Source organism: Bradyrhizobium sp. Tv2a-2 (genome assembly GCF_000472425.1).
Lineage (GTDB): Bacteria > Pseudomonadota > Alphaproteobacteria > Rhizobiales > Xanthobacteraceae > Bradyrhizobium.
The window spans coordinates 450,225-506,431 of sequence record NZ_AXAI01000004.1 but is presented as its reverse complement, the minus strand read 5'-3'; the positions used below and the strand labels follow the sequence as shown (position 1 = coordinate 506,431).

The following is a 56,207-nucleotide window of genomic DNA, read 5'->3' as shown; positions in this document are numbered from 1 at the left end:
CCGCCAGCCGCGCGGCCTCCCACGCCTTCTCCAGCGGTAAATCAACGCCGCCGCAAATGTTTTCGAAAAGGCTTCCGGTTGCGAGCTTGGTGTCTTGCAGCACCACCCCAAGCTGCCGGCGTACGGCGCTGATGTCGAGCGTGTTGAGCGCCTTGCCGTCGTAAAACACCGTGCCGGCTTCCGCCCGCTCAAAACCGAGCAGCAAACGGAAGAGCGACGATTTCCCGCTGCCTGAGGGACCGACGATCGCGACGTAGTCACCCGTCGCAATGCTGAGGCTGATGTCATCCAGGATCTTCGGCCCGCCTTGCGTATAGCGGAAGACGACGCCGGAAAGTTCGATCTCCCCGGATAGTTCTCCAGGCGATCGCCGCTCCTCGGAGATCTCGGCAGGTGTGGAAATCATGGGCTTCAAGCGGGTGAGGTGAGGAATCGCTACCAGTGATTCGCTGACGCTCGAGGCCCAATTGCCGATCGCGGCCATGGTCTGTCCCAACGCTGCCATAAAGCCGAGAAAAGCGCCGAGATCGAGCAGGAGGTGACTGCTTGTGTACGAGGCAAGCGCAAAGATGGTCAATGTCGCCAGCATCGGAAAGGCGGTGTCAAAGGTGCTCAGCGCGTTGGCCGCTCGCTGCGAGACGATGAAGTAGCGCCTCTGCACAGCAAATTGGTGCGACCATCGCGCTAACGCGCGCGCCGTTGCGCCTGCCACGCGCAGCTTGCTGACTCCCGCAATCAATTGCAGAACAAAGCCGCTGGCCCTGCCTTGCAGGTTGAAATGTCTGGTCTCGTAGTAGAGCCGCACGGCGCTCATGGCAAGAATCGCAGCCGCTCTAATCATCGCGAGCAGCAGTGCAATGGTGCCCAGACGAGGGTCATAGTAGAGCATCAGCCCAATGCTGAAGAGACAAAAGAACGCGGCCGTAAAGCCGCGCAGCACGCGTCCGGTGAAGATCCGGCGAGCGGCGTCGATGCCCATGGCGCGATCGACCAAATCGCCGCTTGTATATTCGCGAAACAGAGAGGTGGGTAGGCGGAGCAGTCGGTCGATCAGCGCGGCCTGCAGCTTATAGTCGAGCAGACCTTCGAGCCTTAACGTGACCCGTCCTTGCATCATTTGCAGACTGGCGATCGCCACAGCGCTGACCGTCAGCGCAAGGGCACAAACAACGAGCTGATCGATTTCGGTGCGCGGGATAACCGAATTGACCAGGACACTGGTGAGCAGTGGCGGCATCAGCGACAGTAGCCCGATTGCGAGAACCGCCAACGCGATGCGCGCGATGCTGCCGGAAACGCCGCGCATCGCAAAGGTAAACAGATCGCGATATTGGAGCCGGCGGGACGGCAACGCTGGATAGAAAGCGATGGCCTCCGGTTCGAGCTCGCCGGCAACGGAGCGGTCGACCGAGCGATGCCTTCCGCCCTTTGGGTCGAACATCATGTAGGTGTTTGCCCGATTGCGCAGCAGAGCCACTGGACTGCGTTCGTCTCCAAGCCAGCCGAGCAGCGGTCCAGCATCGGTCTTCCACCAGGCATCGCGCAGAAGCACACGGCGGATCCGCATTTGGGCCGCGCGAGCGATCTCCAGAATCTCGCTGAAGGCCCGTCCCGCGGGTTGAGCGCGCCGCGAGAGCGTAACCGGTATTCCCAGTTCTTCTCCGACGACGCGGCAACTGTAAAGCAGCGGGTCTGCCGGGTCCCGTTCGGATTGCGCGCGATCGGGTTTTCTGACCACGACATCAGAGAGCCGCTCGAAGGAGTCGAGCATTTGCGACGCAATGAGTTCGCCACGCCGGACCAGCTGTTCCCGCTCTCGAATGACGCCGTCGGCCAGGCTGCGCTCAAGATGGGCAATGACCGCCAGCTGGTATCGATCAATCGCGGACCAGAGAACCGGGGCGTCTGGCGGATTAGCGTCGAGACGCAATTTGCACCCCTGCTCGCCGGCTTCCACCCACACGCCACCCGTCAATGGGAGAGGGGGCTGCCCGGGAGCGAAGCTCGGGCTGAGGTTCATCAGCTTTATTGTCCCGGTTTCGAGGTGTGCCCACACGAGGTTCCGCGTTGGACTGCGACGGCGCTCGCCCGGGTGCAGTTCAATTGCTTCACCGCTCACCAGCTCGGAAATGGTCTCGCTTGCGGCCGACCGAACCATGAACGTCGCCAGGTGGGCAATCCAGCCGGACACTGCACCAAAGGACGCAGCGCCGCGCGGGACCTCCAGAAGCTCGGTCCCGGGCGTTCCGACGGCGATGATTTGCAACCGGCTGCCCGAGGTTTCGCAGGCATTGTGCAGATCCAGAATGGCGTCGCCGGCTTCGAGACGAAACAAATGTTGGCGCGTGCCGGTCGGCTGCGCTGCAAACAAATCGACGTGACCGGCGGCCACTTGAAGAACGTGTTCGTGGTCGCTGAGAAGCATCGGGCGACGCGCATCGAGCGTAGTTCGGTGCAACAGAGCGATCGGCGTCTCCCGTTGAGGCCCAACGAATGTCTCGCTGGCAAATCGATCCGTCATTCGCGCGCCACCAATTTGGCATAGGAGGCCTGAAGCGCAAGAAGCTCTTCATGCGTACCGCGCTCAACGATGCGACCGCGTTCGAGCATGATGATTTCGTCGCAATCGCGTATCGTGCTCAAGCGGTGGGCGATGATGATGCAGCTGCAACCGCGGCGCCGCAAGTTGTCGTCGATGGATTTTTCGGTGACCGGATCGAGTGCAGCCGTCGCTTCATCCAAGACAAGGATCGAGGGATTGCAAACCAGAGCTCGGGCGATTTCGATGCGCTGACGCTGACCACCGCTGAAGTTCGTACCGCCTTCATTGACGTGGCAGTCATAGTTGCCAGGTCTGGACGCGAGGTCTTGATGGATCAGCGCGTCCCTGGCCGCCGTCAGCAGATGGCGCTCATCAGTTGTCGAATCCCAGAGCGTCAAATTGTCTCGTGCGGTTCCCTCAAACAGAAAAATGTCCTGGTCGACATAGCCGACGGAGTTCGCAAAAACGTCCGCAGGGATATCCGCCAGCCTCCATCCATCAAAACGAATCTCGCCCGACCAGGGTTTGTACAGTCCGCAGATCAGTTTGCCGAGGGTTGACTTTCCGCTGCCGGACACGCCAACGAGCGCTACCCGCGAACCGGCAGGGATCACCAGCGAAAGATCCGCCAAAAGCGGCGGCTCGAGCACCGAATAGCCGAAGCTGATGTTGTGAAGTTCTAACCGGCCGGCAAGCTTGGGCGGCAAGGCATCCACGTGTGTCGGCGGTGGCGGCGCTAGCGGGTAGCGGTAGACATCCTCAAGCCGTTCGAGCGATCCCTTGATGGTTTGCATGCCGCCGAAATAGTTCACGAGATTGACGAAAGGCTCGGAGAAATTCAATGCCAAGGATTGGAAGGCCACGAGGCTTCCCAGTGTCAGCGAGCCCTGAATGACCCGCAAGCCTCCGAGGCCAAGAATCGCCGCGACCATGAGGCCTGAGAGCAGGGTCGGGACCATGTCCAATATGATGGCGGAGGCGCCGAGCCTCCGTTCGGCGTTGAGGTTTTTGGCCTGAAGGCCGGCCCACCGGCCGAAGGCGTCGTCTTCCAACCCACTTGCTTTGATGGTTTCGATGGTCCGCACCATGCTGACGGTCGCCCCGTGCAGCTTTCCCTGTTCGAGCGCCAGCCGATAGCTCAGTTCCTGGCGGTGTGACGCGACAAGTCGCAGGAGAAGAACATTGATCAAGGAGATTGCGACGCAAAGCGCGGTCAGGCCGACGTCGTAGACGGCCATGGCCGCGGCGAACAAAACCACCGACATCAGGCTCAGCGCATTGGAGGCAATCCCGCTTGAAAGCAGCCGGGCGATCTGTTCGTTGGCTGCAATGCGGTTCGCAATATCGCCGGCGTGGCGTTGGGTGAAGAATTCCAGCGGCAGCGCCATCACACGCCATAGGAAGCGGCTGGTCATCACGACGGCGAGCTTGGTCTGCAGCCGCAATAGCAGCGATTGGCGTATAATGGTCAGAGCGGCCCGGAAGGCCGCCGTCACCGCCATGCCGATCAGAAGCGGCGCAAGCCAACTCCGCATGTGCTGGATCAAAATCTGATCTACAAAGATTTTCGAGAAGCCCGCGGCGACAATATTGGGTACGACCGCCGCGATGCTGACGACAACCAACAGGGCCACCGCCTCCTTTGATTGGCGCAGCTCACGCATGAGCAGGCGTATGCCCTTCGGCTTGCTGCCGACCTTCTCGAACTTTTCGCCGCGTTCAAATACCAGGACAACGCCGGTGAAGGCGAGATCGAGCTCGACCAGATCGATCCGCCGACGCCCGCTCGCGGGGTCGTTTATGTAGGCGCGCTTTCTATCAATTCCTTCAAGGACAACGAAATGGTTGAAGTTCCAGTGAATGATGCAGGGCATCGGAAGCTCGGCAAGTGCCGAAGGTTCGACGCTGTAGCCCTTCGCCGTCAGCCCGTATCGGCGCGCCGCTCTGATGATATTGCTGGCCTTGCTGCCGTCGCGCGATACGCCGCATGCGATACGAAGCTGCTCCAACGGAATCCACGCCCCGTAATACGCGAGAATGATGCCAAGCGATGCCGCGCCGCATTCGACGGCTTCCATCTGCAGGATGACGGGTGTCCGTCGAATGCTCCGGCGCGGCAACCAGCTCACCATGCGGCTGACGTAAGATTTGGGCCGCTCGCGCTTGCTGGTTAGCGTGTTTGGAGAAGGCTTATCCATCAATTCCCGTGAGGTGCTTGAGCAGGGGGATCACCAGATCGAGGGGGCGCTGCCGGCGTGTTGTGATCTCGGCCCGCACCAACGTTCCGCTCGTGAGATGAATGTTCGGCCCCTCGCCAACGGCCCATCGATATCCGGTTGCAGTGAAGGCGTCTTCATGGAGCGCAACCGTCGCGGCGTAGGGTGCACCGTCGTGCGAGAAGCGTGAAACCAGGCTGTCGTTATGCAGCAGCGCGGCCATGCCTTGCGGCGTCATCGGGAAATCAGAGATGCTGACCACGCTGCCCAGCATCATGCCAAATTCCTCGCGCTTCACCGTGCTCGGCTCGAGGTGCACCTGCATGCCCGGCTTGATCTGTTTGCCCCGTTCGGCGGGAATATAGACGACGGCTTCGAGCCTGATGCCTTCGCTTTCGATCTCGATCACCGGCGTGCCGACGGCTAGCACCGAACCGGGCGAAATCTTCACCTCCAAAACCCGCCCGTCCATCGGGCTGATCACTTGGGTGTTCTGGCTCAGCTGTTCGGTGGCGGCATTCATTTGCCGCCGGGCCTCGTTGAGGGCGAACTCCGACTGTTGAATTTCGCGCCCGCGGTCGGTCTCCAGATCCGTCTTCTGCGCATGCAACTTCAAAATCTCGTTTTGGGCGTCGGTACGGCGTTGTTGGGCATCGGTCAGCTCCTGGCGTCGCTCCTCGACATTGCGCCGCGTCGTGTATCCCTTGGCCAGCAAATCATCGAGGTTTTTGACGTCGACGACGAGATAGTCGACGCGTTGGCTGGTTGCCTTGATCACCTGCTGCAGCGCGATTTCAAGTTTTGCAAAATTCTGGCCCTTGGCGGCGAGCTCGCTTGCAGCTTTCGACACCCGGTCGGCGTGCTCCCGCTCCCGTTCATGAAAGACCTCAGTGGCTGCCTTGTGCTTTTGCTCGATGTCGGTTTGAACGATCTGGGCGACGAGCTGGTCCTTACTGACATGATCGCCAACCGTGACCGCGACCGACTGCAGCCGTCCGGCCGCCGCGGATACGGCGTCGACGACCTTACCTCCACTCCCGATTAGGATTCCCTCGCCCGAGACCCGAGTAGGCACGCGCCCGAAGATGCCCCACAGCATGGCCGCCACAAGCACAATGTACAGTACAAGGGTAAGAATCCAGTCAGCGGGCTTGGTGATAACAACGAGATGATCGAGCTGCTCCGGAGACGCAGCCCGGTCAAGGGCCGCGGCGCGAAATGCCCGTTGCGGCCCGTCGGTCATACTCCTATGCTCCGGCTTTGGGAGCGGTTCGGACGCCGACATATCTGCACGCAAAGCAAGTGGTGAACTGAAGTCGACAAGGCCGGATTTTTGCACAGAATCGACCGTCTAACAATAAGGGGAGGGGACCGATTGGGATGCACGGGCTGATCGGCACCACCAGACTTTCGTTCCCAACGCCAGCGCGGCGAAAGATGCTGGCGGCAAGCTTGGTGCTTGGGCTGTTCTTCCCCAGTGTGTGCCGCGCCGGCGTCCTGTCCGAGAGCGATTTCAGGCAGGCGGAGAGCCTTAAGCCGCTTTTTGCCAACCTCATGAACGACCTTGTCGAAACAGCAAAGCGCCCCGATGTTTCCAGCGGCGACGCCGGCTGTATTAACTCGACCATCCGGGAACTTCTTCAGATCTCCGACGAACTAGCAAGCTATGAGTATCTGATCACGATGGACAAAGATCTGACCGACTTTGGCGACAACAATCCGATGCGGGATATTGTCAAGTTTGCCGTCGACAAGAGCAGCACGATCCTGACGAGCGAAAGAAAGCGGCTGGTTCAGTTATCCGATCAGTGTACCAAATATCCATTCGGGCAAGGCAAGACCCAGCAGGCCGTAACCATCATTGACACGACGACAGGCATATTGGCATCTATTCGCGCTCGCCTTTGACCCGGGCGAAAAAGGAGCGGCCGCCACAGTGAGCGATCTCCACGTCCGGAGATGAGGGCGAGGGACTGTTTGCTGACAACGAAGCGTGCCCAGATCTGGCCGTGAGTAGCCAAGCACCATCGAGAGCAGCCAGATAATGTGCTTGACCCCGGGCTCATCGACGAACTCGACGTCAATCCTGGCGAAGTCGACTTGCGCCTGCTCACCCGGTGGCGTTTTAAAATGCACTTGGAAACCCGCCGGCCGGGGAGGTCGAAGTTCGCGCACGCGACGGCGTGCGGCGCTGTAGCCGCCAGCGAAGCCGCGTTCCTCGAGGTCACGCCACAGCCGCACGGCGGTGAAGGCGGGACCGGCAGCCCCACGCTGCCGCGCGACATTCATCGTAGAGACGTCCGGTCGGACTTGGCCCGCTTGCCGCCGCCGGGAGCCGGAGTATATTGGGCCAATGGCTGTCAGCTCGCCCGATCTGAAAGCGTTCTTGCTCGCCACACCTTTCTTCGGTGGTCTCTCAGACGCAAGCTTCGATCTTTTGGTTTCGATGCTGGTCGAGCGCCGCTTCGACATCGGTGACACGATCGTGGCGGAAGGAGAAGCTGGCCGCTCAATGTTCGTTGTTCACTCCGGTGAACTCGTCGTGAGCAAGCTCGGGGATTCAGGACGCATAATTCGTATGGCAAGTCTTCAGGCTGGCGATTTCTTTGGCGAAATGACGCTTATCGAGATGCAGAACCGATCAGCGACCGTCGTCGCGCAGAGCCCGACCCTGCTGTACGAGCTCACGGCCCGACAGCTCTACATGTGCTACAAGGCCGACATCCACGCATACGTGATGGTGATGCAGAATATCAACCGCGAGCTTTGTCGGCGGCTCCGCCGCGCCGACGACCGCATTGCGGAGCTGCAGATGCTTCACGCGAGTCAATAACGAAGCAACGTTTATGTCCGATTTCAGTACGCGGGGGACTCGGGGCCGAGCCATGCTTCGCGCCGTCGCAGTCGGCATCGGTGTTCACCCCAGCGAATGACACGGGCTCGCGCCTGCCTTCCTCTCCCCGAGGCTTTTCTTTGCCCGTTGCAATCGAACGTCTAAAAAGGACAGGTTTGCTGGCGGGATAGTTCCCGCCATAAGCAGCTACTTTCTGGTCACGGGCTGCGCCCCGTCATGGACAGCACTCCCCGTTATCGGCTTCCTAGACGGAGGTTTCCCAATGGAGAGGAAGGCGGAGTTTCCCAATGGAGAGGAAGGCGGAGATGGAGGGACTTGCTCCCTCGGGACCTTGAGCCCGCGGCGTCTACGTTTCCCGGTTGGCCTTTATCGACCCGACGTAGCACTCGCCTGGACGCTCGCAGGCCGATGATCTGATGCGTCTGTACCAGCTCGCCGAACACGAGGGGGGCCGCAGCAAAAAAAAGCCCCGCTCTCGTTTGGTGGCGGGCGAGCGGGGCGAGTTGCTGGCCCGGGGAGGAAGCCAGCCAGGAGATAACCGCAACAAAGATGCCCCATCACCGCGCCAAAGACTGTGATCCGGCTCACTCGCCTCGTGCGCTCCCAAAATCGTTAGGGTGTTGTTCGGCGTGGGGTTCGAACGCCGATCGGCGTCATCATTGCCGGTCTCGACGATGTCGCAGTGATGGGGCAGCCGGTCGAGCAGCGCAGTGGTCATCTTGGCGTCGCCAAGTCGTTAGCTCGTCACCTGCGCTCGAACTGCAAATCTCAAGGCCCTCGAACAAGGGTGATCATGCCAACAGGGAAAAACTCATCACGAAAATAAGAGGTGTGAGATAGTTTATAGACGGCGTCGCGCATTAATCAGAGCATATCGCAAATCCCCGTTTCATTGGAGTAATTGCGATGCGCTCTTTTTTGGCTTTAGGATTGTTGATCACCCTGTATGCGTCTGCCAGTGCCGCAACAGTGCGCCACTCGCACCATCTTGTTTTATTTTCTTCCAGCGTGGCTAATAGCTTTGCTGCCGTTCCGGGGGGCTATCCGACGATCCACTACAACCCACCTAGCTACGATGATCCGTCCAAGGTTGGCGGCACCCAGAAACAGACCTTAAACGGGCGCACCCCATAAGGATTTTGGGCGCGGTCCCTCTCCCCCTATACGCACGCGCGGCTGGTCTTAAAAATCTGTCCCCCCCCCTGCGTGGTGCCGCGATCCGCCGACCGCCGGGTGCTTGCAGGCCCCTCGTCACCTTAGGCCCGCCGCACCCGACGACCACGCGGAGCGAGCGATCTTGGAAAAGCCGCTGCGCCTATTACGCCGCGGGTGGTGAACTGCCTAGCCTCAGTCTGCCGTGCCGTCTCGTGAATGGCGGCTCGCGTTGCTTAATTCGGAAGGTTGTCGTTCAAGTCGATTGTGTCGCGCTTGGAGCCATTTCCGTACAAGGGGCTACTTCCGTCCGGATACTTGATGTCCGTACGAAATCCGGGGAGGTTCTTGAGGTTTTGCATTCCGCCGCTGACAGCCTCCAGGTCACCAATGCTCAGTTCAGTCGTACGTCTGTCCATGTCTCTCTCCTATAAGGGCCGGTGGGTTTGTGTGATCGCGGGATAGGCCGCGCGCTTCATTCGCACGGTGATGAAGATCACGCACGCCGGGCTGGGCGTGACGCGTCCATGCCTGAGATTTAAAAAGGTTTGCGCTTCCCCTCGTGGCGCCTCGAGCGCTGCGCCTACCTCTGGTCGTGCGGTGCCGGACGCTGCGGCAGGTGACACCGCTCGCGCGCCCATGGCCACGATTTGCTCAATGCAACCTGAACACGCCGTCGACGGCGCGCAGCTCAGCCGGCTTGATCAGCCTGGAATGCGCCACGGTGACCGAGAACAAGGGGCCGTCGAGCTTCTCCTGCCAGAAGGCGAGGAAATCCTGCAGCGCCGGGAATTTCGGAAAGAGATCGTAATTCTGCCAGACATAGGTCTGCAGCAGCGAGCGATGATCCGGCATCCGATAGAGGATCCGCGCCGTCGTCAGCCCGTATCCCATCACTTGTTTCCGAAAATCCTCGGAAGCAATTCCAACCCGAGAAGCCATGCCAACCTCCATTCCCTCCACGCGCTGGTCCGTCCCAGCAGATCGTCTTCGCCGTCGCGGCCTTGCACCCCTTATCGCTCCCGAAGCGCCCGCCATCAGTGATGGCCATCACCAACCGGGGTCTCTGTGATGCGACGGGGCTTTTCTTTGGCCTGGCGCCGCGCCCTGGCTTCACGCTGCCGTCACGGTCCGGTTGGCACAATGATCCCGAGGGCATTCCCGGCAACACAGCTGGCCCGCGACACCCTAAAGCCCCTTCAGGAGCCAAGCCTGGAGGGGCTTTTGCTTTTGCCCCGCGCCGCGCAGCGGGGTGGAAGCCGTGCGTTCATGCGTGTGTCGCCTACAAATTCGGTGCAGGCTGTAACGGACAACGCAGGGCATGGCGATGATGCTTAGGGAGAATCACGTCGCCAAGCAGCAGCGGATCGGCCAGCGCCTGACGCGCGATGGTCAAGGCCCACATGGATCGCAGAGAGCTCGCCGAACTGACGGGCTACAGTGAGGCACAGATCTTGAGCTGGGAACGCGGTCGAGCGGCGCTCTACCCGATCGAGCTGATAAAGGTCGTGTGCTCGACGTAATGCCGGAATGGTTGCTGCGCTGGGAGCGTATGAGCGACGCCGATTTGCTCTGCATATGCCCGTTGCGTCTTTCCGTTCCCAGCGCATGTCAGTTAGCATAAGTCGCGATAAGTCGATCTTCATGCCAAAGCTCGGCATTGCGGCCGGATAGATATTTCCTCGCGCATTCCCTTGCCTGCTCGTCGTCGGTGCACTCCATGTCGACGACGTTTGAAATATGCCCGTTCTCATCGAGGAGATAGGTCCGATAATGCGGCATTACGCAACTCCTGACATTCACGCCCATTTTATTCGTCGAACGGCGATCGAGGCAATCGGAGAACATGCTGATATGAGCGGACCCGCCTCTCCACGGCGATCCCTGACGTATGGGTACGCCTGGCAGGACTGCCTCGCCGTCGATGAGGTCGGGCCGCATCGGCGCCGGGGCAGATCACCTCTATCGGGCTTTCCCGCCTCGTGCCCGTTATTCCTTCCGAATGTTGCTGGACGGTAACAGCCATTGACTCGCGCCGAGCTGTAACCTGCTTTTGCTGGAATCGTTTCATGGGGCTGGGCATGCGCAAATCAGTTCGGATCATCGCCGGTTCTCTATTCCTTTTCGCTCAACCTCTGGGCGCGTTAGCCGCCGATCTGCCGCTGAAGGCGCCACCGCCTGCGCCGGTCGTGAGTTGGAGCGGTTGGTATGCCGGTTTGAATGCGGGCGGGGTTTGGTCGAACAGCAACGGCGTGGCTCACAGTGCCGTCGAAGGCCCCTGCAACACAGCGGTTGTAGGGTGTAGCCCCGGGGTGCCCGCCGCGGACCTCGGTACTGCGCTCGCAGCCGGCTCGACATTCAACACGAGTTTGGGAACGGGTGCCGGGTTCATCGGGGGCGGCCAATTTGGCTACAACTGGCAGTTCAATGGCAGAGGTGTTGTGGGCTTCGAGGCCGACATAGCCTGGGCCAACCAACCCAGACGCGCGGCTTTTGCCAGCTCCACCGTGATTCCGGCCTTCGCGCCTACTGCGGATGCTTACAACGCGACAATCACCAGTCATCTCGATTATCTGGGTACGGTGCGCGGCCGACTTGGTTTCCTCGCTACTCCCGCGTTCTTGCTGTATGGCACGGGCGGCCTTGCCTATGGCGCCGTGCGCAGTTCGACGGCGGAGACCGCTCTGATCACGCCACCAGCAGCTTGTGCGGGCGTTGTATGTTCTGCGTCAGGTGGCGGGTCCTTCTCTGACACGCGCGTTGGTTGGACGGCTGGCGCCGGCGGCGAATGGAAATTCGCGCCCAACTGGAGCTTAAAGCTGGAGTACCTGTACTATGACCTTGGGAGGGCGAATTACGCTACATCTTTGACGCAGACCTGTAGCGGCGCTGCTGGATGCCTGTTCAATGGTGTTGTGATTGGCAGCACGGCGGGCGCGACATCCCTGCGTTATACAGGCTCGATTGCGCGCTTTGGGGTGAATTGGCACTTTAACGGCCCGATCGCAGCGAATTACTGACCTGAATAGACAAACACGCACAGCTCTGCCAGCGCGTGCCCCGCCCTTCGATCGCTAATTGCCCCTCAAGAGCCCGAGCACACGTTCTGCCGAAGTCGGGTCCTTACGCAAAGGGTCTGGGCGTAGCTATCTGCGTAACATCTCTCACGCCGAGACCGCAAAGCTGGGGCGAGGCAACCTTTTCGACTTTTCGACACTCCAGGTCATGGAGGTCACAGCAGGTTCCGCACCGATGCGGCGGCTCGGTCCTCATTGCCAAGCGCTTGTCAAGTTACCAGTGCGCGGGAACTTAGAATCATCCTGCTTGCATTGAGCGATGGAGCGGTTAGACCGCTCACACGCCAAGAGACAATAGCGATCTGGCGCCCCCCAAAAACCTAGCCTACCTCTCAAGACTGTTAGAGGCGGCCCCTTCTCTCGAAGGAGCGGAGATGATCGAACAATGGACGGTGGTCGCCGGGATTTGGCTGAGCATGATCGTAGGATTCGGCTACTGGCTCCTGCGATACGTGGAGCGATGACACGAAGAAAACTCCCGACGATCCGAAGTCTGCGCCGTTCGCCGAGAAGACTTTCCTCTCGGTTTCGGTCCGGCGCGGCTTTTGGTTTAAGCCTTCTCGGTACGAGCGAACTGCCTGTTTCCCGTTTCCGCCTCGCGCTTTCGAGAAGCGACACGCGAAAATCAAGCGGCTCGGGCATGAGGCTCGCGGACGTCACTGCCCTGAGATCCGACGACCGGGATTCATGGGCGCGGCGGTCCGCGTCAAAGTGCTCACACTGGCTGCAGCGCTGTCCGGAGCAGTAGAGTGATGCCAGCTGCTCGAAGTTCACGTTCGGGCAGGTCTTCTACTATTCAGGAAGCCCATCTGCATTGAGCCTGGCGACCACAACTCCGTTACCAGGGGCTGCGCCAATGAAGCGTCCACGGATCTTGTTCTGGTCTCGCCAAAATTCGAACGCTGGCGACCTCGAGGTGCTCGGTATCAAGCCGCCCGGCGGAAGCGCCAGCATTTTCACAATCAGCAGGCTGAGGCCTCGGCCATGCGTTCTGCTGTCCCAGAGCTGTCTGGCCTGCTTTTCCCAAGCCTCTCGGATAGCTGCACACGAGTCATTTGGGCCGTTCGTCATCGATCTGCCCCGGCTTGAATCGGTAACCAAGCTTGGTCTCCAATCGGTCCCAACTGAATTGGAAATACGTAGTACTGCGCGGCGGCCTCCGGGCCGCGCTCGGTGTTTTCATCAATCTCAGATCATCCTTCCGCCTGGCGATTGCGGCTTAGTCAGCTTTCGACGAGCGAATGTTGCACCGCCAGCCGACCAGCACCGGCGGCCACCGGTGGTGCAATTGACCGCGCCTCAGACACTTAAAATCGCAGCGTAGAGGTGAAGATGTTGAGAAGCATCCACGGGATGAGGACGAGAAAAAGCATGGCTACCTCGTTGTGTGCGGCAGTCCAATTCCAAACCCGCTCAATACTTACCTGAGTCGCTTGGTGCGCTGCCGATCGCTCAGGTGCTCGGCGGCACGATAATTCCAACGTGTTGCATCCGCGCCAGTCCAATGGGGCCGTCAGCGCCGAACTCGGGGAAAAAGTCGAAAATCCCTTGAAATTTCAATAGCCCGCCCGCGTGGGCGGCCACCTGTTGCCACAAACGAAACTGGCCGGCCGTCAGCCAGCGCGGTGCCCAGGGCTCGGGCCTTCGGCGGGGCCGCGCGGTCGGGCTGCTTTACTCGTGAAGCTCGTTCCGTGCGGAAAACACCGTGATTTTCCGGAATCCACACAGTTATCCACAGGCTGTACGGTTGTTTTGCCGGCGCGGCTTTTCATTCCCGAATAAATTTAGACCGGCGAGGGAGCCGCGCGAATGCGGCTCTCTTTTCGATTCCGTTGCAATCACAAAGATCTAGACGCGCGTGAACAGGTCGTGAACAAACGCCGCCGGTTACCCAGTATGGTCTATGAACAGAATTAGGCAGGCGAACAGATCGCGGCGAAAGTGTGGCCGCCAAATACGGCACGTTGAGGGTGAAAGCCCGTCCGGCTGGTGACTGGGCAGCCCCCAACTGAGGCGGCCTCAAATCGAAAACACCGCCCAAACAGCCAGTGCGGTTGAAATGACTCCGACTGTCACGACGGTGACCTCGAAGGCGCGTTTTCTGGCCATTTGCCTCGGCTCCGGTTGCAAGGAATAAGTCCACAGCCGGAACATCCGGTTCAAATTTCGGAACCACAAAATACAAAATAGTCAGAAGACCGTCGGTGATCGAATGGTCGCTGGGTGCCCCCGGTGATGCTGATCGAGCAGGGCGCGTCTCGGCCTTCGAAATAAAAGCATCGCGTTTGCGACATCAAACAGCAGCGGGGAGGGCAGCTTCAGGCGCGAAACGCCTCAGCAGGCAGAGAGCTTTGCGAGTCACCCGGATTTCGCCGTCGCTGTGAGCGGTGCTTCTTCCCGGCAGACAGTCCGCTGGCGGTGTTACTTCGTCAAAAATCTGTACACGGCAATCAACGCCACCATGCTCGCGAAAATTAGCAATGCCGTGAGTGATTTTTGGTTGATTGGCCGTGTCGAATGGCGCGCGGACGATAGGCTGACCTGAGGTCCAGGCCGTCTCTTGACTTTGCCCGCTCCCTTTGTTGTGCGACCATTTGGTTCCGGCGCCGCGCCCACGCCTCCCATCTCGCTATAGTAAGCATTGTACACCTCGCGAACGGCGAGGGCCGTGGACTCGGCCTCGCTCATCGTCCCGAGCCTGGTTCGATAGTTGGTCAGAAAGCTCTGTGCGTTTGGCGGAAGATCATCGAAACCACCCAGTTTGGCCATCATGAGCCAAGTGGCAAAATCCGCCTCGGCCTTCGTGCGAGCTTTCCTGGCGATACTGGTATTAGAGCTGGAGGACATGGTGGTCCGATTGGTTCCTGCCCAAGCTTGCCGGTGCTTGTGGCGATCGTTGGACAATATCTCGGTTGACGTCAGCTGTCCCGAGTGGCGCCTGTCTTGGCACGGGAGGATTTCTTGGCACGCGAGGATTTGGCCTTGCCGCCAAAGACCGCCACGGGCAGGTCAAAGGACTCTCCCACTATCCAACTGACCTAGGAAGTTCCTACCGGCGTTGTGGCACTTGCATGATAGCAGGCTCGGCCCTGCTTAGGTTTCCACATCCATCGCTATCCTATATTCTCAGTACGTCAATCGACGCTGTGCGTCTCAATAGGAGCTGCGGCTAAACATGCGTGCGATGAAAGCGATCGCTATTGTAGTGCTCCTGCTCCTGGTCGTGGTGAACGCTCTGGAATTGCTGCCGGCGGCGAGCGCGTTCCGAATGTATCTGTCGGGTGCAGCCGTGGCGCTGAGCCTTGTCGCGTTGATAGCGATCCTGGTCGGGAACGGTCCGTCACGGGACGACCGAAGTGCTGGCGCTGAGGCGGCCCGACCGATGGCTGTTCCGACTCGCGCAAACCAGACAGACGCCGAGATCGTCGGCTTTTTGGCGATGCTGCAGGCGAGGGGCCGGCTGGTCGATTTCCTGATGGACGATATCAACGCGTATGATGATGCACAGGTTGGGGCAGCCGCGCGCGTGGTCCATGCCGGATGCAGGACCGCCCTGCTGGAGCACTTCCAAATCTCGCCCGTGCGCACAGAGAGCGAGGGATCGAGAGTGCAGGTCGCCGCTGGCTATGCACCGGACGAGTACCGATTGCTGGGCAAGATCAGCGGTTCCGCGCCGTTCTCGGGAGTGCTTGTCCATCACGGCTGGAAAACGGATGCGGTGAATCTACCGCGCGTTTTGCGGAGCTCGACCGACCGACTTCCAGCAATCGCTCCGGCGGAGGTGGAACTGAGTTAAGCGAGCTCGCATCGGCCGGTCGCCGGACGAGAGAGCCGGATCACGTGCAACCGGTGCTCCCGTCAGGCGCGGTTATTGACGCGAACATACAGCACGACAACCCAGGACAATCCTCTCATGAGCGCTCGTTTCAGTCTTGCTATCGACCTCGGCACCAGCAACAGCGCAATCGCGATCGCCGATCTCGAGAGTGATGAGACCAGAATCATTGAAATCGCGCAGACCTTAGGACCAAATCAGATCGGCGAGATGCCGACATTGCCGTCCGCCATTTATATTCCGCACTCCGAGGAGTTCCCGGAGAGCTCGTTTCCTCTGCCCTGGAATGATGCCGGCGAGCGCGCGATCATCGGCCAGTTCGCGCGGGAGCGGGGGGCGCTCGTGCCTGATCGGCTCGTGACCTCCGCCAAATCCTGGCTGTCCAACCCGCATATCGACCCGAAGCAGCGGGTCCTGCCCTGGCGATCCGACATCGCGGAAGAGAAGCTCTCGCCATTCGAATGTTCACGCCTTTACCTCCAACATCTCAGGGACGCCTTCCTGCATACCGAACGGGCGCAGGGCCGGGACCTCTCGGAAGGCGAGATCGTTGTAACCGTTCCTGCCTCGTTCGATGAGGTTGCAAGAAGCCTCACCGCCGAGGCCGCTAAGGATGCGGGGCTTGGGGACGTCACATTGCTCGAGGAGCCGCAGGCCGCGTTCTACGCCTGGATGGCGCAGACGCACAAAGAATGGCGAAACCTAATTGCTGATGGCGATATCGTGCTGGTCTGCGATGTCGGTGGCGGGACAGCCGATTTCAGCTTGATCGCGGTCACAGATGTCGAAGGCCGCCTGGAACTTGAGCGTGTCAGCGTCGGCGAACACATCCTGCTGGGTGGCGACAATATGGATTTGGCGCTCGCATATGCGCTGAACGCCAAGCTCGAGGCCGCGGGCAAACAGCTGGACTCCTGGCAGTTCCTGGCGCTGGTGCATGCCGCCTCAAAAGCCAAGATCGTTCTGTTTGATGATGGCGAACTGGCGCAGGCGCCAATCGCGGTCCCCTCACGCGGCTCCAGCCTGCTTGCCAAGACGGTCTCAACGACTCTCGATCGCGAGACGCTGGAGCAAGTTGTTGTCGACGGTTTTTTCGCCAGAACCAGCCTTGACGACCTGCCGCGCGAGAGCGGTGCGGCAGGGCTGCAGGAATTCGGTCTGCCCTATGCTTCCGATCCGGTCGTCAGCAAACATATCGCCCGCTTTCTCACCCAGAGCCTGCAGAACGTGAAGGCAAGCGAAAAGCTTGCCGCTCTGGTGGGAGCGTCGGCCGGCACGCAGGCGCTGATGCCGACAGCAGTCTTGTTCAATGGGGGCGTCTTCAAGGCCGCGCCAATTCGTAGCAGGGTGCTTGATCTGCTGGCGTCCTGGAATGGGGGCCAGCCAGTCCGCGAATTGCAGGGTTTTGAACCAGATCTCGCCGTCGCACGCGGCGGCGCGATCTACGGACGTCTCCGCGCCACTGGCAAGGGCATGCGCATCAAGGCCGGCGCGGCCCGCTCCTATTACATCGGCCTGGAAACGTCGATGCCCGCCATTCCGGGTTACAAGCCGCCACTGAAGGCATTGTGTGTCGTCCCGCAGGGGATGCAGGAAGGCACGGAACTGCTGATCGAAGGACGCGAGTTCGGCCTTGTCACCGGCCGCACGGCGGAGTTTCGGTTTTTTTCCTCCTCGGTACGAAGCGGCGATACGCCCGGACAGATACTCCCCGACGCCGAGCGTGAGCTTGATGACGCTGGCCTGCTCGAAGTCGCGATCCCGGCACTGGACGTCCCGGTGGGTCAGGTGGTGCCGGTTCGCGTCAGCCCCGTCGTCACCGAACTTGGCATCCTTGAGCTTTGGATGAGGCACACGAACTCCGATCGCCGATGGAAGGTTGAGTTCCAGGTCCGCACGGAATAGGGGCGGTACTGCCTCTGGAGATAGCCCTTGACGAAAGACCGCGCCCGCTTCGCCATTGGTATTGATCTCGGCACGACCAACTCCGCACTCGCTTTCGCACCACTGGTCGGTGAGGGGACGCCAGAGGTCTTTCTCGTCCCGCAATGGGAAGGCCTGGCTAGTCTGACCGAGAAGCCAACGCTACCTTCCTTCCTGTACCTGCCAGAGGAAACGGTCGCAGCACACTTGCATGGTGAGGACGTCAAAGCCGGGCAATGGATCGTCGGCCTCTTTGCACGCATGAAGGCTAGCGAAGCGCCCGGACGAGTGGTCCATTCCGCGAAGTCGTGGCTTTGCCATCACGCCGCCGACCGGTCGGCACCCTTTCTGCCATGGGGATCGACGGTTCTGGAAGGCGAGCAGAAAATCTCACCGGTGCGCGCGTCGGCACTGGTTCTCAACTATCTGCGGGGGATCTGGAACAGCCGGTTTGCGCAGGCCGGGTTTGCGTTCGATGATCAGGACATCACGATTACCGTCCCGGCTTCCTTCGATGCGGCGGCGCAGCGGCTGACGATTACCGCCGCCGAGGAAGCCGGCTTCCCCAACGATGTGCGACTGCTCGAAGAACCGCAGGCTGCGTTCTATTGTTGGCTGGAAAGCCACGACCCAACGCGCGAATTGTGGCAGCGGCCCGACAACGGCGATGCCGGGCTGCGACACGTGTTGGTCATCGATATCGGCGGCGGCACCTCGGATTTCAGCATTTTTGAAGTTCGCCCGAACGAGCAAACGCCGGATCCTGACATCAGGCGTGTCGCGGTGAGCGAGCATACGCTGCTCGGCGGCGACAATATCGACCTTGCTGTCGCCCATTTCCTGGAGCCGCGGCTTGCCGGGGCGGGCGGCCAGCTATCCGGCCCGCAATGGGATCAGTTCGTCGCCGCCTGCCGTCATCTGAAAGAGCACGCACTGGCCGCTACGGGGCCGCCGGATGAGCGGTTCGTTGTTGCACTGGCTGGTCGAGGGTCGGGGATGGTCGGCGGCTCGCAGACGGCGACGGTGATGCGGGCGGAAATCGAGAGCCTATTGCTGGACGGCTTTTTTCCCTTGTGCGACGCGGCGGCGCGACCGTACCGGACGCACGCGGCACTGAGGGAATGGGGACTTCCCTATCCTTCCGACAGCGCGATAACCCGACATCTTGCCGAATTCCTCAACGATCGCCCGCGCATTGATGCCGTCCTGTTCAACGGCGGATCCGTCCGACCGTCGCTGGTGCGCCAAAGACTTCGCGAGCAGATCGGAAACTGGCAGAACGGCTTCGTGCCGCAGGTCCTTGAGAACGAGGAGCCGGATCTGGCGGTGGCGCGCGGAGCCGCACGCTTTGGTGCCCTTCTCCACAACCGTTCGGGTCGCATCGCCGCAGGGGCCGCCGCTGCGATCTTTCTCGAAGTGGAGGGGATAGAGGCAACGGATCGCCAGACTGTGCGTCCGCCCCTCTTATGCGTGCTTCCTCAGGGTGCAGCGCCGTCGCAGCTTTTTAAGATCGCTGATCTCGGGCTTAAGCTGCGCACCGATCAGCTGGTGCGCTTCCAGGCGTATTCCTCAACCCGGAAGAGCGTCAGTCGAGCCGGAGACATCGTCTACTGGTCCGAAGGCGAATTCCACCCGTTGCCCCCGCTCCAGACTATCGTAAGGACGGCCGAACTATCCGGTCCGGAAGCGGGCGGCATGTTGCCCGTCGGCCTGACGGCGCAGATGAACGCATTGGGGCTGCTCCAGATCTCGTGCGTCAGCGCCGACCCCGCCATCCAGCAGTCCTGGCCGCTGGAATTCAACATGCGCGAGCACGTCCAAGGCGTCGCGGGCGCGCCCGCTGCGGGGCGGGCGCGGGAGGCAAACGTTCCGATTGAACCGAACGCTTCAGCGGACGCGCTGGAAACGGCACGCAGGCAGATCGGGATCGTCTTCACCCGGCCTGTCAATAACAGCAAAAAGGACAAGATTACCGCTGCAACGATCCTCAAGGGTATGGAGCGCATCCTCACGTCTGCCAGAAGTGAATGGAACGGGCCACTGCTGCGCTCCCTTTGGCCTGCGCTCGAGGAGCGGCGCGACGACAGACGACGTTCGGCGGACCACGAAGAGGCATGGCTCATCATGGCTGGTTTCCTGCTACGCCCGGGCTTCGGAGTCGTCCGGGACGACCTTCGTATTGATGCCCTGTGGCGGGTGCACGATGATGGGCCGTGCTTTCCCGGTCGGCGCATCAGGAGCCAGGAATACATTCTCTGGCGCCGGGTGGCGGGCGGGCTCACGCGCGAACGCCAGACCAGGCTTATGGCCCGAGAGATCGACAGGATCCGCGACGGCAGGGCGCCCGACGAACTCGTGCGCCTGGCCGGATCCCTGGAACTGATCCACCACGACACCAAGGCGGAACTGGTGCGTTGCTTCTGCGACATCGCGGTGACGCTTGCAGAGGCCAAGCGTCACTGCGCTCCTTATCTTGCGGCGCTCGGGCGACTGCTCAATCGAACTCCGCTCTATGCAGGGCCGGAGACTGTCGTCTCGCCTGACCTCGTCGAGCACGCGTACCAGGCTTTCGAGCGCTTCGATTGGACCACGCCGGAGTTGCTCGATCTGCAGTCTCTGTTCCTTCGGGCCGCGCGCGTCGTCGACGATCGGAGCCTGGATCTACCGAAGCCTTTGCGCGGTCGGATTGCCAGCAAGCTGGAGAAATCCGGCGTCCCCGCGCTACAGACCGCAAAAATCAAAGGGTTCGTTCCGATCGCACGATCCGACCAGGACAATTTATTCGACGATTCACTCCCTCCCGGTCTGATCCTGATCGAATAAACATGTGCAAGGCTCGCGCCGCGCGATGGTTCGGGGGTTTCGCCTTGCCCTCAGCCAATGTGTTTCACGGAATCATCTTTGCCGGGTTTCTGCGGTGCACGGTCAGAGCCGGCACCGCGAGAATGAGGCTGAGCCTAATTTGCGAGGCGAGGAACTGTTTTGGCGGCACCCGATTGAATCATCACTAAAGTCTACGGCAGCCCTTTCGCAAACGGCTACTCCCAGGAAACTCTTGCCGGCCGTGCGGTTTAGAGTTTCGGAAACTGGAAAGGCTTCGGACATGAAAAAAGCAGTATTTGCATTTGCGATCGCTGCGACGCTAGGTGTCACAGCCTTAGTGACACCATCACCAGCTCAAGCGTGGCGGGGNGGTTGGGGCCCCGGTCTGGCCGGCGGACTGATTGCCGGCGCGGTGATAGGCGGCCTGGCATCCGGTGCGTACGCTTATGGCCCTGGATACGGTTACTATGGCGGACCAGGGTACGGCTATTATGGCGGTTATGCACCCGCTTACGGCGGATACGCTCCATCGTATTACAGCGGCGGCTACGCTCCCGCATACTACGGCTATTCGAGTTACTATGCTCCCGCCTATTATGGTCCTGGGTATTATGGTCCCCGGTACTATCGGGGCTGGTGATCGCTAGAGCATGATCCGGAAAAGTGTGTAGCGGTTTTCCGGAAAGGTCATGCTCAATCAAAGACCTAAAGCGCGATGACGATTCAACCAAATCTCATCGCGCTTTAGGCACGACACTTAAGTCCGGGCAATGAAAGGTCGCGGAAATATCTGCGGCCGGCCCTTGGTGGGAGGATCGAGCCTCGCGATGCGCGCCCGTATCGCTACCGATCTCCCTGGGTAATTGAAATCGGAAGTGCAGTGGGTACCATTGGCGTGAGGGGGGCGCTCTTGGAAGGGAGCGCGACGGCAATGAGGGTTCGAGTGGCGTTCGTTGTGTTATTCGTTGCTTTTGGCTTGGCCGCGCTAGGCGCAGCGATTACCACAACCAAATACGTCGGGACGCATCAGGCCCAGACGCACCCGCCCGCGGCGCGGCCAGCCGGGTGAGTTCTGGCGCATCTGCTTCGAGGCCATACGGCACGCGACCTGATTCTTTTTGGGCGCAGGGAATTGCGCCTCGCGCGCACTAAGCATGGTCCGGAAAAATGTGTAGCGGTTTTCCGAAAGGTCATGCTCAATCAAAGACCTAAAGCGCGATGACGATCCAACCAAATCTGATCGCGCTTTGGTCCCGAAACTCGACGTGAGCCGAAACTCTTGGCTAACGAGGCACGAGCGGTACGCGAAGCACTTTGAAACCCTTGATTTCGGGGAACGCCTCGGCCGCGTCTGGAGACACCCGCTCCAACACCGCGGCTTGTACGTCTCCACTGACAAGCCGGTCGAAGGGGGCGGTGTCGCCCAGCGAAAGCCGGATGTCCGTAGCGCCGGCAGCCGCCAATCCAGAGCGGATGTCTTCTTCGACGCTCGCCTGGGCAGAGCCGATGGCAATATTCAGGCCCTGGAGCGCGGAAGCTGATTTTACATCCGGTCGTGAAATCAGGAGGGCGACCAAAGGATGGCCGTCTGTGGGAGGGGCGGCATTATCGTCGCCGGCAGATGCGGGTTTGCTTTCATATGCACCATCGATTGGCGTTTCGGCCTTCGTCATTTGCTCAGCGACAGCCAACGCCGCCATGACCTGCTCCTGAGGACTTCTTTCCAAGGAGGCTTCGGGCATCTGCGCCTTGAAAGGCGCATTCTCGGCTTTTGGCCAGGGAGGAGGTGGCCCTGGAGTCACCCGAACCGCGGCTTGAAGATCATTGGTCTTCTTTTGGCGCGACGCGTCGACGGAAGGCGGTACCACGTGTCTCGAAACCTGTTTGCGGGGAGCTGCCTTTGCTGCCCGGTGAGCAGACGCGTTCGATGCGCCCGCGGCAGTACCCAGCGTTCCCTTCAGCGTGCGGCGACTCCAGTCCATATAGGACTGACAGGCCAGATTGCATGGCGCTCCATCTATGTAGACGGTCCCGGGCGAATCCAGTGGATGAGCCGATGACGCTCCAACCAAAACAAGAGTTGCGCAGGCCGCTATTGCCGAAACCCGCATTGAAATCACTCCGTCGAATTATGAGAACCGGAGAACCGCTACTCCAATCTTGACCAAGCGGAAAACAGGAAAGAACACTTAAATCCGGTCCATGGCGTCTCCATGGCGTCTCGTCCGCGCCAACCGCGGAGAAAAGTGGATGGACTATCGAGCCGGATAACCACGGGTGCGTGATCAATGTTCCTAAACCTGTACAGTTTCTGAACCGATCAGAGCGCGTCGCCAAGGGGAACCGTGGGGCAAACTGACGGATGACGATCCTCGACGTCATCAACGGCAAGCAGGATCAACTCGAAGGTCGGCTGCAACAGCGCCATGGCTATGGCACAGCTAAGCCCCCGAGCAAGACGGAAATCGTATCGCAATTGCCGATGACCGTAGATGGTTAAGCTGCGGTCGGCCTGAAAAATGGAACGATTCCCGTCTCCATTTGCGTTATGCTGAAGTCCGCTTCTGATGATTAGGAGGTCGCGGTGACATCGACCGTTACCGATTTGCTCGCACGAAAACAGCAGCTCTTGGAGCGTCTGCAGGGCGAGGCGCCAGGTTTGGATGAGCAGGACGAGATCGAGCGCCTACTGGCCAAGATCAATGCAATGTTGAACCGGCTCGACGCGGAGTCGAGCGAACCGATAGCAACGCGACATTAGCGCCCCTTCGGGGGCCGCTAGTGGCGACCAAGCCACCGCGGCGCTCTCTGGGTCGGCGCCAAGTAGCTTCACCCCGGGGCGCGTCCAGTTCGATCGATCGTTGGGACTTCCCGGTCCGCTTCGCAGTATCTTCCGACTTTCTTCGTCTCGACATGCAGGTCGTGATAGGCGGCCTTCCGCTTCGCAATCACTTTCGCCCCCTGCGCCGACTTTCCGACAAGGTTCGAGCAACGCTCTGACGAAACCAAAAGCCCCAGCGCCTGAGCTGGGGCCTTTCTCTCGGCCGTTCACGCGGTTCGGCTAGGCTGCGCGACGCATCCGTTCCATATTCTCCCTGATGTGCTTGGCCGTATCATCGGCCAGCTTCAGCGACATATCTGCCATTCTGCGACCGCTCTGGAAGGCCCCCTCGAAGGATTGACGCACAAGATCGGTTTGCAAAGCCGTAAAGTCGTGAGGCGTTCGGCAACGCCACAAGTCGTTCATGCGCTCCATGTTGTTCTCGACCTGACGCCGAACAAATTCGAGATATTCACGAGAAGCTTCGGTCATGCATTTGGCGACTGCAGCGGTGGAATAGAGAATAACTTCGGTATTGCGTGCCGATCGCTCAGCGGCTTGTTGCGCCTCGTCACCTGACAATCCCAGCGTACGACTAAGCTGATCAGCTGAGCTGCCCATTACAGTCGTCGTTGTGTCAAGGCTGGAACGCCACGTATTCTTTAACGTTTCCGCGTTCTGCTGGAGAATGTCGGCGCCGGCACGGGCTGCGTCCTGGCCAGCATCAATGGTTGCTTGTCCGATTTGTCTGGCTTGTTCAGCAGTCTTCTCGCCGGCTCGCCGAAGTTTCTCGTCAGCTCGTTGGGCACCGGTCTCGTCTTCACGTGGATTGGCCATGTTCCCTCGTCCTCCTTTTTGAGCCGCGCGGAACACGAGCGCCTATCCGTGGTCGGGCCACTTGATCGTCGGCAACTCGGAGTTTCGCGGGCTGGCTTGCGTAGGGCGTTAATCCGCGGCACCGCATTTCGTTCTGCGCCGGAGCGGCCGCCGTACATTAATTTCCACTTCGAGTGAGTGAGGAACATCCAGTACAGCAGTCAAGACAATGCCACCTCGCCACAGGCGTAGCGGAACTCTTCTCGCGACAGATTTCGGTCGTCCGCTTTCGCTGGCTTCGCCTCCGATGCATTGCTTCAAAGCCACCCACAAACAACAACGTGGGCGGCCGGGTATCCCGGCCGCCCCTTCCTTCCCGCGCGTCTCAGATCCGCGCGGCCTCAGGCTCTAGTCCAAGCCCTATTCGGCCAAGCACGACGTAGTTATTCGGAGTCATCGCAACGTGATGGCTCGCGGCGTGAACGTCGCGAAGGGCCCGTTCCAGTGGGCAGGACTCGAAGATCGAAACTGCACCAGCTTCCCTGGCGAGTAGGTTCACAACCCGCGCGGCGGCTTCCGCGGCATTTGTGCAAGCCGCCCGAAACACGGCGCGCGCATGAAGTGACGGTTCCCCACTGACTTCGGCCACGCCAATGAGCTCCTCCATTGCGTCGATCAGGAAAGCTCTGGCCGCGCGGTGCATTGCTTCCGCTTGTCCGACCACCTTTTGGACGGTTTCGCGATCACGCAACATGGCAGTTGTCCCTTGCCGCTTCTTGGCCGCCGCCAGTTCGGCAAAGGTCTTGATCGCACCACGCGCGATGCCCAACGGAACGCACGCAACAGTCCATGAAAACATGGACACGACAGGCAGCCGATAGATTGCGCCGGGCTGCAGCTGTTTCGGCGCCGACGAATCGTGGGTGTGTGATCTCGGAACAAAGACTTCGCGCGCTTCGAAGTTATAGCTCCCCGTCGCGCGTAAGCCGGATACGTTCCACGTGTCGTTGATGATCAGCGCTTCCCGATCCATGTAGCAGCTTAGTTGCGTGCTTTGACCGTGCACATTGGCTAGTCCCATAAAGACGGTCCCATGAGGCGCGCCGCTGCCGAACGGCCAACGTCCGGAAACAAGATAGCCGCCGTCCACGGGAACGGCTTCGCCGACTGCGCCGGTCGAAGCGACGATGAACGCGCGGGGTTGGGCAAACCACTTGCGCGCCGTAGCTTCTGAAACGAATGCGCAGGCCCGGCTCATCCCACCGCCGTTACCGACAAGCCACCCAATGGAGCCGTCTAGCGCCGCGGCTGCTTCGACCACTATCATGAATTCGAAGGCGGACAATTGCGGACCGCCTAATGCTTCGGGAAGCCAAAGCCGAAACAGTCCGGCATCGGCGAGTGCATCGAAGATGCGATCCGGCAACCGCCGGTCGCGATCGAACGACTCTCGAAACTTTGCAACAAGCGGTGCGATCGCTTGGAGAGCCTCCAGGTACTCAGCAACCCGAGTGGATTTTTGCATTTGGGCGTTCCTCTGATGGAGCACCCGATTGTTTCGCGAGCCCGGTCCATTAGGAACCGGGCATAGCGCCGCAGACAGTGCAAATACGAGCGTTCGCGCACCTGGAATTAGCGGTGCCAACGGGCCAAAAAACGGTTACGAGCAAGGAGCACGTCCAACGTTCGCTTGGCAGTGTCTCGGTTAAGCTCGCTGAAAGTGCCCGTATGCGCCCTTGTGGAAGACCAGCGGACTGCAGGCCATCTCGTCGCCCGACATGACTTCGCCCAAGATTATGTCGTGGTCGCCCGCTTTGTGCACCGTGGTGACACGGCAGCACATCTGCGCCGCTGCACCCTGCAACAGGGGCAGGCCGTCGGAGCTGAAGGCAACGGCAAGATCCTCGAACCGGTTCTTCTGCTTTCCTGTGAAGCGGGCGGATAGATCTAATTGATGGGCACCGAGGATGTTGACCGAGAACAACCCCCGTTTCCGAATGGCAGCGCCCGTCGCGCTGCCTTCGGTGGTGCAGAACAGCAGTATGCAGGGTTGAAGTGACACCGACGTTAGTGAATTGACGGTGGCGCCAAACAGCTCGTGATCCCACGCCGTCGCAACCACCGCGACCCCGGTTGGAAAGCTGCCCATGACCGATCTGAAATGCTTCGGATCTATCGCAGCACCACGCATCTGTCTCACTTTCGCAGCATGTGATAGCTGAGCTCGCCAGGGTCGGTGAGGTCGGGGACTCTCCAGCCGTCCAGGTCGTATTCTGCCATGCAGTCCTCGGCGAGGCCCTTGAAGCGATCGGCATTGCCGGATGCCTGCGCGCCGAATAGGCAGTAGCGGCGAATCTCCTCGGTCGAACCGCCGTAGTTGATCTCGTAGAGTTCATGGCGGCCACCGAATTCGCTGCCGATACAATCCCACAGCAACTTGAGCAGCTTGACGCGTTCTTCGGCCTTGTAGCCGTTGGAGCCGCGCAGGTAGCGGTCGAGATAGGGGCGGATCTCGTCGTTCTTGAAATCGCGGGCGTGGCTGTTGAGATAGATCAGGCCGGAGGCGACCGTCTGCTCTATCAGGTACTTCACCTTGGTGTAGGCCATGGTGGCGATGATCTGGTAGGCGTTGCCAGGATCCATGTTCGGCAGCATGTAGTCGCCGATCCAGGGCTTGGGATCCCTGACCATCGCGTCCGACAGGCTCCAGAACAGGTTGCGCCAGGCGATGACCTCGCCGACATTGGCCTGCACACCGCGATAATCCTTGGTGCCGGCCGCTTCCGTCGCCTTCAAGAGCAGGCCGCTGATAAAGTCGAGCTTGACGGCAAGCCGTGTGCAGCCATGCACGACGAAGCGCGGCAGGAAGCCGGTGCGCGGGAAGAAATTGTTGGCCTTCTCAATGTCGCCGTAGACGAAGACGTTCTCCCAGGGCACCAGCACCTTGTCCATGATGAACACGGCGTCGTTCTCGTCGAGTCGACTCGAGATCGGGTAGTCGAACGGACTTCCCATCACGCTGGCGCTCATCTCGTAGGAGGTGCGGCAGATGAATTTCACACCGGCCGCATTGGTCGGCACCATGAAGACAACGGCGAATTTCTTGTCCTGGAGCGGAATGAGTCCGTGATGAGCAACGAACGTGTAGTTCGTCAGCACCGATCCCGTCGCAACCACCTTGGCGCCTGACACGATGATCCCGGCGTCAGTCTCCTTCTCGATATGGCAGCAGACATCGGCCACTTCGTTCGGCGGACGGTCGCGATCAACCGGCGGATGAATGATGGCGTGATTGATGAAGGGCACGCGCTCCTGGCTAAACTTGTACCAGCGTTTGGCGTTGTCCTGGTATGGCTCGTAGAAGTCGGAGTTCGCGCCGAGCGTTGCGAGGAAGGCGGCTTTGTAATCCGGCGCGCGTCCCATCCAGCCATAGGTGATCCTGGCCCATTCTGCGATCGCGTCACGGCCGGCGATCATCTCGTTCGTGTTTTTCGGCGCCTTGAAGAAGGCGTGCGTCATCCCGCCATTACCAGTGTCCGTTGGCAGCAGGATCTTGCCCTTTAGTTTGTCATCATGCAGCGCGTCGTAGAGGCGGGCGACCATGCGCGACGTGTTACGGAAGGCAGGGTGTTTGGTGACGTCTTTGACCCGCTCGCCATAGATGTAGACGGTGCGATCGTCGCGCAGTGAATCCAGATATTCCGCACCCGTTTGCGGGCGCGCGACTTTGACGTTGCCCGTATGCTCCGGCGGAATTGCCGGTGCTGCCTGCGCCTTGCCTGCCATGCTCACACTCCCATTTGTTCGATTATCGAACCAATGTCCGTATTTCGAACTTGTGACGATAAGGCCGCGCCTGCAGCTTGGCAAGGGCACAACTTGGCAAGGGCAGGGGTCAGACGGTCGTCGAGGAGATCTGTTCCGCGAGCCGATTGAGCTCGGGCAGGAAGTGCTCGCGCATCTCGTTGCGCGTTGTCCGGGTCGAGTGGGTCGAAAGGTTGATGGCGCCGACTGCCTGGCCGCCGCGATCGAGTACCGGCACCGCGAGTGCGCGCAGGCCACGCTCGAGCTCTTCATCGATGATGGAAAATCTCTGGGCGCGATCGGTGCGGATGCGATCGAACAGCGCCTGCGGGTCGGTGATGGTCTGCGGCGTGTAGGCGTCGATGCGCTGCGATCGCAGCCGGCGCCAGATTTCGGCCTCGTCGAGATAGCCGAACAGGACACGCCCGAGTGCCGTGTGCAAAGCAGGCAGGCGGCTCCCGACCGAGAGCGCAGCCGACATGATCCGCCGCGCCGGTACGCGCGCGACATATACGATGTCGTTGCCCTGCAGGATCGCGGCCGAGCAACTCTCGCCCAGCCGCTCGCTCAATTCGCGCATCAGGGGCAGCGCGCGGTCGATCCAGCTCTGCGTCGACAGATAGGCAAAGCCAAGTTCGAGAATCTGTGGCGACAGCGAAAACGTGCGGCCCTCCTGCTCGACATAGCCGAGTTGGGTCAAGGTGCGGAGCACACGGCGCGCGGTGGCGCGTGAGAGGTCGGCGACCTGTGCAGCCTCCGATAAGGTCATGGTCGGCCGCTGTTTGCCGAACGCGCCCAGCACCGCGAGGCCCTTGGCGAGCGTCGTCATGAACTCCTTGTCGTCGGGTTCACCTCGATGCTGCTGCGAAGTTTGCGTCATGACGCGGCCTGTTGACTCCATCTGGCCTCTGGCGGACACTGGCCGACATACGAACTATTGTTCGAATATCGAACGCCGGCCCGTGTGTCAAGCGATCCACGATGAGAATCCGGCGCATCCGGAGGGGAGGACGCGCAGATGACCTGCCGCAAAACCAGTTTGACTCATCGCGGTTCAATCGACCGGCGCGCGCTGCTGAAATACTCCGCAGCAACCGGCGCCGCGCTCTCACTTGGCTTGAAATCTCCGGCGATCGCGCAGACGCGCGCCATCAAGCTTGGCTATGTCTCGCCACTCACCGGGCCACTTGCAGCCTTCGCGGAGGCCGACAATTTCATCCTCGCCAATTTTAGGGAAGCGACCAAGACCGGGGTAAAAGTCGGTAACGCGACTGTGCCGGTCGAGGTCATCGTAAAGGACAGTCAGTCCAACCCGAACCGCGCTGCCGAAGTCGCAAAGGATCTGATCGTCCAGGACAAGATCGATCTGATGCTGGTTGCATCGACGCCGGAGACGACGAATCCCGTCTCGACCCAATGCGAGATCGAGGAGGTCCCGTGCATCTCTACCGTTGCGCCATGGCAGCCCTGGTTCATCGGCCGTCAGGCCAATCCCGGCGGCGGGCCGCCGGCGTGGAAGGGCTTCAACTACACCTACCACTTCTTCTGGGGTCTGGAGGACGTCATTGCCGTCTTCACCAACATGTGGGGCCAGGTTGCAACCAACAAATCGGTTGGTGGGCTGTTTCCAAACGATGGCGACGGCAACGCGTGGGGCGACAAGGTCGTCGGCTTCCCGCCCGTGCTGGAGAAGGGCGGCTACAAGCTCACCGATCCGGGGCGCTATCAGAATCTCACCGATAGTTTCTCGGCCCAGATCGGTGCGTTCAAATCAGCCAATTGCGAGATTATCACCGGCGTGGTGTTGCCGCCGGACTTCACCACCTTCTGGAAACAGGCGCTGCAACAGGGCTTCAAGCCGAAGGTTGCGTCCGTCGGCAAGGCAATTCTCTTCCCGGTCGCAGTGGAAGCACTTGGCAAGGATGGCCACAATTTGTCCTCGGAGGTCTGGTGGACGCCGAACCATCCCTTCAAGTCGTCGCTCACCGGCATGAGCGCCAAGGATCTCGCCGGCGCCTATCAGAGCGCGACCAAGAGGCAATGGACGCAGCCGATTGGCTTTGCGCATGCGCTATTCGAAGTTGCCGTCGACGTGCTCAAGCGTGCGCCGGACCGTGATGGGAAAGCAATTGCCGCCACGATCGCCGCAACCGATCTCGACACCGTCGTTGGCAAGGTGCAATGGGGCAGTGCGAGCCTGCCGCCCTTTGCCGCCAAGAACGTCGCGAAGACGCCACTCGTCGGCGGCCAATGGCGTTTTAATGACGGCAAATATGATATCGTCATTACCGACAACAAGACGGCGCCGGTGATTCCCGTCGGAGGCACGATGGAGGCCATCACCTGATCGCGCGCGTCGACGTATCATGCTGCTGGAAGTCGAAGGCCTGAAGAAGAGCTTCGGTTCGATCGTCGTTGCCGATGATCTCGACCTCTCGATCGCGACCGGCGAGGCCGTTGGCATCATCGGGCCAAACGGCGCTGGCAAGACCTCGATGTTCAACCTGATTGCCGGCGGGCTCTCCCCGAGCGCCGGCAGCATCCGCTTCGATGGTCATGACCTCGCCGGCGTGCCGCCACAAGGCCGCTGCCGTGCCGGAATGGCGCGCACCCACCAAATTCCCCAGCCGTTCGAAAAGCTCACCGTGTTCGAAAACCTTCTGGTCGGCGCGGTCTATGGCCGGCGCAGGACGGAGCGTGAGGCCACGCAATCCTGTGGTGAGATCCTCGAGCGACTTGGCCTGCTCAGGCGTGCCAATGCGCTCGCGGGTTCATTGACCCTGCTCGAGCGCAAGCGGCTGGAAATGGCGCGTGCACTGGCGACAGCGCCGAAGCTTCTGCTGCTCGACGAGATTGCAGGCGGCTTGACCGAAGGGGAATGCGCCGAGCTCGTCGCGACGATCGGCGATATCCGCAAATCCGGCATTGCCATCCTCTGGATCGAGCACATCGTGAATGCCCTGTTCGCCGTGATCGATCGCCTCGTCGTGCTCAATTTTGGGCGCAAGATTGCGGAAGGCCTGCCGAAGGAGGTCATGCAACGGCCAGACGTGCATCAGATCTATATCGGCATAGAGGCGTAATGCATGCCGCTGCTTGAGACGCACAACCTTGTGGCCTGCTACGGCGACTTCCAGGCGCTCTATGGCATCGACACCACGCTGGAGCGTGGCGAGACCATCGCCATCATCGGCGCCAATGGAGCAGGGAAGTCGACCTTCCTGAAGGCGATCGCCGGGCTTATCCGAGGAGCGACCGACAGCGTCGTCTTTGATGGCCAGCCGATCGGCGCGCGAAGTGCAGCCGAAATCGTCAAGCTCGGTATCGCGCTCGTACCCGAAGGGCGGCGTCTTTTCCCCTCGCTGACCGTGGAGGAAAATCTCCTGATTGGCGGCTACGGCCGCAAGACTGCAGGACCCTGGACGCTCGAGCGAGTGCAGGCGTTGTTCCCAATCTTGAAGGAACGGCGCTCGGCGGCCACGCCGACGCTGTCGGGTGGTCAGCAGCAGATGGCCGCGATCGGACGAGCGCTGATGTCCAACCCGCGCATTCTGCTTTGTGACGAAATCAGTCTTGGTTTGGCGCCGATCGTGATCGCCGACATCTACGCGGCACTGCCGCAGGTCAAGGCGGAGGGGACGAGCGTTGTGCTGGTCGAGCAGGACATCGTCCAGGCACTGAAGGTCGCCGACCGCGTCTATTGCTTTCAGGAGGGCCGCCTGTCGCTCACCGGCCGACCGCGCGACCTCACGCGCGAGCAGATTCACCGCGCCTATTTCGGGTCCTGACATGACCGGCTGGCTTGATGCGTTGATCCAAGGCGTGCTGCTCGGTGGTCTCTACGCGCTGTTCGCCGCCGGGCTGTCGCTGATGTTTGGCGTGATGCGGCTCGTGAACCTCGCGCATGGCGATCTCATCGTGCTTGCCGCCTTCGCCATACTCGTGATCGCGCAAAAGCTGGGCCTTGATCCGTTTGTCGCGGTGCTGTTCGCGCTTCCGATCCTGTTCGTGATCGGCTTTGGACTTCAGCACGTGCTGTTGAACCGGACGCTGGGACGCGACCTGCTGCCGCCGCTGCTCGTTACCTTCGGTCTTTCGATCATCATCCAGAACGGCCTGCTGCAGATTTTCTCGGCCGACAGCCAGCGCCTGCGCTCGGGCGCGATCGAGACGGCCTCGATCCCGCTCGGCGGCGGGATTGCAGTGGGTGTCGTGCCGCTTTTGACGTTGCTCTCCGCCGTTGCCGTGGTCGTCATCCTCAATTTCATCTTCTACCGTACTCCGATCGGCCGCGCCTTTCGCGCGACCTCGGATGATCTCGAGATCGCGCAACTCATGGGGATCGATCATCGGCGGGTCTTTGCGACTGCGATGGGCGTGGCGTTTGTCGTGATCACGATCGCTGCACTCTATCTCGGGTTGCGGGCCAATTTCGATCCGACAATCGGCCCGGCGCGGCTGCTCTATGCTTTCGAGGCCGTGATCATCGGCGGTCTCGGCAGCTTCTGGGGTACGCTTGCTGGCGGTATCGTGCTGGGCCTGGCTCAGACGATTGGAGCGCGAATCGACCCCGAATGGCAGATCCTGGCCGGCCATCTCGCCTTCCTCGCGGTGCTGGTGATACGACCGCGCGGCCTGTTCCCGCGTGCGCAGGATTGAGCCGACAATGAATGATGCCGCAGCAGCAAAATCGACGCAGGACTTCAGCGTTACTATGGCCAGCAGCGCTTCGCGCGTCTCTGCCGGTGGCGTCTGCGCCATTCTCCTTTCGCTGGTCGTGCTCCCGGCCTTTGCCGGCCGCAATCTGATTCAGGACCTGATCTTCCTGTTTTATATGCTGGCATTGGCGCAGTGCTGGAACCTACTGGCCGGTTATGCCGGTCTCATCTCCGTCGGGCAGCAGACCTTTGTCGGGCTCGGCGGCTATCTGCTGTTCGCCCTCACGCTGCTTGGCGGCATCAATCCACTGCTTGCCATTCCGCTCGCCGGTATTGTATCTGCACTCCTCGCGTTGCCCACCGCTTTGATCGTCTTCCGCCTGCGCGGCGCTTATTTTGCGATCGGTACCTGGGTCGTCGCCGAAGTTTACCGACTTGTTTTTGCCCAGTTCAAGCCGCTTGGCGGCGGCACTGGGACATCCCTGACGCCGGCGATCACCTCATCCGTGCCCGGCATCGAATGGGCGAAGACGCTATTTGACGTACGCACGCCGGCGGCCCGCGACATCGTTTCCTACTGGATGGCTCTGGCGTTGATGTCAGGCACGCTTGCCTTTGTATATTTCACCCTCCGCTCACGCCGCGGCCTAGCGCTGGGCGCGATCCGCGATCACGAGGCGGCAGCTTCCAGTCTCGGGGTCGACATCTATCGGACCAAGTTCGCCATCTATATCGGGACCGCCGCGGTGACCGGCATGATTGGCGCGCTCATCTATCTTCAGAAGGCCCGCATCTCTCCGGATGCGGCCTTCTCGGTACTCGATTGGACCGCTTATGTCCTATTCATCGTGGTGATTGGCGGCATTGGCACGATGGAAGGTCCAGTAATCGGCGCTATAATCTTCTACCTGTTGCAGCGCTATCTCGCCGACTTCGGCGCGTCCTACCTTATCCTGCTCGGCGCGCTCGGCGTCCTCGTCATGCTGTTTGCGCCAAGGGGCCTCTGGGGTCTCGTCTCCGAGCGCCACGGCTTGATATTGTTCCCAACCCGGCGCCGGTTGGTTGTCGCCCCCAAAGGGAGGATCAGGGCCGACACGTAAAGGCTGCGCGAAGCGGCCTTCACTGCTCGTGAAAGGCCCGATGAAAACTATCGCGGATCGGCTGGGTGATGTAGCGGAAGAAGCTGCGTTCTCCGAGTTGCACCATCGCTTCCACCGGCATTCCGGGCGTGAGATGGACGTTGGGCAGATGATCGAGCTGATCTTGGTCCAGCAAAATCTGCACCTTGTAGTAATCGGTCTTGGTCTTATCGTCGATGGTGACGTCCGACGCAACGAAGATGACACGTCCGCCCACAGACGGCACCAGGCGTTGCTTGAAAGCTGGAAGACGGATCTGCGCATCGAGGCCTGGATATACCACGTCGATGTCATCGGGCGAGAGATTGACCTCGGCAACGAGCCGGTCGCGCGATGGAACGAGTTCCATCACGGTGTCCCCAGGCTTGACGACCGCGCCGACATTGAAGACGTGCAAGTTGAGAATGGTGCCGTCTTCGGGCGCTACAATGTCCCGCCGTACGGCCACATCCTGTGCTGCCCGCAAACTGTCCTCGGCGTCGTTCAGCTTGGAACGAGCATCCCGCCTGTCGTCCGATACGTCCTGCAGCCGTTGATCCCGAGTCTGTTTCATGGACGAACGGCTCTCCGCAATGGTAGCGCGCGCGCGTTGGATCTGTCCGGCAAGATCACCCAACGTGCCGTTCAACGCAGCCTCGCTGCGTTGAAGTTGCAGTACTTCACTCAGCCTCGCCAATCCCTTTGAGAGCAATGTCTGCTTCACCTCGACCTCGCGCTGTATCAGCTCGAGTTGCTGCCCGGTCGCCCGCTGCTGTTGTTCGGCGGAGCTGATGACGGCAAGCTGCTGGTCGATGCGATCCCGCAGCACGGAGATCTGACTGTTCAGGCCGACCGTACGCGCCTCGAAAAGCGCGCGTTGCACGCTCATCGCATCGGCTGCTCGCGCGGCGTCGAGACCCCGACCGCCGGCGGCGGCCAGCAGCTCCGGTTGGAACTGTATCTTGGCGTCGCCTGCGGTTTCTGAATCGAGGCGAGCCAGTTGCGCAAGCAACGTCCATCGCTGTGCCTTCGCCGTCTCCGCCGCGGCACTTGCCTGCGCGTCATTCATTCGGATCAGCACCTGGCCGGCTCGAACGCGATCGCCAGCGTGCACCAGCAATTCCTGGACCGATCCACCCTCCTGGTTGGCGATGATTCGGTGTTCACCCTCGACGCCGATCGCGCCGTCTGCTATCGCGGCTTCGGCGAGCGGAGCGAACAATGACCAGGCCGCGAAGCCACCAAAAAAGATCGCCATGGAGATGAGGCCGAGCAGCACGACACTGTGCGTCGGCGGATGCGGCGCATCCATCCATGCCAACAACGGAGCCGGCTGCTCGAGCTGCGAGACAGCGATATTGTGCGGGAGCGCAGGGACCTGGGTCATGATGCGGCGCGGCTCTGTTCGCGTCGAATCGGTGCGGCAACCTTGGCGACGCTGACCTCGGTGCTCGGGCGATTGTCGGGGGCGGGCCGCGCTATAACGCGGTTCAGAACTTCGCTGCGTCGTCCGAACATCTCGACCGCACCATCCCGCATCATCAGCACCAGATCGACGTGCTGCACCAATGCTGGACGATGGGAGACAAGGACGACGGTGGTCTCAAGCGCCTTCAGCTTCTCCAGTGCGCTGATCAGATTTTTCTCGGAATCGCCATCGAGATTGCTGTTGGGCTCGTCCAGGACGATGAACCTCGGATTGCCGAACAAAGCGCGCGCCAGGCCGATCAATTGCCGCTGACCACCGGACAGGAACTGGCCGCTCTCGCCGATCTCGGTTTCGTAGCCCTGCGGCAACCGCAGTATCATCTCGTGGCATCCCGCAAGCCGCGCTGCCTCGAAGACCTGCTCTGGACGCGCTTCCCCCATCCGCGCGATGTTGCGGAACACTGTGCCGTCAAACAGTTCGACGCCCTGCGGCAGGTAGCCGACATATCGTCCAAAATCCTCCCGCATCCAGCTATGCACGCAAGCGCCGTCGAGGCGGACGGTACCGGCGCTGGGAGCCAGCGTTCCGATCAGCATCTTGATCAGCGTGCTCTTGCCGGCGGCCGACGGCCCAATCACCGCAAGGCTGTCGCCGGGGTTGAGGGTGAACTGGACGCCTTTCACGATCGCTGAATTGGTGTTGGGGAGGAGGTACGTGACTCGCTCCACCGAGAGGCGCCCGACCGGTTCGGGCAGCGGAAATCCGGGCGGGCGGAGGCGCGGCTGGCGCAGGAATGTCTGCAGCCGGAAGAAGGCCTGCCTCACCTGAACGAAGTGCTTCCAGCCACCGATCAGCATTTCGACCGGCGCGAGCGCCCGGCCCATGATGACAGAGCCCGCCATCGAGGCCCCCGACGTCAGCTCATGCTGCAGCACCAGATAGCATCCGACGCCGAGCACCGCGATCTGCACGCCCAGTCGCGAGAATTTGGCTATGGCCGACAGCACTGATCCTCTTTGCGCGGCGCATCGCTGCGGCATCAGCATTTCCGCCACGGACTCCTGCCAGCGTCCCATGACCGCCGGCATCATGCCCATGCTGTCAATCACCTCGGCATTGCGCGCGATGCTGTCGGCGCGCCGCTGCGAGTTGATCGCGGCAGTGTTCGCTTCCTTCGTCAGTCGCGATGTCATCAGCTCATTAAGCAGGGTCAGAACGAAAAGAGCGATCGCGCCGCCCGTCGCGACGAAACCCAGCATCGGATGCAGAATGAAAATGACGCCAAGAAACACCGGCACCCAGGGCACATCGTACAACGCGAGCGCTGCGGTCGATCCGACATAGCCGCGGCAGGTGGCGAGGTCCCGCAACGCCTCCATACGATAGGAGTGGCCGCACAGGACATTCTCGATCGCCCTTGCGAATCCCTCCGGGGCGACCTTCAATTCCACCCAGGTCGCCAGTCGCTGCATGATCTGGTTGCGCGAAAATTCCAGAATGGCCAGCAGCAGGATGGCGGTGCCTGCGATCAGCGAGAGATACAACAGAGTGTTGACGTTGCGCGTCGCCAGCACGCGGTCGAAAATCTGCATCATGTATATGGAAACGGTGAGCTGCAGCAGATTCACCATGCCACTGAATAAGCCAACCAGCAGCAACTGTTTCTTGCAACAGCCGACGCTACGGCTGAGGACGGTTTCGGTCGGCTCGCGCTGGTCAAGCGTTGCGAGCCTCGGCATCGACTTCATAACTTGAGTTCCCCGGCCTTATTCGCAACTTTTAGTTTAGATGTTAACCCCGGCAAATCTAGGAATTTGGTGCTACCGCAGTAACGCGGGTGATCGGCCGTGTAGTGGTTGTGTAACTGAGCGAAAGCGTGGTTGCGTTCACCGGCTCTTTTTCGCTCAGTTCGTGTTGGCGGCCCAATCTCACTCGCCCTCAGTTTGAAGTCGCGATGATGTGTCCTCGGTCGAGTGCGTAAATTGCTCCCGTAACGAAGAAAGACCATTCATCGCGACGCCTGTAGTACGGTCGATACCATGCGGTAATGCGACGTTGAAAACCTAAGGTTGTGTTCGAGGACGAGTTCCAAAGACTGCAACTCGTGTTCGAGCACGGTGTGTCAAACACAGTGAGGACGACTATGAATATGAATCTGGGACTGACTGACATCTCTCTACACACACTCGATATCATCGCGGGCACCGACAACGCGGATACGCTGGACGGAACTGCGGGGATCGACACCATCGTCGGCGGGAACGGCGACGACATGATAAACGGCGAAGCCGGGAACGACCTGCTCATTGGCGGCTCCGGCAACGACGTTATCTACGGCGGTGAAGGCGATGATATTGTGCTCGGGGATGACGCCGGCGCAACCAACGGCAATGATCAGTTGTTCGGCGGCGCTGGCGACGATCAACTGGACGGCGGCGTCGGGAATGACATCCTTCACGGTGGTGATGGTAACGATATTCTGACCGGTGATGAGGCCGGCAGACTTGGCGGCGATGATCAGCTGTTCGGCGATGCTGGCAACGATCAGCTGAACGGCGGCTCCGGGAATGACACTTTGGACGGCGGCCTCGATAATGACTTGCTCATCGGCGGCGCCGGGTCTGACACTCTGCACGGCGGAGACGGTCAAGACGTCTTGTGGGCTGGCGACGTTGACGCCATTAACGGCCAGGGGGCAATCGACCATCTATTCGGCGACGCAGGTGACGATACATTGCATGGTATCGGCAACGGCATCCTCGACGGAGGCGACGGCAACGACATGCTGATCGCTGGTGGCCAGCCGTTTGGCAAGGGCGACGAGCTGATTGGCGGTGCCGGCAATGATACCCTCGTTAGTGGCGCCGGCAACGATGTGATGGCCGGGCAAGAGGGTGCTGACACCTTCACGTTCAGCACGTCGGCTGGTGGTAACAGCCACGACGTCGTCCAAGATTTCCTCAACGGGAATGATGTCGTCGATCTCGTCGGGGTCGGCTCGGACTTCGACATCTTTGCCCATATGGTCGACGGTCCCAATGGTACTCTGGGAGCGACGCTCACGCTCGACAATGGCGCGAGCATTGAATTCCAGGGCCACACGGTAGCGGACCTTGAAGCCCATGCCAGCCAGTTCCACCTCGCATGACGTAGGGCTGAGGACGGCTTCGTAGCCTTTGTGGCGATGGCTTAACTGCCATCGCCACACCTAAGTGGGTGGCCATCGGCGAGCGAGGGCGGGACATTGGAGCGGCAGGTTCCTGATCTCCGCGGCGCACTAGCCGAGAGTACCAAGAGGGTAGGCCACGGTCATTCCAGTCCGTTTGGAACAGTCGTGCAACAAGGCTGCAGCGGAACGACGCGCTGCCGGTCGGTGCAAGCCCTGGTCCGGCTGCTGACCTTACCTAAATTTCATTTCGACTGCGGATCGATCGAGCGTTACCCCCTCGGGGCGGCGCCAAAGCCTTTCCAGTAGGAGAGGGCGATGCAACGCATATTCATTCTGGCGATCTTCCTTTTCGGGCTCACCGCTGCCCAATCCCAAACCAGCGCGCAGGTGAACGGCCAGACGAACAGTGGCGAGACCGGAACGACTGCGGCTTTCTCCGACCCGCTAAGTGTTCCGCCGTCTACTAGTACGGCAGTGGTCGCGGTCACGGGTGGCTCGTCCGCGGCGGGATCGTCGGCGGCAGCGTCCGCCGGCGCCGCATCGATCGCTGCGTCCGCGGCCAACACGTCTCAGTCGCCTCTGGAACTGTCGGGAGAGGGCCCGGATACTTCAACACAGGCCGCGGGCAGCACCGCCGCGGCGCCAAGTGCTCCACCACCCATCTGCGGACCCGCGGTCCCAACGACGGATGGCGGCTCGGCAAACATAGACCGATTGGCGGGAGGCGTGTCACTCGGCGGGTGTTGATGTAGTACTCGGTCGTGCCGGCCGCGTGAGTACGCAAGGAGACGGCGGGAGGATGGTTCCATCGGGGGCCGGGCGGCGACCTGAAATTCGGCTCAACCCCAATGACCAGGCGGTAATCCGCTGTGCGCTCAGCCGTAGAGGTCGCTGCTGATGCCGTATTCCTCGTAAATCTGTAAGGGATCGATGTCGGGATTGAGCCGGCACTTGGCCTGCGCCAGATGCAGGCTGACGGTCGCAGGCTCGCGGCCGCTGGCAAGCAGCTTCTTGATGTCGTCCATATGGGTCTTTGGCCGGTGCTTTTCCGGCAGCTGCTCCAGCGCCACGTAGGCGGTTGCGAGCGCCTCGGTGACGACCCATTCGTCGTGGCCGGTAATTCCTTTTCTAGGCATCGGCGCACCCGAAGATGTTGAGCGGGAGACATTGTAAACCGATCTCGCGCCCGCGGCTATTGTGTGGCGTCTACTCGACTTTCAACTGGGCGAACTTCACCACCTTGGCCCATTTCTCCGTCTCGTCCGCGACAAGCTTGCCGAATGCGGCTGGCGAGCCCGGCAGCGCGTCGCCGCTGATGGCGGCAAAGCGCGACTGCATCGTATTGTCGGCAAAGGCCGCATTGATCTCGCGGTTCAGCCGCTCGACGATTTCTGTGGGCGTCTTGAGCGGCGCCGCGATGCCGTACCACTGGCTTGCCTCATAACCGGGCAGGGAACTCGCAACCAGCGGCAGCTCCTTCAAGACCTCGGCGCTGGTCGGGCTGGTCACGGCGAGCGCCTTCAACTGCCCGGTCCTGACGTAATCGGCGGTGCCGGGCGCTGCGGCAAACAGGAGCTGGACCTGGCCGCCCAAAAGGTCCGCTAGCGCCGGGCTCTGGCCGCGATAGGGGACATGCATCATGGCGACGCCCGCCATGGCGCAGAATAATTCGCCCGCCATATGCGGCGCGCTGCCGGTGCCGGCCGAGGCCATGTTGATCTTGCCCGGATTGGCTTTCGCATAGGCGATCAGCGCGGGCACGTCCGCGACTTCGAGCGAGGGATGGACCAGCGCCACCATCGGCACGCGAATGACACCGGCGACGGGAGCGCTGTCGCGCAAAAAATCGAACTTGAGGTGGGGATAGAGCGTTGCATTCACCGCGTTCGGCAGCGTGGCGAGCAGCAGCGTGTAGCCGTCGGCGTCCGCCTTGATCGCAGCTTCGGTCGCGATATTGCCGTCGGCGCCGGTGCGGTTTTCGACCACGAAGGGCTGGCCCAGCCGGTCCGACAGCCACTGGCCGATCAGGCGCGCGGTGATGTCGACCCCGCCGCCGGCGGCAAAGCCCGCAATGATACGCACCGCACGTGCCGGATACGCGTCGGCAAAGCTCCGCGGCATTGCACCGAGCGCGGCGAGGCCGCCGAATAGGGTGAAGACATCGCGCCGTCTCATGCCCGTTCCTCGCTCAAGTCACCCCGATAAAATAGACGATTCATATACTCTGCCCGACGACGCAAACGGAATTGGGGTTGAAGGTGTTCGTTCGCACGCGTAAATGAGCGGGCGGCCGGGCTGCGTTGGGGACAAGTGCGGGCGGGCCGTGCATCCGTTGCCTCGCTGTTACAACATTGGCGTAAGCCCGGTCGGGAGTCGCGTTCCGCTGCTCCTGTCGCGCGGCTTGACGGCGAGGCTCGTGCGCGAGCAGGACGACACCTAAGCCATTCGGGGAGCTGCATGAGAATCCTGAGCTTCGTCTACCGGTTCCTCACCAATTTTGCCTTCCTCGCCGCGGTCTATTTCAGCCTGAACTACATCGAGAAGTACAACAACCGCGCCATCCTCGCGATGCTGGTCCTGGTCTATGCCGGCATGCGCGCGGTCTCGGCGGTGCGGCAGTTCTTCTTCTACCAGAAGATCGAGCGGATGGAGGTCGAGGCGCGCAGGCTGGTTTCGCTGATCGACCAAGGCGGCGCGGTGTCGCCGCTGAAGAAGCAGACCATCGCCGACGTCAGTGTGCTGCGCCGCGACAGCGAGGTGAAGGCCTATATGGACCTGTTCTTCCTCGCCCTCGTCGTGCTGCTCTGCGTCGCCAAGATCGTGACGGATTGAGGGGCGGCGAGTAAGCCGCCGTTGTCCCGGCCTTCGTCGGGACGACTCGTCGACGCGTTCCGATCCAATATTCAAACAGCAAAGTCCGTTGTTGCGAACGTAGGCGAAGCACGCCACGCTCGTGGCTCTGGATTGCTCCGGGCAGCCGCCGCATCGATCACAATCCTGCCTTCTTTGCGATCCACGTGGTCGCGGATGCGGGCCGTGTCGGGGGCAAGGAGCTGGCTCTGTCTCACGCTGGCGCTGAGCGCGCTGGCGTGGCTCGCCGCGCTGGGCGGGTTGTTGTCGGTTGCGCGGCATGTTCATGACGACGTGCCGGCGCTCTTGGCGAAGAAGCTGCCGCTCCTGAAAACTCATCCCTCCCTGATCTTCGCAGGCGAAAGCCGGACCGAATACCAGGTCGATCCGGTTCTCGCCGCGCAACTCACCGGCAAGCGCCCGGGCGATGCCGTCAACATCGCCTATGATGCGGGCGAGCCGCTGGCGCTCGAGGCCGCGATGCGCCGCGAGCCCGATGCATTTCGCAACGCTCACGTGGTCACGAGCGTGGCGCCGTTCCTGTTCAATGAAGGCGTGAAGTCTGCGGCGATCTATCCGCTCGATGTGACGGCGCGGTTGCCGGTCGCGGATCAAATGGCCGGCTTTCTGCCGTTGCGGATCGGCACGCTGATCCGCTTCGTGCGCGAGGCGTTTGCCTCGCGTCTTGCCGCGGACCAGGACATTGCCGATCGCGCAGCCGCGCCTGCTGCGTTCGGGCTGGTGACGATCGATCGATCCCAGCCGGCGGACCGCTGGCCCGCGACCATCGGGGCGCACGGCCATTACGCGAACTGGGACCTCACGGGGCCGAAGACGCACTTCGAGATCGGCGCTCTGTGCGACATGGTCAAGCTAACACGCAAGCTCACCGTGGTGATCCCGCCCTGGGCCCCGCGCTATGATCGCGCGTCCGATCCAAACTGGCGGGAAAGGGATGACGCCTACGTCGCTCTGGTCGAAGATGCCGGCCGGCGCTGCGGCTTCGAGGTGATCAATCTGCCGTCGATCCCTTCGCTCGCACAAGCCGACTATGCAGACGAGATGCACGTCACCGCTTCAGGCGTGCCGATCTATACCCGCGCGCTGGTGGCGCGGCTGAACCTGTAGCCGCCCGCGATGCTGTTCTCGTCCTTTACATTCCTGTTTCAATTCCTGCCTGCCACCATCCTGGCCTTTGCGGCCGCGCGCCTTCATTCGCCGCGGGCGGGGATTCTGGTGCTCGTGGCGGCGTCGCTGGTGTTCTACGGCGCGTGGCGGCCGGTCTACCTGCTTTTGTTTCTGGCGTCCGTTGCGACCAACTTCCTGCTCGGGCTCGCGATGGAGGATCCGCTGCGCCGCCGCGCGGTCGGTCTGTGCGGCGTAGCCCTCAATCTCGCGCTGCTCGGCTTTTTCAAATACGCCAATTTCCTCCTCGATACCGTCCATGATGTGAGCGGCGCGTCCCTCCCGCACCTCGATATCATCCTGCCGCTCGGCATCTCATTCTTCACGTTCCAGCAGATCGCCTATCTGGTCGACGTGATGCGTGGCGCCAAGGTCGAGCGTGACATCATAAGCTTCACGCTGTTCGTCGCCTTCTTCCCGCACCTGATCGCGGGTCCGCTTGTGCATCATGCGGAGATGATCCCGCAGTTCAAGCGCGAGCGGTTGGGCCGCTCGGCACGGCTTGCGGCGCAAGGCTGGGCGATCTTTGTCGCCGGTTTGTTCAAGAAGGTCGTGATTGCCGACAACCTCGCGCAATTTGCCAATCCGCTCTTCGCGCATGTGGACCTGGGCGGCAGCGTGCCGACGCAATGGGCGTGGCTTGCGATCCTCGCCTACACCTTGCAGATCTACTTCGACTTCTCCGGCTATTCCGACATGGCGATCGGGCTCGCGCTGCTGTTCGGCATTCGCTTGCCCGTCAATTTCCGCTCGCCCTACAAGGCTGTCTCGATCATCGAGTTCTGGCGGCGCTGGCACATCACGCTGTCGCGCTTCCTGCGCGACTATCTCTACATCCCGCTCGGCGGCAACAGGTTCGGCGTCGGGCGGCGCTACATCAACCTGATGCTGACGATGCTGCTTGGCGGGTTGTGGCACGGGGCGGGGTGGACCTTCCTGATCTGGGGCGGGCTGCACGGCCTCTATCTGGTCGTGAACCACCAGTGGCGGGACCGCAAGCGCCGATGGCCGGAAGGCGCCGTCGGACAAGCGGCCGCGTGGGGCCTGACATTTCTCGCGGTCGTGATCGCCTGGGTGTTCTTTCGCGCCAAGACGCTGCTGGGAGCAGGGCAGATGCTGACCAGCCTGGCGGGGCTCAAGGCTGCCGGCACTGCCTATGTGTCCGATGGCGTCGTTCGCGTAATGGATCTGCCGGTGCTGGTCGGTGAGGGGAGGCTGCTTTTGATCGGCTGGGGCGCGGTGATGTCGGCGCTGGCGGTTGCGCTGCTGCTGCCCAACGTGCCCCAGACCTTCAGATACCGCGAATACCGCCATGCGCCGGAGAGCCGCAGCTTCCTGTGCTGGCGGCTGAGTCTGGGCTGGGCAGTGCTCTGCGCCGTCGCGCTGGCGATTTCGCTGTTCGGGATGTGGCAGCGCGTCGAGTTTCTCTACTTCCAGTTCTAAGAGCATTTCCGGTTCTGATTGAATCAGAACCGGAGCTCTAGATTCTTGTTTTGACGCGTTTTCTTCACGCGAACCGGTCCCCACTTCGCTCGAAAACACTTTAGATCGATATCATTCGACGGAGTTTGTCTAAGGCCAGTTCGCGAGCTGAGGAAGCTCGCGGACGGGTGCACATGACCGCCTGGATGGCGGCTTGAGCATGCGCTTACTTCTCGCGTTTCTTCAGGCTGGCGACTTTCACCTGGCGGCGTGGTGTGATCTTGGCGGCTTCGGCCTGCTGCATCTTCCCAGACTTGCCGACATGGCCTGCGTGCCTCTGATTGCCGCGTCCATGGCCAAGTCTACCGACGGCGACCCTGTGCCCGGCGCGTGCAGCCGCCGCGGGCGGCTCGGGTTCGTTGGTCTGCGCGGCGGCCGCTTGCACTGGAGGCTGGGTCTTCTCCGGCATCGCGAACACGGTCTCGGATGGGGCCGGCAGTATTGCGGCGGCGTCCTCGGCCGGCGGCACGGGATTGGGCCAGAGCGCCGCGGGATTGTTCTGCATAGGCCGCTTGACACGGTCGAACGGCTCTCCGCTCAGGAGCAATTTGCCGTCAGGCGTCGAGAAGTCCGAAGCAACGGGTGCCACCAGCTGCTCGGCCTCGGCAAACACGAAACTCGGGAATTTCGGCCGCTCGGCAACAGGCAGGGTCTCCGGCGCCGGATGCTCGCGCCAGTCCTGCGGGTCGGTCGGTGTCGCCGGCCGGTCGGGCGTTGCGGGCACCACCTGGACGATGTGGTAGCCACGCACCTTCATTTCATGCAAAATCTTCGGCAGCGCCGCTGCGGTCCGCGCCTGGATGTCGTGCAGGAGCAGGATGCCCTTGTGCCTGGCCTCCAGCCGCTTGATCGCAAGGTCATAGACCTTGGCCGAGGAGATGTGCCGCCAATCGTCGGCGAGGAAGTCTGCGCTCCAGATCTGGATGCCCTTGGAGCCGAGATATTGCTCGACGTTCGGCCCGCGCAAAAGCCCGGGAACGCGGAAGAATGGCGCCAACGCCGATGGGTCGGTCAACGCCGCCGTCACCGAGGCGATGCCGTCGTCGACCTGCTTCTGCACCTTGTCCATCGGCATTTTTTCAAAGGTGAGCGGATGCGTCTGGCTGTGCGTGCCGATGGTGTGGCCGGCGGCGACCAGCTTGCGCACGCCGTCCGGAAAGGCACGCGCCTGCTCGCCGATCAGGAAGAACGTCGCCTTGGCGCAATTGTCGGCGAGGATCTGCAGCACCTGGTTGCTGTTCTTCGGCAGCGGGCCGTCGTCGAAGGTCAGCACCACCTCGTGGTCGCGCAGCGGCAGCGTTTCCGGATATTGCATGGTGCCGATGCGCGGGTGTGCGAGTGGATCGACCACGATGGTGCGCGAGGTGCCGATCGCGTCGGGGTGGCCGGGACATTCCTCGGCAAGGGCCGCCGGGACGTGGAGCGAGGCCAGCGCCAGCATGGCCAATCCACCGATCCGGACGCCGATCGTGCTGCTACTTCCCATCACTCAACCGCTCGCATTCCCGCTCGACTAGACCATGATTGCATACAAGCGGATGAACACAACATTAACCGCCCAGTCACGCACCTTTTGATGTCACAAAGACGTCACATCAGGGCGTCCGGCTGATATCAACCGTGGCTTGCTTCGGGACGACTTGCACCACGTGATAGTCGTTCTCGCGCAGATAGCGCAAAAAAGCCGGCAACATGGCCGCGGTGTGCGCCTTGGGATCGTGCAGGAGGATGATGCCCTTTCGCGCCTCCTTCAGCCGCCGGATCAGGAGCTCGAGTTCCTGTTTCGATGACATTTCGTGCCAGTCGCTGGCCCAGAGGTCGGCACCGAACACCGAGATGCCGCGCGATTGCATGAGATCAAGCAGGGCAGGGGTCGATTGGAAGCCGGGAAACCGGAAGAACGGTGTCGACGGCGTGGTCGTCGCGGTGCCGTGCAGCGCCTTTTCATCGGCTGCGATGCCGCGGTCGATCTGACTGATCGCATCGCTTTCGGGCATGTGCGCGAGATCCGGATGCGACCAGCTATGATGGCCGATCGTGTGGCCGCCTGCCTCGATCAGCTTCACGATGTCAGGATGCTCGGAGGCCGGCTTGCCGATCAGGAAGAAAGTCGCGTGCACGCATTCCTGGGCCAGCGCAGCCAATACTTTCTTGGTCGTCGGCGGCCAGGGCCCGTCGTCGAAGGTCAGCACCACCTCCTTGTCGCGCAGGGGCAGGGATTGCGGAAAGCTCTTCAGGCCGACACGCGGATAAGTCGCCGCATCGACGGCGATGACGCGCGAAGTGCCGAGCGCATCCTTGCGCGGGCAATCAGTGGTCGCGGCCTGCGCGGTTCCACCGAGCACAGCCAACACGAATAACGAAGCAACAAGGGTGGAGCAATTCAAAGCAAGAAATCTCCATGTGAAAACTCGGGCGATTATCGTTAATCACGCCTTAATCGGCTTGACCGATGATGCTTTTAGCGGGCGCGATCGGCAAATTCGAGTCTTGTTCGGCGGTTGCAATCCGGTCTCGCACGTGGAACAGCGCGGGGTTAAGTCATGCAGCGGTTTCGGCTGAAGGCGGACGGTCGGATTGTTGAATTGCGCGACGGGCGGGAATTTCCGCTCGCGCCCGAGATGGATGCAAGGGCGGGGGGCGAGACGCTGGCCGTGCGCGACCTGCGCCGCCGCGCGCAGCTCACCCAGCAGGAATTTGCCGCCAAGGTCGGCGTGCCCGTCGAAACCATCAGGAACTGGGAGCAGGGCAAGCGCATGCCGCGCGGGCCGGCGCGCGCCTTGCTCGCCGTCATCGCGCATGCACCCGATACGGTGTTTGCCGCCCTGTCAAAGGGCTGATCAGGCCTGTCGGGGCCACGGTTGGCAGAGGCACTCGCGCGGGACATAATACCCGTGTAACGCTTTTCGAGTCTCTGCCATGCATGTCATCGAAGCCAATGGTGCCAGAATTCCCGCGATCGGACTTGGCACCTGGGAGCTACGCGGGCGAACCTGCGCACGCATCGTCGAGCAGGCGCTGAAGCTCGGCTATCGCCATCTCGACACCGCGCAGGCTTATGACAACGAGCGCGAGGTTGGCGACGGCATACGCGCCTCCGGCGTGAAGCGCGACGAGATCTTCCTCACCACCAAGATCTGGACCAATCATTTCGCTCCGCACGAGCTGGAGCGCTCGGCAAAGGAGAGCCTGGTCAGGCTGCGCCAGCCCTACGTCGACCTGTTGCTGCTGCACTGGCCCAACCCGCAGGTGCCGCTGGCCGAGACGCTCGGCGCGCTTGCGCACGCCAAAAGCATGGGGCTCGCGCGTCACATCGGCGTCTCCAACTTCACGGTGGCGCTGATCGAGCAAGCGGTGAAGGCCTGTCCCGAGCCGCTGGTCTGCGACCAGGTCGAATATCATCCCTATCTCGACCAGAGCAAAGTGATGGCTGCGTGCGCGCAAGCCGGAATGGCGCTGGTTGCCTATAGCCCCGTGGCCAAGGGCAAGATCAAGACCGACGAGACGCTGGGTCGGATCGGCCGCTTCTACCGCAAGACGCCGGCGCAGGTTTGCCTGCGCTGGCTCGTCCAGCAGAATGTCCCGGCGGTCCCGCGGACCTCGAAGATCGAGCGGTTGTCGGAAAACCTCGATATTTTCGATTTCGAGCTCACCGACGAGGAAATGAAAGCGATTTTCGCGCTTCATAATCCCAAGGGACGCATGACCGATTTCGGATTCGCGCCGAAATGGGATTGAGGCCGCAGCAGTAACCAGTATCATTGCGACCGGGGACGGCAATCTATTCGGTCAATTGCAATGCACGTTCGGCAGCTCATCCAGCCGGGCATAACGGCGTCAGCGCTCGCGCATCTTCTGCTGCTCGGGCTCGTCGTGCTGTTCAGCGAGGTGCATCCGTTCGGCACAGTGACGGCCGAGCCGATCGCCGTCGATCTCGTCACGCCGGACGAGATTGCGAAAAAGCCGGACGAGCCGAAGCCCGATAGCGACAAGCTGCAGCTGCAGTTCCCGAAGGAGGACGTCACCGCGCCCGCGCAGCAGGCCGCTTCGTCGCCGCCAGCGGCGCCACCGTCGCCGCCCGCTGCCGCTCCGGCCAAGCAACAGCCGCGCGCCGGGGGGGCCGATCGACGCGAGGCTGCGGCCGCCGCGCAGCCGCAACCCGCGCAGCCGCAATCCGCCCAAACGCAACCCGCACAGCCGCAACCCACACAGCCGCAACCCACACAGCAGCCGTCTTCGACGCCGCCGCCGACAATGCCGGTGGCGTCGCAACAGCAACAGCAGCCGGCCTACACGCCGCCCGAGCCAGACGTGACAGTCAAATATGGCGTCATGCTCGGCCTGCCGGACGCGCTGCCGCCGCTTCCAAGCTCATCCAGCGACAAACCGGGCGACGGGACCGACGCCAACGCGTCGTCAGCGGCCAATATCGCCTCAAACGTGGTCGCAAAGTTCCGCGAGCATCTGAAGACCTGCGCGAAGCTGCCGGCTTCCGTGGCGCGCTCCGACAATGTCTTTGTCAGATTGCGCGTGCTGATGACGCCGCAGGCGCGGCTTGCGGCCGAGCCGATCCTGATCGAAGGCTCCGCGTCCGTAAAAGCGCTGGACATGAAGGAGAGCGCGGCCCAGGCGCTGTCAGACTGCCAGCCCTATGACATGCTGCCCGCGGACCGCTACGGAGAATGGAAAGTGCTCGACCTCTCCTTCACGCCGCAAGACTTCTCCTAAAGCGCGATGAGGTTTGGTTGAATCGTCATCGCGTTTTAGGTCTTTGATTGAGCATGATCTTTTCGGAAAACCGCTACACACTTTTCCGGATCATGCTTTAGCTTCCCATTGCCTGCCAGGCCGTGGACGCAAATTGCCGCCGCCAGGTCACGATGACGACCGCGGCCGTCGTCACGAATAGCACCCACGGGCTGATGAACCAGCCAAGATAGCCGAGCGCAAAGAAGAAGGCGCGCTGGCCGCGGTTGAAGTGCCGGCCCGCCGCCTCGAACAGGCGGGTGGTGCGCAACACATGCGCCTCAGCCTGTGGCGTGTCACGGTGTCCGGCCGGCGGCATCGCGCCATAGAGGATCGCGACATAGTTGAACAGACGGTAAGCCCAGGCGAATTTGAAGAAGGTGTAGACGAAGATCAGGATCAGGCCGACGCATTTGACCTCCCACAGATGCGCCGACTGGCTCAAATCGACGGGCAGCTTGCCCAGGATGATCGCGGCGTCAGGACCAGCGCGCAACAGCGCCAGTGACCCGCCGATGGCAAAGGCGCTGGTCGAGGCGAAAAAGGCGGTGCCGTTCTGCAGCGAGGCCATGATCTGCATGTCGACCATCCGCGCCTCGCGGTCGAGCAGCCGGCGTACCCAGACCTCGCGATAGACGTTCATCCGCGCCGACAGGCTGTCGCGGCCATAGGCTGTGTGCTCCAGCGTGACGGCGTAGACCAGCCATTCCAGGATGAAAAAGCCGACCGCCAGAATGTCGACCGAATAGGACCCCATGCTCGCTGCCTCGTTGCGGACGTGCTAGAGCAGGATCCGAACGGATCGCGCTCGATCAAAAAAGCGCTCAGGCGCTCGCGTCACCATACCTGTAAAAGGATTCGTCCGGGATGACCCTGACCCTCGTGATCGGCAACAAGAATTATTCGTCATGGTCGATGCGGCCGTGGCTGGCGCTGCGCGCCAACGACATCCCCTTCGAGGAAGTGTTCGTTCCGCTCTACACCGACAATCCCGCCGACAAGCAGCGTATCCTGAGTTTTTCGCGCGCGGGTAAGGTGCCTGCGCTGGTGGATGGCGACATCACGGTGTGGGATTCGCTTGCCATCATCGAATATCTCGCCGAGCGTTTTCCGCAGGCAAAACTCTGGCCCGAGAACCGCTCCATGCGGGCGCATGCGCGCTCGATCTCGGCGGAGATGCATTCAGGCTTCATGCCCTTGCGCAATGAATGCGGCATGAACCTGCACCGGCCGGTCGGTCCGGTCGCGCTGTCCGCCGATGCCAAGGCCAATATCGTGCGGATCGAGGAGATCTGGCGCGATTGCCGGCAACGCCATGGCAAGGGCGGCCCGTTCCTGTTCGGCGCGTTTTGCGGCGCGGACGCGATGTATGCGCCGGTGGTGCATCGCTTCCGCACCTATGCGGTCGACCTCGGCGCGGAGGCGAAAGCCTACATGGAGACGATGATGGCGCTGCCGGCGTTTCGCGAATGGACGGAAGCGGGACTTGCCGAGACGCTTCGGATCGAGAAGTTCGAGACCGTTTGAGCGAAGCGACATTCAATAAGACGGCGTTCGCGGCTTGACGGACGGTCGCGAACGCGCCCAAATCTTCGGTAGCGAGCAGAGCTCAAGCAAAGGGAATGACCATGGGCATCCTCGATTCACTGGAGAACAATCCGGCCTTCCGAAGCGCACTCAGCCAGCTCGGCGCAGCCGTGTTGCCGGTGGTGATGAGCGAGGTCATGGGCACCGGCGGTCAGGGCGGCCTTTCCGCTGTCGTCGCCAAGCTCCAGCAGTCCGGTCTCGGCGATCAGGTCAAGTCCTGGATCGGCAATGGACAGAACCTGCCGATCACCGCCGACCAAGTCAGTCAGGTGCTGGGTAACGACACCGTCCGGCAGATCGCCGCCAGGTACCACATTCCCATCGACCAGGTGGCGGAGGTGCTGGCGCACCAGCTACCGCTTGCCGTGGACAAGGCGAGCCCCGACGGCAAGCTGCCGCACACGGCCTGATAAAGCCGGGTCCCGGCGGCGGGCAGGCCCCCTCGGCCGTCGGCTTCGGATAGCCTCCGGTAATCGGCTATCGCCCTGAAACGAAAGAAAAAATGCGGATTTGCCATGCCGCTATGAGGCTGGCCAATTCGCGCTGGCGCGTGCTATACCCCGCCCCGGGTGGTTATCCATGAGGCCGCAAGCTTAGGGACCAAAGAAGCAGCGGCCCGGTATAATGGTGTGATGGAGAGGGCGTTGAAGCACAAATTCCCCGTTGGATCGACCGTGTACTTCACTGCGAGCAATATCTCGCGTCCGGCCGCGACCGGTACCTATGAGGTGATGCGCCAGCTCCCGAGCGACGGCGATGATTGCCAATACCGGATCAAGAGCTCCACGGAAGCGTTCGAGCGGGTCGCGAAGGAAAGCCAGCTGGCGATGTCGTGAGGCTGCGCGCAGCATTGCCGAAAACGGACGAAGGCCTGACACCCAGCGCGCAGAACTTGCGCGTGAAGCCGTATCGACAGAGGAACGCCTGCGGCCCAAGTGCCGAGAGGCGCTCCTCCGCTCCGGAGCCGCTACGGCCATAGCCACGCTGCGGAACCCGCGCAAGTCGTGCCGAGAAACCGGTTCATAGCAATTCTGCCAAGTGCTCCATGCGCTTGCAGCGGCATCCGGCATCGTTGAATATGCGTCAGGCTGGCTCAGGAACGAATACGCATGAATTGGGCATGGCCTACGTCACTCGACCAGATATCGTCGGCGTTTCCCATGTGGCTGACGCTTGCCGCCGCAGTCTTCTTCGGCCTGTTGACGCTGATCACGGTGGTGCGCGCCGAGAGGTCGGTCGCCAACGGTGCGCTCACCGTCATCGCGCTGCTCGCGGTCGGGATTGCGGTGGCGGCGACCATTCGCGGCTCTGGCACAACCGCAACCCGCGGTGCCGGCGGCGAGGCGCGGATGACGCCTGCTTCGACTGCTGCGATTCCCTCGCTCGCCTGTCTTGATGATCTCGCCGGCGACATGGTGCTCGGGGTCTGCGAAAAGGCGGTGTTTGCCTCGGCGGAATCCACCGCCGCTGCGGTGAGCTATGTCGCCGGCCAGATTTCGCGGCTGACCGCCTCTGGCGATGCTGCAACCGCAGGCAAGAGCATGACGCCGGAACTGCAGGCGCTGCGCCGTTCGATCGAGCACGATCGCTATGGCATCGTGGCGCAGGTGCTGCAGGTACGCGACCATTGTACGCCGACCGAATGCACGGTTTTTCGCGCGCTGACCGACAACCACCAGATCATCACCAACATGGACGAGCACCTCTATGAGGGGCTCGTCAACCGCTACGCCACGATCTGGACCGCGCCGCCGCCGGCCGCTGTTGCCGCGGCGCCGGGGATTGGGGCGCTTGCGGGCTATCCGCCTTCGGTGCCCACGGGCAGACCGACCAATGCCGACTTCCCATCCTCGAACTCGATTCCGCCCGTCAGCATCATGTCGCCCGAGCCCACCGCGCGCGAGAAGCCGGCGCCGGCAACCGCAGCAGCGCCCGCGGCACGTCCGAGCCCCGCGCCTTCGCAATCGCCAGCGCCGGCCGCGTCTGCGGCAAAGAAGTCCGCCGCCAAGCAGCCGCCGCATCCGCAACCTGCGCCCGCAGCTCAGCCGACGCAGATTTCCCCAGCGCCGTCGGCACCTGCGGCGTCGAATGATTGATCGGGCATCCCGCGACCGTTAGGTTTGACCAATCATGACGCTTCATCTGATCAAGCTGGCCGTTGGCTGCGATTCCGTGAAAGATCTGAAGGGACGGGTTGCGGAACGCATGAAGGTGGCCAAGGCCAAGGGCCTGCCCCAGCGCCACATCCACATCACCCGGATGACGCCGAAGCGCATCGAGGACATCCTTGCTGGCGGCTCGCTCTATTGGGTGATCCGCGGTGAGGTCGCTGCCAGAGAGAAAATCGTCGCCATCGAGCCGTTCCGCGACAAGGACGGCATCGGGCGCTGCCGGATCGTGATGCAGCCCAGGGTGATCGCGGTCTCGCCGCGGCCGATGCGACCGTTCCAGGGATGGCGCTACCTGAAGCAGGCTGACGCCCCGCCGGATCTCACCAAGACCTCGGCCACCGGCCTTGCCGCCATGCCGGAACCGATGCGCCGCGAGCTGCGCGAACTGGGACTGCTGTAGCTTCATCTCTCCCGATAAGAGGCGGGGACCTCCCGCGTTCGCAGAAGCTCAAACCCCGATATTGTCGATCAACCGGGTCTTGCCGAGGCGGGCGGCAACCACGATCCGCAGCGGGCCGTCCTTGATTGAGGTCACTGGGGCCAGCGTTTCGGAGTGGCGGAGCTCGAAGTAGTCGAGGGCAAAGCCCGCCGCGGCGATGATCTCGCTGCCCGCGGCCATCGCGGTCTCGATGTCGGTGCCACCGCGCAACAGCCGGGCGCTCTCCTTCATGGCGCGGTGAAGCTCGGGGGCGATCCGCCGTTCCTCCGCCGACAGGTAGACGTTGCGGGAGGACATCGCGAGCCCGTCGCGTTCGCGCACCGTCTTCGACCCGACCACCCTGACGCCGAGATCGAGGTCATCAGCCATCCGCGTCACCACCCGCAATTGCTGGAAGTCCTTCTCGCCAAAAATCGCAACATCGGGCCGCACCTGGGTGAACAATTTGGCCACCACGGTCGCGACCCCGCCGAAGAAGTGCGGGCGGAAGCGGTCCTCGAGGCCCACGGTTGCCGGCCCCTCCGGCACGACGCGGGTGGAAAAGCCGTCCGGGTACATCGCCTTGGCGTCGGGATGCCAGATCAGGTCGGTCTTCTCCGCTGCAAGCTTTGCGACATCTTCCTTCCAGGTCCGCGGATAGGCGCCGAAATCCTCTGTCGGTGCGAACTGAGTCGGATTCACGAAGATAGAGACGACGACCTTGTCGGCGCGGCGCTTGGCAAGCCGGACCAGCGCCACATGGCCGTCATGGAGGGCACCCATGGTCGGCACCAACGCGACGGTGGCCTTGCGGCTGCGGAGATGATCTACGGCACGCCGCAAAGCGGGAACTGTGCGGACGATCTGGGGAGTGCGGGGCATCTGGGCTCGGCGAGTTGAGGTCGGAACGGCGCGTCTCGCCTTTCCACGCGCAGACGGCGTTGGCAAGCGGGCGGCGTATTTGCACGCAAGCCGACTCTAGCAAGACCAACGTTGCTGCGCCACGCGCGTCGATTGGCATCGACGTGTTGATCGCGTGCATCACCCGCGAAAAATTTGTCGGATCGAGCACAGACGATGCAACGGCCGCGGGCGATTCATCATTAAGACGAACGAGCTCGATTTAATACGCATCGCGCGCATTTCGCTTGACCGCGAACGCGCGCGACTCGAAGATGCGCAAGGGGTCAAAACATGCTGCTGCAGGCTAGCCAAGGGCAATCGGGCTCTGCCCATGTCGTCGTGCTGGGCAATGAGAAGGGCGGGTCGGGGAAGTCGACCGCGGCGTTGCACATCGCGGTTGCCCTTTTGAAGGCAGGCCAGCGCGTCGCCACCATCGATCTCGATTGCCGCCAGCAGAGCTTCACCCGCTACATCAACAACCGCAGCGCCTGGGCGCGGCGAACCGGACTCAATCTCGAGTTGCCGGTGCATTGCTGCATTCGCCTCGGCGAGACCATGCAGATCGCCGACAACGAGAACTCAGAATTCCAGCAATTCGTCGAGGCGGTCAGCGCGGTGGAGCGGACGTTCGACTTCATCGTCATCGACACGCCCGGAACCGACAGCTACCTGATGCGGCTCGCCCATTCGATGGCCGACACCCTGGTCACGCCGATCAATGACAGCTTCCTGGATTTCGACGTGCTGGGCCAGGTCGATCCCGCGACCTATGCCGTGACCGGCCCCAGCCACTATGCCGAGATGGTGCGGGATACCCGCCGCAAGCGCCGCCAACTGGACGGTGCGACGACGGACTGGATCGTGGTGCGCAACCGCCTCTCGATGCTGGGCTCGCGCAACAAGCAACTCGTGGCCGACGGATTGAAGGAATTGTCCTTCCAGCTCGGTTTTCGCGCCATCGACGGTTTTGCCGAGCGCGTGGTCTACCGTGAGTTCTTTCCGCGGGGGCTGACAGCACTCGACGATATCGACGAGGCGACGCTCGGCACCCGCCCGTCGCTTGGTCACGTCACCGCGCGCGAGGAGGTGACGAGCCTGTTGCGCCAGCTCAAGCTGCCGCTGGATGAGCGCGGCCGGCGCCGCGCTGCCAACCGGGCCGAATGGTTCACCCAGGTCGACAAGCCGCTCGAGGTGCACGACATTATCGCTTGAGGCGGCGCGGTAATTAACTACTACCCATGATTGATCTAGCGCAATGTGAAGCCCGCGAAAGCGGGCTTTTTATTGTTTGTTTAGACAGGATTTGAACCAGACTTTGACGGAAGACGTCTGAATATCGGCGAAATGCAGCCGGAACGGCGACTTTCTCCCATTGCGCAACAATTAGGTGCGACGCACAACGTTCAGGCCGGCATTTCACAATATTTGGCCTTCCCGTCACGTCGCCGTTACATATACTGGGAATAGAGCGTTTTTCACTTCCAGTGCACTCGACTTGGGGCAGCACGCCCATCTCCGAGGACGAAAATGAAGCGTGGAATTACGGTTCTCTTGTCGGTCGGCGCCCTGATGGTGGCGGGCTATTTCACCGCCAGCAAATGGGCGATCAAGCACGAGTCTCTGACGTTCTACGATGCGTCGCGCGACAACCGGCCCGTGCCGGTCGACATCGCCGTCCGTCGCGACAAGGAGATGCAGGCCAATGCCGGCATGATCAAGCTGCCGGTGGTGGTCTTCAACCACGGCAACACGGTCAAGAACACCGACTACTCCTTCATCAACAACATCTTTGCCGCGCGCGGCTACATGGTCGTCAGCATCCAGCATGACCTACCGAGCGATCCGCCCATGGTGACCAAGGCCGGCGAGCTCTTTGTCGGCCGGCTGAAGCAGATCCAGCGCGGCGTCGCCAACATCAAATTCGCCGTCGAGGAAATGCGGAACGTTCAGCCCAACGCGGACTATGATCATTTGACCGTGGTCGGTCATTCCATGGGCGGCGACATCACCATGTACTTCGCCAAGCAGTATCCCGAAGAGGTCAAGAAGGTCGTCACGCTCGACAATCTGCGTGTGCCCTTCGTCACCTCCGGCAAGTTCAAGATCCTCTCGTTCCGCTCGCATGATCCGCAGTTCAAGGCCGACCCCGGCGTCGTTCCGAACGAGGACATCTGTGAGAAAGAGGGGATTACCGTCGTCAAGACCGAATTCCAGCATAACGACATGCGCGATACCGGCTCGGAGCAGGCGAAGTCCTCGATCGAGAGCATGCTGGACAAGTTCCTCGCCGATACCGATTCGGCGGACACTATGCCGCTCGCCGTCAATGCGCAGCCGAAGATGACCGACCCCGGTCCCGTTGCGCCCTATGTTCCTCTTGGCAACGAGCCGGCGAAGCCCAAACCCTTCACTCAATAAGTCGCTCACCCAATAAATCGCTGACCCAGTAGACGTCGCGACGCTGGCGTTTTCGAACAAGTCGGCCCAGATTAGTCTCGCTTCTCGAGCAAGCGAGGGATGTTTGTCGCGCGAGCCTACCAAGCAAGCACCTGCGGACGCCGTATCGGGGCGGCAAGCCGACGAGTCGCTGCCGGAAGCGCAGCGCTCGACGACGGATGATATCGCCGC

Annotated in this window: 51 protein-coding genes and 3 pseudogenes (2 of these 54 cut by a window edge); 30 read left to right on the top strand and 24 right to left on the bottom strand. The window is 61.5% G+C overall.

The genetic code is table 11. The annotated features are described in order from the left end of the window. The 3 genes in view from A3AI_RS0111205 to A3AI_RS0111195 are tightly spaced (at most 58 nt apart) and all read right to left on the bottom strand, a layout consistent with a single transcriptional unit that may run on beyond the window. Positions 1–2,521: the 5' portion of an NHLP bacteriocin export ABC transporter permease/ATPase subunit gene (locus A3AI_RS0111205; protein WP_024515661.1), read on the bottom strand. It extends 383 nt beyond the left edge of the window; the window shows 2,521 of its 2,904 coding nt (coding positions 1–2,521); it begins with the start codon at positions 2,519–2,521; the stop codon falls past the left edge of the window. Then, positions 2,518–4,674 (bottom strand): NHLP family bacteriocin export ABC transporter peptidase/permease/ATPase subunit, encoded by a 2,157-nt coding sequence (locus A3AI_RS0111200; RefSeq protein WP_036047890.1) that lies wholly within the window; start codon positions 4,672–4,674, stop codon positions 2,518–2,520. Before A3AI_RS0111200 ends, A3AI_RS0111205 begins: the two co-directional genes overlap by 4 nt. Before the next feature lie 58 nt (positions 4,675–4,732). Then, positions 4,733–6,001, bottom strand: coding sequence for an NHLP bacteriocin system secretion protein (locus tag A3AI_RS0111195; RefSeq protein ID WP_024515659.1), 1,269 nt, complete (start codon positions 5,999–6,001; stop codon positions 4,733–4,735). A gap of 137 nt (positions 6,002–6,138) precedes the next feature. On the opposite strand from A3AI_RS0111195, the gene A3AI_RS42555 reads away from it, so the two are divergent. Beyond that, positions 6,139–6,666 carry a hypothetical protein gene (locus tag A3AI_RS42555; RefSeq protein ID WP_024515658.1) on the top strand — a complete coding sequence of 176 codons (528 nt, stop codon included), beginning with the start codon at positions 6,139–6,141 and terminating at the stop codon, positions 6,664–6,666. Between the two features lie 74 nt (positions 6,667–6,740). On the opposite strand, the pseudogene A3AI_RS49275 reads toward A3AI_RS42555, so the two are convergent. Then, positions 6,741–7,035, bottom strand: a pseudogene (locus A3AI_RS49275) (IS21 family transposase); the annotation flags it as partial. A gap of 76 nt (positions 7,036–7,111) precedes the next feature. Here A3AI_RS49275 and A3AI_RS0111185 point away from each other — a divergent pair. Next, positions 7,112–7,591, top strand: a complete 480-nt coding sequence (locus tag A3AI_RS0111185) for a Crp/Fnr family transcriptional regulator (protein ID WP_024515657.1) — start codon at positions 7,112–7,114, stop codon at positions 7,589–7,591. Between the two features lie 676 nt (positions 7,592–8,267). Here A3AI_RS0111185 and A3AI_RS47435 read toward each other — a convergent pair. Beyond that, positions 8,268–8,342, bottom strand: a pseudogene (locus A3AI_RS47435) (ATP-binding protein); the annotation flags it as partial. 176 nt (positions 8,343–8,518) lie between these two features. On the opposite strand from A3AI_RS47435, the gene A3AI_RS47430 reads away from it, so the two are divergent. Continuing rightward, positions 8,519–8,746 carry a hypothetical protein gene (locus A3AI_RS47430; RefSeq protein WP_156927724.1) on the top strand — a complete coding sequence of 76 codons (228 nt, stop codon included), beginning with the start codon at positions 8,519–8,521 and terminating at the stop codon, positions 8,744–8,746. 254 nt (positions 8,747–9,000) lie between these two features. On the opposite strand, the gene A3AI_RS0111180 is transcribed toward A3AI_RS47430, so the two are convergent. Beyond that, a complete protein-coding gene (locus A3AI_RS0111180; protein WP_024515656.1) occupies positions 9,001–9,183 on the bottom strand; it encodes a hypothetical protein in 183 nt (60 codons plus the stop codon). Positions 9,184–9,418: 235 nt separating this feature from the next. Next, positions 9,419–9,706: an usg protein gene (locus tag A3AI_RS0111175; protein WP_024515655.1), complete on the bottom strand. Its 288-nt coding sequence runs from the start codon at positions 9,704–9,706 to the stop codon at positions 9,419–9,421. 446 nt (positions 9,707–10,152) lie between these two features. On the opposite strand from A3AI_RS0111175, the gene A3AI_RS50210 reads away from it, so the two are divergent. Next, positions 10,153–10,287: a helix-turn-helix domain-containing protein gene (locus A3AI_RS50210; protein WP_156927723.1), complete on the top strand. Its 135-nt coding sequence runs from the start codon at positions 10,153–10,155 to the stop codon at positions 10,285–10,287. 88 nt (positions 10,288–10,375) lie between these two features. On the opposite strand, the gene A3AI_RS47420 is transcribed toward A3AI_RS50210, so the two are convergent. Beyond that, positions 10,376–10,546, bottom strand: coding sequence for a hypothetical protein (locus A3AI_RS47420; RefSeq protein ID WP_156927722.1), 171 nt, complete (start codon positions 10,544–10,546; stop codon positions 10,376–10,378). Positions 10,547–10,845: 299 nt separating this feature from the next. On the opposite strand from A3AI_RS47420, the gene A3AI_RS0111160 reads away from it, so the two are divergent. Next, positions 10,846–11,784: an outer membrane protein gene (locus tag A3AI_RS0111160; protein ID WP_024515653.1), complete on the top strand. Its 939-nt coding sequence runs from the start codon at positions 10,846–10,848 to the stop codon at positions 11,782–11,784. A 2,478-nt stretch (positions 11,785–14,262) separates the two neighbouring features. On the opposite strand, the gene A3AI_RS0111145 is transcribed toward A3AI_RS0111160, so the two are convergent. Beyond that, positions 14,263–14,688 (bottom strand): hypothetical protein, encoded by a 426-nt coding sequence (locus tag A3AI_RS0111145; protein ID WP_024515652.1) that lies wholly within the window; start codon positions 14,686–14,688, stop codon positions 14,263–14,265. Positions 14,689–15,046: 358 nt separating this feature from the next. On the opposite strand from A3AI_RS0111145, the gene A3AI_RS42545 reads away from it, so the two are divergent. The 3 genes from A3AI_RS42545 (at position 15,047) to A3AI_RS0111130 (ending at position 20,422) form a co-directional block, all read left to right on the top strand. Continuing rightward, entirely contained in the window at positions 15,047–15,637 is a 591-nt protein-coding gene (locus tag A3AI_RS42545; RefSeq protein WP_198030095.1) for a DUF2760 domain-containing protein, read from the top strand. Between the two features lie 117 nt (positions 15,638–15,754). Then, positions 15,755–17,581, top strand: coding sequence for an Hsp70 family protein (locus A3AI_RS0111135; RefSeq protein ID WP_024515650.1), 1,827 nt, complete (start codon positions 15,755–15,757; stop codon positions 17,579–17,581). Positions 17,582–17,608: 27 nt separating this feature from the next. Beyond that, a complete protein-coding gene (locus A3AI_RS0111130) occupies positions 17,609–20,422 on the top strand; it encodes a hsp70 family protein (protein ID WP_024515649.1) in 2,814 nt (937 codons plus the stop codon). 1,283 nt (positions 20,423–21,705) lie between these two features. On the opposite strand, the gene A3AI_RS45195 is transcribed toward A3AI_RS0111130, so the two are convergent. After that, entirely contained in the window at positions 21,706–22,122 is a 417-nt protein-coding gene (locus tag A3AI_RS45195) for a hypothetical protein (RefSeq protein WP_156927721.1), read from the bottom strand. Between the two features lie 640 nt (positions 22,123–22,762). Here A3AI_RS45195 and A3AI_RS47415 point away from each other — a divergent pair. Beyond that, positions 22,763–22,922: pseudogene (locus tag A3AI_RS47415) on the top strand (CsbD family protein); the annotation flags it as partial. An 84-nt stretch (positions 22,923–23,006) separates the two neighbouring features. Further along, positions 23,007–23,183 (top strand): hypothetical protein, encoded by a 177-nt coding sequence (locus A3AI_RS48740; RefSeq protein WP_198030094.1) that lies wholly within the window; start codon positions 23,007–23,009, stop codon positions 23,181–23,183. Positions 23,184–23,483: 300 nt separating this feature from the next. On the opposite strand, the gene A3AI_RS0111100 is transcribed toward A3AI_RS48740, so the two are convergent. The 5 genes from A3AI_RS0111100 to A3AI_RS0111080 form a co-directional block, all read right to left on the bottom strand. Beyond that, positions 23,484–24,080, bottom strand: coding sequence for a phasin family protein (locus A3AI_RS0111100; RefSeq protein ID WP_024515645.1), 597 nt, complete (start codon positions 24,078–24,080; stop codon positions 23,484–23,486). A 364-nt stretch (positions 24,081–24,444) separates the two neighbouring features. Next, positions 24,445–25,584, bottom strand: coding sequence for an acyl-CoA dehydrogenase family protein (locus tag A3AI_RS0111095; protein ID WP_024515644.1), 1,140 nt, complete (start codon positions 25,582–25,584; stop codon positions 24,445–24,447). Between the two features lie 180 nt (positions 25,585–25,764). Then, the gene (locus tag A3AI_RS0111090) at positions 25,765–26,250 is read right to left on the bottom strand and encodes a flavin reductase family protein (protein WP_036047885.1); all 486 of its coding nucleotides are present in this window, start codon (positions 26,248–26,250) and stop codon (positions 25,765–25,767) included. Between the two features lie 5 nt (positions 26,251–26,255). After that, positions 26,256–27,845, bottom strand: coding sequence for a 4-hydroxyphenylacetate 3-hydroxylase N-terminal domain-containing protein (locus A3AI_RS0111085; protein ID WP_024515642.1), 1,590 nt, complete (start codon positions 27,843–27,845; stop codon positions 26,256–26,258). Positions 27,846–27,954: 109 nt separating this feature from the next. Next, positions 27,955–28,743, bottom strand: a complete 789-nt coding sequence (locus A3AI_RS0111080; RefSeq protein ID WP_036048016.1) for an IclR family transcriptional regulator domain-containing protein — start codon at positions 28,741–28,743, stop codon at positions 27,955–27,957. 138 nt (positions 28,744–28,881) lie between these two features. Between A3AI_RS0111080 and A3AI_RS0111075 the strand changes: the two genes are divergently transcribed. Genes A3AI_RS0111075 through A3AI_RS0111055 form a run of 5 tightly spaced genes read left to right on the top strand, consistent with a single transcriptional unit; the run spans position 28,882 to position 33,621 of the window. Beyond that, on the top strand, positions 28,882–30,210 hold the full coding sequence (locus tag A3AI_RS0111075) for an ABC transporter substrate-binding protein (protein ID WP_051382352.1): 1,329 nt from the start codon (positions 28,882–28,884) through the stop codon (positions 30,208–30,210). 16 nt (positions 30,211–30,226) lie between these two features. Continuing rightward, a complete protein-coding gene (locus A3AI_RS0111070; protein WP_024515639.1) occupies positions 30,227–30,946 on the top strand; it encodes an ABC transporter ATP-binding protein in 720 nt (239 codons plus the stop codon). Between the two features lie 3 nt (positions 30,947–30,949). Next, the gene (locus A3AI_RS42535; protein ID WP_036047881.1) at positions 30,950–31,651 is read left to right on the top strand and encodes an ABC transporter ATP-binding protein; all 702 of its coding nucleotides are present in this window, start codon (positions 30,950–30,952) and stop codon (positions 31,649–31,651) included. Between the two features lies 1 nt (position 31,652). Then, positions 31,653–32,522, top strand: coding sequence for a branched-chain amino acid ABC transporter permease (locus A3AI_RS0111060; RefSeq protein ID WP_024515638.1), 870 nt, complete (start codon positions 31,653–31,655; stop codon positions 32,520–32,522). Between the two features lie 7 nt (positions 32,523–32,529). Beyond that, on the top strand, positions 32,530–33,621 hold the full coding sequence (locus tag A3AI_RS0111055; RefSeq protein ID WP_024515637.1) for a branched-chain amino acid ABC transporter permease: 1,092 nt from the start codon (positions 32,530–32,532) through the stop codon (positions 33,619–33,621). 19 nt (positions 33,622–33,640) lie between these two features. On the opposite strand, the gene A3AI_RS0111050 is transcribed toward A3AI_RS0111055, so the two are convergent. Both A3AI_RS0111050 and A3AI_RS0111045 read right to left on the bottom strand, forming a co-directional pair. Further along, positions 33,641–34,951: an HlyD family type I secretion periplasmic adaptor subunit gene (locus tag A3AI_RS0111050; protein ID WP_198030093.1), complete on the bottom strand. Its 1,311-nt coding sequence runs from the start codon at positions 34,949–34,951 to the stop codon at positions 33,641–33,643. A 71-nt stretch (positions 34,952–35,022) separates the two neighbouring features. Next, positions 35,023–36,816, bottom strand: a complete 1,794-nt coding sequence (locus A3AI_RS0111045; RefSeq protein ID WP_024515635.1) for a type I secretion system permease/ATPase — start codon at positions 36,814–36,816, stop codon at positions 35,023–35,025. Positions 36,817–37,211: 395 nt separating this feature from the next. Between A3AI_RS0111045 and A3AI_RS0111040 the strand changes: the two genes are divergently transcribed. Continuing rightward, positions 37,212–38,216, top strand: a complete 1,005-nt coding sequence (locus A3AI_RS0111040) for a calcium-binding protein (protein ID WP_024515634.1) — start codon at positions 37,212–37,214, stop codon at positions 38,214–38,216. Positions 38,217–38,506: 290 nt separating this feature from the next. Here A3AI_RS0111040 and A3AI_RS0111035 read toward each other — a convergent pair whose 3' ends face one another. The 3 genes from A3AI_RS0111035 to A3AI_RS0111025 all read right to left on the bottom strand — a co-directional run bounded on the left by A3AI_RS0111035 (position 38,507) and on the right by A3AI_RS0111025 (position 40,412). Then, on the bottom strand, positions 38,507–38,803 hold the full coding sequence (locus A3AI_RS0111035) for a hypothetical protein (RefSeq protein WP_024515633.1): 297 nt from the start codon (positions 38,801–38,803) through the stop codon (positions 38,507–38,509). A 309-nt stretch (positions 38,804–39,112) separates the two neighbouring features. Next, positions 39,113–39,373 (bottom strand): hypothetical protein, encoded by a 261-nt coding sequence (locus tag A3AI_RS0111030; RefSeq protein ID WP_024515632.1) that lies wholly within the window; start codon positions 39,371–39,373, stop codon positions 39,113–39,115. Between the two features lie 70 nt (positions 39,374–39,443). After that, on the bottom strand, positions 39,444–40,412 hold the full coding sequence (locus A3AI_RS0111025; RefSeq protein ID WP_024515631.1) for a tripartite tricarboxylate transporter substrate binding protein: 969 nt from the start codon (positions 40,410–40,412) through the stop codon (positions 39,444–39,446). A 282-nt stretch (positions 40,413–40,694) separates the two neighbouring features. On the opposite strand from A3AI_RS0111025, the gene A3AI_RS0111020 reads away from it, so the two are divergent. The 3 genes from A3AI_RS0111020 (at position 40,695) to A3AI_RS0111010 (ending at position 43,715) form a co-directional block, all read left to right on the top strand. Next, positions 40,695–41,069, top strand: a complete 375-nt coding sequence (locus tag A3AI_RS0111020) for a hypothetical protein (RefSeq protein WP_024515630.1) — start codon at positions 40,695–40,697, stop codon at positions 41,067–41,069. Between the two features lie 204 nt (positions 41,070–41,273). Further along, complete coding sequence (locus tag A3AI_RS0111015; RefSeq protein WP_156927720.1) at positions 41,274–42,215, top strand: hypothetical protein; 942 nt, start codon at positions 41,274–41,276, stop codon at positions 42,213–42,215. A gap of 9 nt (positions 42,216–42,224) precedes the next feature. After that, a complete protein-coding gene (locus A3AI_RS0111010; protein WP_024515628.1) occupies positions 42,225–43,715 on the top strand; it encodes an MBOAT family O-acyltransferase in 1,491 nt (496 codons plus the stop codon). A 205-nt stretch (positions 43,716–43,920) separates the two neighbouring features. Here A3AI_RS0111010 and A3AI_RS0111005 read toward each other — a convergent pair whose 3' ends face one another. Further along, complete coding sequence (locus tag A3AI_RS0111005) at positions 43,921–45,240, bottom strand: polysaccharide deacetylase family protein (protein WP_051382351.1); 1,320 nt, start codon at positions 45,238–45,240, stop codon at positions 43,921–43,923. Between the two features lie 109 nt (positions 45,241–45,349). After that, positions 45,350–46,141 carry a polysaccharide deacetylase family protein gene (locus A3AI_RS0111000; RefSeq protein WP_036047874.1) on the bottom strand — a complete coding sequence of 264 codons (792 nt, stop codon included), beginning with the start codon at positions 46,139–46,141 and terminating at the stop codon, positions 45,350–45,352. A 156-nt stretch (positions 46,142–46,297) separates the two neighbouring features. Here A3AI_RS0111000 and A3AI_RS0110995 point away from each other — a divergent pair, with 156 nt between their 5' ends. The 3 genes from A3AI_RS0110995 (at position 46,298) to tolA (ending at position 48,482) form a co-directional block, all read left to right on the top strand. Continuing rightward, positions 46,298–46,594 carry a helix-turn-helix domain-containing protein gene (locus A3AI_RS0110995; protein WP_024515625.1) on the top strand — a complete coding sequence of 99 codons (297 nt, stop codon included), beginning with the start codon at positions 46,298–46,300 and terminating at the stop codon, positions 46,592–46,594. A gap of 79 nt (positions 46,595–46,673) precedes the next feature. After that, positions 46,674–47,492 (top strand): aldo/keto reductase, encoded by an 819-nt coding sequence (locus A3AI_RS0110990; protein ID WP_024515624.1) that lies wholly within the window; start codon positions 46,674–46,676, stop codon positions 47,490–47,492. A 60-nt stretch (positions 47,493–47,552) separates the two neighbouring features. Continuing rightward, on the top strand, positions 47,553–48,482 hold the full coding sequence (gene tolA, locus A3AI_RS0110985; protein WP_024515623.1) for a cell envelope integrity protein TolA: 930 nt from the start codon (positions 47,553–47,555) through the stop codon (positions 48,480–48,482). A gap of 97 nt (positions 48,483–48,579) precedes the next feature. On the opposite strand, the gene A3AI_RS0110980 is transcribed toward tolA, so the two are convergent. Beyond that, positions 48,580–49,257, bottom strand: a complete 678-nt coding sequence (locus tag A3AI_RS0110980) for a DUF599 domain-containing protein (RefSeq protein WP_024515622.1) — start codon at positions 49,255–49,257, stop codon at positions 48,580–48,582. 110 nt (positions 49,258–49,367) lie between these two features. Between A3AI_RS0110980 and A3AI_RS0110975 the strand changes: the two genes are divergently transcribed. From A3AI_RS0110975 to A3AI_RS0110955, 5 genes are all read left to right on the top strand, one after another. After that, positions 49,368–50,027, top strand: a complete 660-nt coding sequence (locus tag A3AI_RS0110975; RefSeq protein ID WP_024515621.1) for a glutathione S-transferase family protein — start codon at positions 49,368–49,370, stop codon at positions 50,025–50,027. A 101-nt stretch (positions 50,028–50,128) separates the two neighbouring features. Beyond that, complete coding sequence (locus tag A3AI_RS0110970; RefSeq protein WP_024515620.1) at positions 50,129–50,497, top strand: YidB family protein; 369 nt, start codon at positions 50,129–50,131, stop codon at positions 50,495–50,497. A 222-nt stretch (positions 50,498–50,719) separates the two neighbouring features. Next, entirely contained in the window at positions 50,720–50,923 is a 204-nt protein-coding gene (locus A3AI_RS0110965) for a hypothetical protein (protein ID WP_156927719.1), read from the top strand. 273 nt (positions 50,924–51,196) lie between these two features. Next, positions 51,197–52,183, top strand: coding sequence for a hypothetical protein (locus A3AI_RS0110960; protein WP_024515618.1), 987 nt, complete (start codon positions 51,197–51,199; stop codon positions 52,181–52,183). A 34-nt stretch (positions 52,184–52,217) separates the two neighbouring features. Then, positions 52,218–52,658, top strand: coding sequence for a DUF1489 family protein (locus A3AI_RS0110955; protein WP_024515617.1), 441 nt, complete (start codon positions 52,218–52,220; stop codon positions 52,656–52,658). Positions 52,659–52,706: 48 nt separating this feature from the next. Here the strand turns inward: A3AI_RS0110955 and panC are convergent, their stop codons facing one another. Continuing rightward, positions 52,707–53,558 (bottom strand): pantoate--beta-alanine ligase, encoded by an 852-nt coding sequence (gene panC, locus A3AI_RS0110950; RefSeq protein WP_024515616.1) that lies wholly within the window; start codon positions 53,556–53,558, stop codon positions 52,707–52,709. 312 nt (positions 53,559–53,870) lie between these two features. Here panC and A3AI_RS0110945 point away from each other — a divergent pair, with 312 nt between their 5' ends. The 3 genes from A3AI_RS0110945 to A3AI_RS0110935 form a co-directional block, all read left to right on the top strand. After that, complete coding sequence (locus tag A3AI_RS0110945) at positions 53,871–54,791, top strand: division plane positioning ATPase MipZ (RefSeq protein WP_024515615.1); 921 nt, start codon at positions 53,871–53,873, stop codon at positions 54,789–54,791. A gap of 315 nt (positions 54,792–55,106) precedes the next feature. After that, a complete protein-coding gene (locus A3AI_RS0110940; RefSeq protein ID WP_024515614.1) occupies positions 55,107–55,997 on the top strand; it encodes an alpha/beta fold hydrolase in 891 nt (296 codons plus the stop codon). Between the two features lie 103 nt (positions 55,998–56,100). Beyond that, positions 56,101–56,207, top strand: the start of a protein-coding gene (locus A3AI_RS0110935) for a vWA domain-containing protein (protein WP_024515613.1). Its footprint extends 646 nt past the window's final position; only the first 107 of its 753 coding nucleotides appear in the window; its start codon is at positions 56,101–56,103; the stop codon falls past the right edge of the window.

Excerpts from the sequence above, each read along its gene's own strand:
- A3AI_RS0111200 (WP_036047890.1), bottom strand. The coding sequence starts at position 4,674 with ATGGTGAGCTGGTTGCCGCGCCGGAGCATTCGACGGACACCCGTCATC.
- A3AI_RS0111195 (WP_024515659.1), bottom strand. The coding sequence starts at position 6,001 with ATGACCGACGGGCCGCAACGGGCATTTCGCGCCGCGGCCCTTGACCGG.
- A3AI_RS42555 (WP_024515658.1), top strand. The coding sequence starts at position 6,139 with ATGCACGGGCTGATCGGCACCACCAGACTTTCGTTCCCAACGCCAGCG.
- A3AI_RS0111185 (WP_024515657.1), top strand. The coding sequence starts at position 7,112 with ATGGCTGTCAGCTCGCCCGATCTGAAAGCGTTCTTGCTCGCCACACCT.
- A3AI_RS47430 (WP_156927724.1), top strand. The coding sequence starts at position 8,519 with ATGCGCTCTTTTTTGGCTTTAGGATTGTTGATCACCCTGTATGCGTCT.
- A3AI_RS0111180 (WP_024515656.1), bottom strand. The coding sequence starts at position 9,183 with ATGGACAGACGTACGACTGAACTGAGCATTGGTGACCTGGAGGCTGTC.
- A3AI_RS0111175 (WP_024515655.1), bottom strand. The coding sequence starts at position 9,706 with ATGGCTTCTCGGGTTGGAATTGCTTCCGAGGATTTTCGGAAACAAGTG.
- A3AI_RS50210 (WP_156927723.1), top strand. The coding sequence starts at position 10,153 with ATGGTCAAGGCCCACATGGATCGCAGAGAGCTCGCCGAACTGACGGGC.
- A3AI_RS47420 (WP_156927722.1), bottom strand. The coding sequence starts at position 10,546 with ATGCCGCATTATCGGACCTATCTCCTCGATGAGAACGGGCATATTTCA.
- A3AI_RS0111160 (WP_024515653.1), top strand. The coding sequence starts at position 10,846 with ATGCGCAAATCAGTTCGGATCATCGCCGGTTCTCTATTCCTTTTCGCT.
- A3AI_RS0111145 (WP_024515652.1), bottom strand. The coding sequence starts at position 14,688 with ATGTCCTCCAGCTCTAATACCAGTATCGCCAGGAAAGCTCGCACGAAG.
- A3AI_RS0111135 (WP_024515650.1), top strand. The coding sequence starts at position 15,755 with ATGAGCGCTCGTTTCAGTCTTGCTATCGACCTCGGCACCAGCAACAGC.
- A3AI_RS45195 (WP_156927721.1), bottom strand. The coding sequence starts at position 22,122 with ATGGCGGCGTTGGCTGTCGCTGAGCAAATGACGAAGGCCGAAACGCCA.
- A3AI_RS0111100 (WP_024515645.1), bottom strand. The coding sequence starts at position 24,080 with ATGGCCAATCCACGTGAAGACGAGACCGGTGCCCAACGAGCTGACGAG.
- A3AI_RS0111095 (WP_024515644.1), bottom strand. The coding sequence starts at position 25,584 with ATGCAAAAATCCACTCGGGTTGCTGAGTACCTGGAGGCTCTCCAAGCG.
- A3AI_RS0111090 (WP_036047885.1), bottom strand. The coding sequence starts at position 26,250 with ATGCGTGGTGCTGCGATAGATCCGAAGCATTTCAGATCGGTCATGGGC.
- A3AI_RS0111085 (WP_024515642.1), bottom strand. The coding sequence starts at position 27,845 with ATGGCAGGCAAGGCGCAGGCAGCACCGGCAATTCCGCCGGAGCATACG.
- A3AI_RS0111080 (WP_036048016.1), bottom strand. The coding sequence starts at position 28,743 with ATGACGCAAACTTCGCAGCAGCATCGAGGTGAACCCGACGACAAGGAG.
- A3AI_RS0111075 (WP_051382352.1), top strand. The coding sequence starts at position 28,882 with ATGACCTGCCGCAAAACCAGTTTGACTCATCGCGGTTCAATCGACCGG.
- A3AI_RS42535 (WP_036047881.1), top strand. The coding sequence starts at position 30,950 with ATGCCGCTGCTTGAGACGCACAACCTTGTGGCCTGCTACGGCGACTTC.
- A3AI_RS0111060 (WP_024515638.1), top strand. The coding sequence starts at position 31,653 with ATGACCGGCTGGCTTGATGCGTTGATCCAAGGCGTGCTGCTCGGTGGT.
- A3AI_RS0111055 (WP_024515637.1), top strand. The coding sequence starts at position 32,530 with ATGAATGATGCCGCAGCAGCAAAATCGACGCAGGACTTCAGCGTTACT.
- A3AI_RS0111050 (WP_198030093.1), bottom strand. The coding sequence starts at position 34,951 with ATGGATGCGCCGCATCCGCCGACGCACAGTGTCGTGCTGCTCGGCCTC.
- A3AI_RS0111045 (WP_024515635.1), bottom strand. The coding sequence starts at position 36,816 with ATGAAGTCGATGCCGAGGCTCGCAACGCTTGACCAGCGCGAGCCGACC.
- A3AI_RS0111040 (WP_024515634.1), top strand. The coding sequence starts at position 37,212 with ATGAATATGAATCTGGGACTGACTGACATCTCTCTACACACACTCGAT.
- A3AI_RS0111030 (WP_024515632.1), bottom strand. The coding sequence starts at position 39,373 with ATGCCTAGAAAAGGAATTACCGGCCACGACGAATGGGTCGTCACCGAG.
- A3AI_RS0111025 (WP_024515631.1), bottom strand. The coding sequence starts at position 40,412 with ATGAGACGGCGCGATGTCTTCACCCTATTCGGCGGCCTCGCCGCGCTC.
- A3AI_RS0111020 (WP_024515630.1), top strand. The coding sequence starts at position 40,695 with ATGAGAATCCTGAGCTTCGTCTACCGGTTCCTCACCAATTTTGCCTTC.
- A3AI_RS0111010 (WP_024515628.1), top strand. The coding sequence starts at position 42,225 with ATGCTGTTCTCGTCCTTTACATTCCTGTTTCAATTCCTGCCTGCCACC.
- A3AI_RS0111005 (WP_051382351.1), bottom strand. The coding sequence starts at position 45,240 with ATGGGAAGTAGCAGCACGATCGGCGTCCGGATCGGTGGATTGGCCATG.
- A3AI_RS0110995 (WP_024515625.1), top strand. The coding sequence starts at position 46,298 with ATGCAGCGGTTTCGGCTGAAGGCGGACGGTCGGATTGTTGAATTGCGC.
- A3AI_RS0110990 (WP_024515624.1), top strand. The coding sequence starts at position 46,674 with ATGCATGTCATCGAAGCCAATGGTGCCAGAATTCCCGCGATCGGACTT.
- tolA (WP_024515623.1), top strand. The coding sequence starts at position 47,553 with ATGCACGTTCGGCAGCTCATCCAGCCGGGCATAACGGCGTCAGCGCTC.
- A3AI_RS0110980 (WP_024515622.1), bottom strand. The coding sequence starts at position 49,257 with ATGGGGTCCTATTCGGTCGACATTCTGGCGGTCGGCTTTTTCATCCTG.
- A3AI_RS0110975 (WP_024515621.1), top strand. The coding sequence starts at position 49,368 with ATGACCCTGACCCTCGTGATCGGCAACAAGAATTATTCGTCATGGTCG.
- A3AI_RS0110970 (WP_024515620.1), top strand. The coding sequence starts at position 50,129 with ATGGGCATCCTCGATTCACTGGAGAACAATCCGGCCTTCCGAAGCGCA.
- A3AI_RS0110965 (WP_156927719.1), top strand. The coding sequence starts at position 50,720 with ATGGAGAGGGCGTTGAAGCACAAATTCCCCGTTGGATCGACCGTGTAC.
- A3AI_RS0110960 (WP_024515618.1), top strand. The coding sequence starts at position 51,197 with ATGAATTGGGCATGGCCTACGTCACTCGACCAGATATCGTCGGCGTTT.
- A3AI_RS0110955 (WP_024515617.1), top strand. The coding sequence starts at position 52,218 with ATGACGCTTCATCTGATCAAGCTGGCCGTTGGCTGCGATTCCGTGAAA.
- panC (WP_024515616.1), bottom strand. The coding sequence starts at position 53,558 with ATGCCCCGCACTCCCCAGATCGTCCGCACAGTTCCCGCTTTGCGGCGT.
- A3AI_RS0110945 (WP_024515615.1), top strand. The coding sequence starts at position 53,871 with ATGCTGCTGCAGGCTAGCCAAGGGCAATCGGGCTCTGCCCATGTCGTC.
- A3AI_RS0110940 (WP_024515614.1), top strand. The coding sequence starts at position 55,107 with ATGAAGCGTGGAATTACGGTTCTCTTGTCGGTCGGCGCCCTGATGGTG.